The organism is Pantoea sp. SORGH_AS_0659 (genome assembly GCF_031453915.1).
Lineage (GTDB): Bacteria > Pseudomonadota > Gammaproteobacteria > Enterobacterales > Enterobacteriaceae > Pantoea > Pantoea leporis.
This window is the reverse complement of sequence record NZ_JAVJAK010000001.1, coordinates 1,661,809-1,719,479: the sequence shown is the minus strand read 5'-3', so window position 1 is coordinate 1,719,479 and position 57,671 is coordinate 1,661,809. Positions and strand designations below refer to the sequence as shown.

Annotated in this window: 51 protein-coding genes and 3 pseudogenes (1 of these 54 running past the window's edge); 31 read left to right on the top strand and 23 right to left on the bottom strand. The window is 48.8% G+C overall.

Going from position 1 to position 57,671, the window contains the following annotated elements; genetic code table 11:
• Positions 1 to 825, top strand: partial view of a CynX/NimT family MFS transporter gene (locus Q3H59_RS07960; protein WP_014229922.1) — the 3' portion only. The gene continues 366 nt to the left of window position 1, outside the view; the window shows 825 of its 1,191 coding nt (coding positions 367-1,191); its start codon lies beyond the left edge, outside the window; its stop codon occupies positions 823 to 825.
• Positions 826 to 1,033: 208 nt separating this feature from the next.
• On the opposite strand, the gene Q3H59_RS07955 is transcribed toward Q3H59_RS07960, so the two are convergent.
• Complete coding sequence (locus Q3H59_RS07955; protein WP_048762596.1) at positions 1,034 to 1,639, bottom strand: nitroreductase family protein; 606 nt, start codon at positions 1,637 to 1,639, stop codon at positions 1,034 to 1,036.
• A 216-nt stretch (positions 1,640 to 1,855) separates the two neighbouring features.
• On the bottom strand, positions 1,856 to 2,431 hold the full coding sequence (locus Q3H59_RS07950) for a YceI family protein (RefSeq protein WP_048762607.1): 576 nt from the start codon (positions 2,429 to 2,431) through the stop codon (positions 1,856 to 1,858).
• Positions 2,432 to 2,739: 308 nt separating this feature from the next.
• On the opposite strand from Q3H59_RS07950, the gene Q3H59_RS07945 reads away from it, so the two are divergent.
• Positions 2,740 to 3,126: a helix-turn-helix domain-containing protein gene (locus tag Q3H59_RS07945; RefSeq protein ID WP_014229926.1), complete on the top strand. Its 387-nt coding sequence runs from the start codon at positions 2,740 to 2,742 to the stop codon at positions 3,124 to 3,126.
• Between the two features lie 189 nt (positions 3,127 to 3,315).
• Here Q3H59_RS07945 and Q3H59_RS07940 read toward each other — a convergent pair whose 3' ends face one another.
• The 3 genes from Q3H59_RS07940 to Q3H59_RS07930 all read right to left on the bottom strand — a co-directional run bounded on the left by Q3H59_RS07940 (position 3,316) and on the right by Q3H59_RS07930 (position 5,480).
• On the bottom strand, positions 3,316 to 3,888 hold the full coding sequence (locus tag Q3H59_RS07940; RefSeq protein WP_014229927.1) for a flavin reductase family protein: 573 nt from the start codon (positions 3,886 to 3,888) through the stop codon (positions 3,316 to 3,318).
• A 93-nt stretch (positions 3,889 to 3,981) separates the two neighbouring features.
• Positions 3,982 to 4,497, bottom strand: coding sequence for an NAD(P)H-dependent oxidoreductase (locus Q3H59_RS07935; protein WP_014229928.1), 516 nt, complete (start codon positions 4,495 to 4,497; stop codon positions 3,982 to 3,984).
• Between the two features lie 17 nt (positions 4,498 to 4,514).
• Positions 4,515 to 5,480 (bottom strand): aldo/keto reductase, encoded by a 966-nt coding sequence (locus Q3H59_RS07930; RefSeq protein WP_082144865.1) that lies wholly within the window; start codon positions 5,478 to 5,480, stop codon positions 4,515 to 4,517.
• A gap of 116 nt (positions 5,481 to 5,596) precedes the next feature.
• Between Q3H59_RS07930 and Q3H59_RS07925 the strand changes: the two genes are divergently transcribed.
• Positions 5,597 to 6,490 (top strand): LysR family transcriptional regulator, encoded by an 894-nt coding sequence (locus tag Q3H59_RS07925; protein ID WP_041165285.1) that lies wholly within the window; start codon positions 5,597 to 5,599, stop codon positions 6,488 to 6,490.
• 196 nt (positions 6,491 to 6,686) lie between these two features.
• Here Q3H59_RS07925 and Q3H59_RS07920 read toward each other — a convergent pair whose 3' ends face one another.
• Entirely contained in the window at positions 6,687 to 7,574 is an 888-nt protein-coding gene (locus Q3H59_RS07920; RefSeq protein ID WP_048762594.1) for a LysR family transcriptional regulator, read from the bottom strand.
• A 142-nt stretch (positions 7,575 to 7,716) separates the two neighbouring features.
• Between Q3H59_RS07920 and Q3H59_RS07915 the strand changes: the two genes are divergently transcribed.
• From Q3H59_RS07915 to Q3H59_RS07905, 3 genes are all read left to right on the top strand, one after another.
• Complete coding sequence (locus tag Q3H59_RS07915) at positions 7,717 to 9,114, top strand: amidohydrolase family protein (protein WP_048762593.1); 1,398 nt, start codon at positions 7,717 to 7,719, stop codon at positions 9,112 to 9,114.
• A gap of 14 nt (positions 9,115 to 9,128) precedes the next feature.
• Positions 9,129 to 9,602: a DMT family transporter gene (locus tag Q3H59_RS07910; RefSeq protein WP_012539997.1), complete on the top strand. Its 474-nt coding sequence runs from the start codon at positions 9,129 to 9,131 to the stop codon at positions 9,600 to 9,602.
• 100 nt (positions 9,603 to 9,702) lie between these two features.
• Entirely contained in the window at positions 9,703 to 10,563 is an 861-nt protein-coding gene (locus Q3H59_RS07905; protein ID WP_048762592.1) for an SMP-30/gluconolactonase/LRE family protein, read from the top strand.
• A 105-nt stretch (positions 10,564 to 10,668) separates the two neighbouring features.
• On the opposite strand, the gene Q3H59_RS07900 is transcribed toward Q3H59_RS07905, so the two are convergent.
• On the bottom strand, positions 10,669 to 11,622 hold the full coding sequence (locus tag Q3H59_RS07900) for an aromatic alcohol reductase (protein WP_014229934.1): 954 nt from the start codon (positions 11,620 to 11,622) through the stop codon (positions 10,669 to 10,671).
• A 69-nt stretch (positions 11,623 to 11,691) separates the two neighbouring features.
• Between Q3H59_RS07900 and Q3H59_RS07895 the strand changes: the two genes are divergently transcribed.
• Together Q3H59_RS07895 and Q3H59_RS07890 are read left to right on the top strand one after the other, a co-directional pair.
• Complete coding sequence (locus Q3H59_RS07895; protein WP_196781243.1) at positions 11,692 to 12,126, top strand: helix-turn-helix domain-containing protein; 435 nt, start codon at positions 11,692 to 11,694, stop codon at positions 12,124 to 12,126.
• Positions 12,127 to 12,456: 330 nt separating this feature from the next.
• Positions 12,457 to 13,413, top strand: coding sequence for an alpha/beta hydrolase (locus Q3H59_RS07890; protein WP_048762591.1), 957 nt, complete (start codon positions 12,457 to 12,459; stop codon positions 13,411 to 13,413).
• Between the two features lie 295 nt (positions 13,414 to 13,708).
• Here Q3H59_RS07890 and Q3H59_RS07885 read toward each other — a convergent pair whose 3' ends face one another.
• Positions 13,709 to 14,947 (bottom strand): IS110 family transposase, encoded by a 1,239-nt coding sequence (locus Q3H59_RS07885; protein WP_014683004.1) that lies wholly within the window; start codon positions 14,945 to 14,947, stop codon positions 13,709 to 13,711.
• Between the two features lie 912 nt (positions 14,948 to 15,859).
• Between Q3H59_RS07885 and Q3H59_RS07880 the strand changes: the two genes are divergently transcribed.
• The 4 genes from Q3H59_RS07880 to Q3H59_RS07865 all read left to right on the top strand — a co-directional run bounded on the left by Q3H59_RS07880 (position 15,860) and on the right by Q3H59_RS07865 (position 18,838).
• Positions 15,860 to 16,579 (top strand): hypothetical protein, encoded by a 720-nt coding sequence (locus tag Q3H59_RS07880; protein WP_048762587.1) that lies wholly within the window; start codon positions 15,860 to 15,862, stop codon positions 16,577 to 16,579.
• Positions 16,580 to 16,600: 21 nt separating this feature from the next.
• Entirely contained in the window at positions 16,601 to 17,176 is a 576-nt protein-coding gene (locus tag Q3H59_RS07875) for a DJ-1/PfpI family protein (protein WP_048762586.1), read from the top strand.
• Between the two features lie 141 nt (positions 17,177 to 17,317).
• The gene (locus Q3H59_RS07870) at positions 17,318 to 17,914 is read left to right on the top strand and encodes a hypothetical protein (protein WP_241488184.1); all 597 of its coding nucleotides are present in this window, start codon (positions 17,318 to 17,320) and stop codon (positions 17,912 to 17,914) included.
• 42 nt (positions 17,915 to 17,956) lie between these two features.
• On the top strand, positions 17,957 to 18,838 hold the full coding sequence (locus Q3H59_RS07865) for a polysaccharide deacetylase (protein ID WP_048762585.1): 882 nt from the start codon (positions 17,957 to 17,959) through the stop codon (positions 18,836 to 18,838).
• A 38-nt stretch (positions 18,839 to 18,876) separates the two neighbouring features.
• Here Q3H59_RS07865 and Q3H59_RS07860 read toward each other — a convergent pair whose 3' ends face one another.
• The 7 genes and pseudogenes from Q3H59_RS07860 to Q3H59_RS07830 all read right to left on the bottom strand — a co-directional run bounded on the left by Q3H59_RS07860 (position 18,877) and on the right by Q3H59_RS07830 (position 25,164).
• Positions 18,877 to 19,683 (bottom strand): LysR family transcriptional regulator, encoded by an 807-nt coding sequence (locus Q3H59_RS07860; RefSeq protein WP_227952988.1) that lies wholly within the window; start codon positions 19,681 to 19,683, stop codon positions 18,877 to 18,879.
• 49 nt (positions 19,684 to 19,732) lie between these two features.
• Positions 19,733 to 20,868 (bottom strand): IS3 family transposase gene (locus Q3H59_RS07855; protein WP_201794086.1). Its coding sequence is split into 2 segments (ribosomal slippage): positions 19,733 to 20,622 and positions 20,622 to 20,868, totalling 1,137 coding nucleotides; the frame shifts between segments, so codons are not numbered across the junction.
• Between the two features lie 102 nt (positions 20,869 to 20,970).
• A pseudogene (locus Q3H59_RS07850) lies at positions 20,971 to 21,624 on the bottom strand (IS256 family transposase); the annotation flags it as partial.
• Between the two features lie 12 nt (positions 21,625 to 21,636).
• A complete protein-coding gene (argE, locus tag Q3H59_RS07845; RefSeq protein WP_012541192.1) occupies positions 21,637 to 22,797 on the bottom strand; it encodes an acetylornithine deacetylase in 1,161 nt (386 codons plus the stop codon).
• A complete protein-coding gene (locus Q3H59_RS07840) occupies positions 22,790 to 23,464 on the bottom strand; it encodes a DUF1028 domain-containing protein (RefSeq protein WP_012541191.1) in 675 nt (224 codons plus the stop codon). Before Q3H59_RS07840 ends, argE begins: the two co-directional genes overlap by 8 nt.
• Entirely contained in the window at positions 23,461 to 23,886 is a 426-nt protein-coding gene (locus Q3H59_RS07835) for a RidA family protein (RefSeq protein WP_012541190.1), read from the bottom strand. The genes Q3H59_RS07840 and Q3H59_RS07835 overlap by 4 nt, the downstream gene beginning before the upstream one ends.
• Positions 23,887 to 23,895: 9 nt before the next feature.
• The gene (locus tag Q3H59_RS07830; protein ID WP_012541189.1) at positions 23,896 to 25,164 is read right to left on the bottom strand and encodes an NAD(P)/FAD-dependent oxidoreductase; all 1,269 of its coding nucleotides are present in this window, start codon (positions 25,162 to 25,164) and stop codon (positions 23,896 to 23,898) included.
• Between the two features lie 608 nt (positions 25,165 to 25,772).
• On the opposite strand from Q3H59_RS07830, the gene Q3H59_RS07825 reads away from it, so the two are divergent.
• Genes Q3H59_RS07825 through Q3H59_RS07815 form a run of 3 tightly spaced genes read left to right on the top strand, consistent with a single transcriptional unit; the run spans position 25,773 to position 30,320 of the window.
• Positions 25,773 to 27,176 carry a cytosine permease gene (locus Q3H59_RS07825; RefSeq protein WP_012541188.1) on the top strand — a complete coding sequence of 468 codons (1,404 nt, stop codon included), beginning with the start codon at positions 25,773 to 25,775 and terminating at the stop codon, positions 27,174 to 27,176.
• A 14-nt stretch (positions 27,177 to 27,190) separates the two neighbouring features.
• Positions 27,191 to 28,837, top strand: a complete 1,647-nt coding sequence (locus Q3H59_RS07820; protein WP_082144862.1) for a GMC family oxidoreductase — start codon at positions 27,191 to 27,193, stop codon at positions 28,835 to 28,837.
• A complete protein-coding gene (locus Q3H59_RS07815; RefSeq protein WP_048762581.1) occupies positions 28,830 to 30,320 on the top strand; it encodes an aldehyde dehydrogenase in 1,491 nt (496 codons plus the stop codon). Before Q3H59_RS07820 ends, Q3H59_RS07815 begins: the two co-directional genes overlap by 8 nt.
• Positions 30,321 to 30,364: 44 nt before the next feature.
• Here the strand turns inward: Q3H59_RS07815 and Q3H59_RS07810 are convergent, their stop codons facing one another.
• Positions 30,365 to 31,285, bottom strand: a complete 921-nt coding sequence (locus tag Q3H59_RS07810; protein WP_040206036.1) for a LysR substrate-binding domain-containing protein — start codon at positions 31,283 to 31,285, stop codon at positions 30,365 to 30,367.
• Between the two features lie 645 nt (positions 31,286 to 31,930).
• On the opposite strand from Q3H59_RS07810, the gene Q3H59_RS07805 reads away from it, so the two are divergent.
• Entirely contained in the window at positions 31,931 to 33,199 is a 1,269-nt protein-coding gene (locus Q3H59_RS07805) for a phage integrase central domain-containing protein (protein ID WP_048762580.1), read from the top strand.
• Between the two features lie 149 nt (positions 33,200 to 33,348).
• Here Q3H59_RS07805 and Q3H59_RS07800 read toward each other — a convergent pair whose 3' ends face one another.
• A complete protein-coding gene (locus Q3H59_RS07800; protein ID WP_040206044.1) occupies positions 33,349 to 34,071 on the bottom strand; it encodes a sulfite exporter TauE/SafE family protein in 723 nt (240 codons plus the stop codon).
• Between the two features lie 11 nt (positions 34,072 to 34,082).
• On the bottom strand, positions 34,083 to 34,979 hold the full coding sequence (locus Q3H59_RS07795) for an oxidoreductase (protein WP_032936819.1): 897 nt from the start codon (positions 34,977 to 34,979) through the stop codon (positions 34,083 to 34,085).
• 76 nt (positions 34,980 to 35,055) lie between these two features.
• Between Q3H59_RS07795 and Q3H59_RS07790 the strand changes: the two genes are divergently transcribed.
• The 3 genes from Q3H59_RS07790 (at position 35,056) to Q3H59_RS07780 (ending at position 39,807) form a co-directional block, all read left to right on the top strand.
• Positions 35,056 to 35,940: a MurR/RpiR family transcriptional regulator gene (locus Q3H59_RS07790; protein WP_004899254.1), complete on the top strand. Its 885-nt coding sequence runs from the start codon at positions 35,056 to 35,058 to the stop codon at positions 35,938 to 35,940.
• The gene (locus Q3H59_RS07785; RefSeq protein WP_032754802.1) at positions 35,940 to 36,797 is read left to right on the top strand and encodes a DMT family transporter; all 858 of its coding nucleotides are present in this window, start codon (positions 35,940 to 35,942) and stop codon (positions 36,795 to 36,797) included. The genes Q3H59_RS07790 and Q3H59_RS07785 overlap by 1 nt, the downstream gene beginning before the upstream one ends.
• A 235-nt stretch (positions 36,798 to 37,032) precedes the next feature.
• On the top strand, positions 37,033 to 39,807 hold the full coding sequence (locus Q3H59_RS07780; RefSeq protein WP_048762579.1) for a winged helix-turn-helix domain-containing protein: 2,775 nt from the start codon (positions 37,033 to 37,035) through the stop codon (positions 39,805 to 39,807).
• Positions 39,808 to 40,149: 342 nt separating this feature from the next.
• On the opposite strand, the gene Q3H59_RS07775 is transcribed toward Q3H59_RS07780, so the two are convergent.
• On the bottom strand, positions 40,150 to 40,971 hold the full coding sequence (locus Q3H59_RS07775) for an MFS transporter (RefSeq protein WP_227952978.1): 822 nt from the start codon (positions 40,969 to 40,971) through the stop codon (positions 40,150 to 40,152).
• A 172-nt stretch (positions 40,972 to 41,143) separates the two neighbouring features.
• Between Q3H59_RS07775 and Q3H59_RS07770 the strand changes: the two genes are divergently transcribed.
• Together Q3H59_RS07770 and Q3H59_RS07765 are read left to right on the top strand one after the other, a co-directional pair.
• Entirely contained in the window at positions 41,144 to 41,950 is an 807-nt protein-coding gene (locus tag Q3H59_RS07770; RefSeq protein ID WP_016530710.1) for an SDR family NAD(P)-dependent oxidoreductase, read from the top strand.
• Positions 41,951 to 42,186: 236 nt separating this feature from the next.
• Positions 42,187 to 43,105 (top strand): annotated as a pseudogene (locus Q3H59_RS07765) (hypothetical protein).
• 571 nt (positions 43,106 to 43,676) lie between these two features.
• Here the strand turns inward: Q3H59_RS07765 and Q3H59_RS07760 are convergent.
• The 4 genes from Q3H59_RS07760 to Q3H59_RS07745 all read right to left on the bottom strand — a co-directional run bounded on the left by Q3H59_RS07760 (position 43,677) and on the right by Q3H59_RS07745 (position 47,247).
• On the bottom strand, positions 43,677 to 44,033 hold the full coding sequence (locus Q3H59_RS07760) for a helix-turn-helix domain-containing protein (RefSeq protein ID WP_048762578.1): 357 nt from the start codon (positions 44,031 to 44,033) through the stop codon (positions 43,677 to 43,679).
• Positions 44,034 to 44,145: 112 nt separating this feature from the next.
• Positions 44,146 to 45,009, bottom strand: coding sequence for an HlyD family secretion protein (locus tag Q3H59_RS07755; RefSeq protein WP_032754812.1), 864 nt, complete (start codon positions 45,007 to 45,009; stop codon positions 44,146 to 44,148).
• Positions 45,006 to 45,221, bottom strand: a complete 216-nt coding sequence (locus tag Q3H59_RS07750) for a DUF1656 domain-containing protein (protein ID WP_032754814.1) — start codon at positions 45,219 to 45,221, stop codon at positions 45,006 to 45,008. The genes Q3H59_RS07755 and Q3H59_RS07750 overlap by 4 nt, the downstream gene beginning before the upstream one ends.
• Entirely contained in the window at positions 45,211 to 47,247 is a 2,037-nt protein-coding gene (locus tag Q3H59_RS07745; RefSeq protein ID WP_032754817.1) for an FUSC family protein, read from the bottom strand. The genes Q3H59_RS07750 and Q3H59_RS07745 overlap by 11 nt, the downstream gene beginning before the upstream one ends.
• 76 nt (positions 47,248 to 47,323) lie before the next feature.
• Between Q3H59_RS07745 and Q3H59_RS07740 the strand changes: the two genes are divergently transcribed.
• The 10 genes and pseudogenes from Q3H59_RS07740 to Q3H59_RS07690 all read left to right on the top strand — a co-directional run bounded on the left by Q3H59_RS07740 (position 47,324) and on the right by Q3H59_RS07690 (position 57,641).
• Positions 47,324 to 48,130, top strand: a complete 807-nt coding sequence (locus tag Q3H59_RS07740) for a helix-turn-helix domain-containing protein (protein WP_032754820.1) — start codon at positions 47,324 to 47,326, stop codon at positions 48,128 to 48,130.
• 600 nt (positions 48,131 to 48,730) lie between these two features.
• Positions 48,731 to 48,925, top strand: coding sequence for an AlpA family transcriptional regulator (locus Q3H59_RS07735; protein ID WP_032754823.1), 195 nt, complete (start codon positions 48,731 to 48,733; stop codon positions 48,923 to 48,925).
• A gap of 52 nt (positions 48,926 to 48,977) precedes the next feature.
• Positions 48,978 to 49,565, top strand: coding sequence for a DUF2857 domain-containing protein (locus tag Q3H59_RS07730; RefSeq protein WP_032754824.1), 588 nt, complete (start codon positions 48,978 to 48,980; stop codon positions 49,563 to 49,565).
• Positions 49,555 to 49,764 carry a TraR/DksA family transcriptional regulator gene (locus Q3H59_RS07725; protein ID WP_022065314.1) on the top strand — a complete coding sequence of 70 codons (210 nt, stop codon included), beginning with the start codon at positions 49,555 to 49,557 and terminating at the stop codon, positions 49,762 to 49,764. Before Q3H59_RS07730 ends, Q3H59_RS07725 begins: the two co-directional genes overlap by 11 nt.
• Before the next feature lie 394 nt (positions 49,765 to 50,158).
• Positions 50,159 to 50,380, top strand: a complete 222-nt coding sequence (locus Q3H59_RS07720; protein ID WP_048762577.1) for a hypothetical protein — start codon at positions 50,159 to 50,161, stop codon at positions 50,378 to 50,380.
• Between the two features lie 72 nt (positions 50,381 to 50,452).
• A pseudogene (locus Q3H59_RS07715) lies at positions 50,453 to 51,076 on the top strand (lytic transglycosylase domain-containing protein); the annotation flags it as partial.
• A 781-nt stretch (positions 51,077 to 51,857) separates the two neighbouring features.
• Positions 51,858 to 53,732: a type IV secretory system conjugative DNA transfer family protein gene (locus tag Q3H59_RS07705; protein ID WP_048762603.1), complete on the top strand. Its 1,875-nt coding sequence runs from the start codon at positions 51,858 to 51,860 to the stop codon at positions 53,730 to 53,732.
• Between the two features lie 11 nt (positions 53,733 to 53,743).
• The gene (mobC, locus tag Q3H59_RS07700; RefSeq protein ID WP_048762573.1) at positions 53,744 to 54,490 is read left to right on the top strand and encodes a MobC family replication-relaxation protein; all 747 of its coding nucleotides are present in this window, start codon (positions 53,744 to 53,746) and stop codon (positions 54,488 to 54,490) included.
• A gap of 96 nt (positions 54,491 to 54,586) precedes the next feature.
• Positions 54,587 to 54,874: a hypothetical protein gene (locus Q3H59_RS07695; RefSeq protein ID WP_048762572.1), complete on the top strand. Its 288-nt coding sequence runs from the start codon at positions 54,587 to 54,589 to the stop codon at positions 54,872 to 54,874.
• A gap of 226 nt (positions 54,875 to 55,100) precedes the next feature.
• On the top strand, positions 55,101 to 57,641 hold the full coding sequence (locus Q3H59_RS07690; RefSeq protein WP_048762571.1) for a hypothetical protein: 2,541 nt from the start codon (positions 55,101 to 55,103) through the stop codon (positions 57,639 to 57,641).
• Positions 57,642 to 57,671: the final 30 nt, after the last annotated feature.

The window sequence follows — 57,671 nt, the reverse complement described above, 5'->3', positions numbered from 1 at the left end:
CTGATCAAACGTGACTTTTCCGGCAACGTGGCTTCCGTGACGGGAGCATATTCCATCACCATGGGCGCCGCTGGCGCCATTGGATCTGCCATTGTCATTCCTCTGACGCAGAGCTGGGGCTGGAACATCGCGTTAGCCATGTTGGTTATTGCACCGCTCCTTGCGTTGCTTTTATGGTTGCCGCAGTTGAAGAAAAAGCATCAACTGCCAGTAGCAGGTGAGAAAAAAGCAGCGACCGTTGCGGTCTGGCGCTCGTCTCTGGCGTGGCAGGTCACCTTGTTTATGGGCCTGAATGCGATGCCGTTTTATGTTGCGGTCGGCTGGCTGCCAGCCATTCTGACAGACAGTGGGCTCTCCTCAGCTCAGGCTGGTGAGGTACATGGCATCCTTCAGCTCACCACCGCCATTCCCGGCCTGATTCTGGCAGCCACGCTGCGTCGTCTTAACGATCAGAAATTAGCCGCTGCTGGCGTCAGCCTGTTAACCGCAGTGTCCTTTATTGGCATCCTTTATTTGCCAAATCTGGCGATGCTGTGGGCTGCACTCCTCGGCTTCGGCTCGGGTGCCAGCATGATGCTGGGTCTGACCTTCATCGGGTTGCGCACTACAAACGCTGGTGATGCTGCCGCGCTGTCAGGTATGGCGCAGAGTATCGGTTATCTGATGGCGGCGATGGGACCGCTGTTGCTGGGTAAAGTACAGGAGTTGTCCGGAGGTTGGACGGTGCCATTACTGATGACCACAGCAATCTCAGTTGCAGGAGCCTGCACCGGAATGGCTGCCGGACGAGATGCGCACCTGGAACCTGTACAGCAGCCGGGCTGAATGGGTTTACACAGCAAGGTACCAGCTGATCCTCTGCGGCGGATGCTTTCCATCGAGGTTCTGAAGCGTCTTAATGGTACCGGAGCCATCTGTACTATCCCGATGAGCGGACTTTTCGGTGAAAAGGCCGCTCAGGGCGAGCGTAACATTCAGCGGCCGCCCTGAAGCTCAGGGCGATCGCGGTCAGTAATAATATAATAAACAAGCCTTATGACTGTTTGGCAACGATGAATCGCTTTTCATCACTCATAAAGGCTTTTTCACTGGCGGGTGAAAGGATGGCACCGAAATTCATATGCGCGCGGAGTTTCCATGATGGAGGAACATTCCACTCAGTGCGAATATCTTCATCGATCAGAGGATTATAATGCTGCAGGTTGGCACCAATTCCTTTTTCAGCCAGCGCCAGCCAGACAGCATACTGTGCAATACCTGTGCTGTGCTCAGACCATACCGGGAAATTGTCCGCATAGGCCGCAAACTGCTCCTGTAGTGACTTGACAACATCCTGATCCTCGAAAAAAAGTATTGAGCCGGCAGCCGCTGCAAACCCGTCTATTTTATCTGAGGTGCCGGAGAAACTTTCTGCAGGCACGATTTTGCGTAACTGTTCACGCGTGAGTTCCCATAAGCGAGCGTGCTGCTCACCCAGTAAAATCAGAAGCCTTGAGCTTTGCGAGTTAAAAGCAGAAGGAGCCTGCTTCACTGCCTCAATGACAGTGCCGATCAGCTCGTTCTCCGGGACAGGAATATCTTTTCCAAGTACATAAATGGTGCGTCGTTTTCTGGCAAGCTCTAAAAAGTTACCTGTCATGAATTAGCCCTCAGATGAATTGTTTGACATCGTAATTTGCCCCGTCTTGCCCTCTGACTGGACTGATAGGGTCAGCATGCAATAATACACGCTGACTCATTAGTGCATGCTTTCCGAAGGATTACGGACAGGATGCGACATTGTTAAAAGTTTGGACTGGAAGTAAAGATGCTTCATCAGCCCACGCTTCTGAAGCATTAACGGCTCCGCATCTTATTAATCTGAATACGCCTCCGAAGACACGGTCAGTGTGATATTATCGCTTACATAAGGAACGTATTTATCAATTTTAAAGTCTGATCTCTTAATCACACCGGTGGCGTTAAAACCTACCGCATTTTTCTTCTCCATAGCCTGAAAACCTGCTTTGTTCAGGGTTGCATGAAGAATAACCGGCCGGGTTATGGATTTAATGGTTAAATTTCCCCGTACGTCATACTTATCACCATTCATTTCAATGCTGGTGCTTTTAAAATTTGCGACCGGATATTTCTCCGCATCAAAATAATCTGGCTGACCAAACTCTTTATTCAGTGCTGGAACGCCGGTATCAATACTGGCTACAGGAATGTTGATATCAACCAGTGATAAAATTTTTGTTGCCGGATCGAACTTAACTGTGCCATCTACATGATGAAGGGATGCCGTCGGGTTCGAAAAACCTAGGTGGTTCCAGCTAATAACCACAGACGTATGCGATTCATCAAGTTTATAACTCGCTGTTTTCGCCTGTGCAGCAGTAGTAAAGAGAAGTGAAAATAACAGTGAAGCAGAAAGTACATGATATTTCATTGATATAACCCGATTCATAAGGATTGATTGTTATTAGCGCAGGCGCTTATATAGCAAGCCGGCTTATTTGATAAAATTTTCGTTATTACACAAAAAAATTATTTGTTCGTGCTGGCGGCTAATGGCTATCAGTGTTCGTAACGTATGACATTATCGTGTCACAAACTCAGCATTACCAACTCATTATCTGGTTATTTCAATAATTACGATGGTTAAGCCGCAGCAGCATGGCACATGCAAATCTCTTGATTTCAGCGCTATAGTAGATTTAGACTAACTTATCTTCAAGTACCCACCTCAAGGTAAGTATGGAAAAATTCAACGACTGTTTTACACTGGACAACAAAGAACCCGGTAATGTTTTGCGGGAGGCATGTCCTGCCCGTGAAGTTCTCGAGGTTCTGGTGAGCAAATGGACATTGCTCATTATTCATGCCCTTTCTGACGGTGCATCAAGGCCGGGTGATTTGCGAAGAAAAATTCAGGGTATATCAGAAAAGGTGCTGTCACAGAATCTTAAGGAACTTGAAAGCAGGAATCTTGTTACGCGCACTGTCTTTCGTGAAGTACCGCCCAAAGTCGAATATGCACTCACGGAACTGGGAACGTCCCTCTGGCAGGCAGCGAATGAACTCAACCGGTGGGTAGAACAAAACTGTCACTTTCTGATTAAAGACACTGATCCTTCCATGTGACATGCCATTGTTCATTTATGAGTGCTGCGGGCTAACAGGAGCATATAAGAAGGCAGGCTGCAGGCGCCGAAAAGCGACTTCCCTTGCTGGCTCAGAGGCGGTATCGCCTGCTGGCCATGAGGGAACAGCAAGGCATTTTAACAACAAGTCCCTGCAGTTTGTTGTATCAGTACAAAAAGCACTCGCGTCTCAGTCTTTGCCCGGCCCATGGTCAAACCGGGTTCCTTTGCCGATGGCATAAAACTGCCCCCCGGCGACATAATGTATGGTTCGTAATTCGTCAGGTGCTTCATCAAATATCCAGTGTCCATTGCGAAAAACCCGATCGTCACTCCACGCGCCGGCAATTTCTCCCATAAACAGATTATGTTCCAGCTCATATGCCGCGTTGGGTATTACCTTACATACAAGCCAGCCAGCACAACCCTCTACCAGCGGAACATCGAACTCTTTCAGGTAGAACGTCGGTATTTTATGATTCTTGTCAGGCCTGTCACGGTAGCTGTGCTCACCTGCGTACAAAACGGTTTCCATCTGGCTGACTACGGGGATCTGTACGGCAAACAGACCACTTTCTTCCACCAATCCACGGGTATAAGCCTGCGGACCGATATACGCCATGACTTTATTGATCCCCACCAGACTCACCCAGGCAGCGGCCATCACATTGGCATTACCATTATGCTTAGCGGAAATCATTGTAGTTGGGCCGACCTGCAATAATCGATATGCTTTGTTCAGTTCGACTGGCTGTAAAGACACACGATTTCTCCTTCCCATAAATGAAAAATGTGCCGTTATCAGCAACGGCACATTTGAAGGCGTTTTAATACACTGATGATCGCCTGAAGATAATCAGGCTAATACCGTTTTGTATCGTCCGGCCTGAGCTGCGATTTCTTCGTCAGTTATCGTCGCGCTTCCGCCTGTAATGAACGGCTTGATGTAGTTCATACCCAGATACCCGGAGATGGTTTCAAAAGACAGCAGGTACTCTCCTACCGTATGTCCGGCAGCGCCATCAGGCTGATAGGCAGACTCAGCACCTCCAAGCGAAACTGCCAGCATGAGTTGCTTGTCGTGCAGCGCCTGTGTTTCTCCACCATGTGACCAGCCGTACGTCAGTACATCGTCAAGCCACTGTTTCAGAAGTGGCGGCGTGCTGTACCACTGCATAGGGAACTGCAGCACGACACGATCCGTCTTCTCCAGGGCAGCCTGTTCAGCGGCCACGTCGATTTTGCCATCCGGATACAGGTCATAGAGATAACGCACTTCAACGCCTGTCAGTGATGCTGCACCTTTTGCCAGGGCTGAGTTTACCCGGGACTGATTAATGTTGGGATGGGTAACAAATACTGTTGTTTTCATAGCGATCTCTTATTTTTTCAGAAGAATGTTTCGTCAATTTCAAGCCGGGATAAGGCTTCGTTGATATCATTTAATTCGGCGTCACTGAGCTGAACATTTGCGGCGTGAAAATTCTCTTCCAGCCGGTGTAGTTTTGTTGTTCCCGGGATCGGCACAATGTAAGGCTTCTGAGCCAGCTCCCAGGCAAGAACAATCTGTGCTGAAGTTGCGTTGTTTCTTTCTGCAATTTCAGCGATTAGCTTAAGAAGCGTCTGGTTATTTTCCATCACCTCTGGTTTGAAGCGCCCCATCATGCCCCGGTAATCGCCTTCCCCGTAGGTTGTATTAGCTGTGACCTGACCACTCAGGAATCCATTACCCAGCGGGCTGTAGGCCATAAAACCAATATCAAGTTCATCGCAGACCTTAAACAGATCCTGTTCAGGTTTACGCCACATCATTGAATACTGGTCTTCAACCGCAGTGACCGGGCAGATGGCATGAGCCCGGCGTATGTAAGATACGGGCGCATTGGATAAGCCCCAGTACTTTATTTTGCCCTCCGCGATCAGCTCTTTCATTAATCCTGCCACCACTTCCGGCTCAACTTTTGGGTCGACACGATGCTGATAAAACAGGTCGATATGGTCGGTCTTCAGGCGCCTGAGGGAACCTTCCAGTTGCTCTCTGACAGATGCCGGACGGCTGTCTAATACCGGCACCAGCTGTCCATCACTATTTTCCATTCCTGTCACGCCGAATTTGGTCGCGATGACAACGTTGTCCCTGTGTTTGCTGAGCGCTACCCCCAGCAGTTTTTCGTTTTCAAATCCGTAAATGGGGGCAGTGTCGAAAAGGTTGCAGCCCAGCTCTACAGCCTTGTCTATCAGCTTTGTCCTTTCCCGGATCTCAACTGAATAGCCATAGCCATGGTCCATGCCCATGCACCCCAGCCCCATTTCCGAGACATGAAGCCCCTGGCTACCTAACCTTCTAATTTTCACGATTATTTCACCCTTCTTTAAGGTATTAACTATTCTTAGATGCTAAGTATACGGTTGGATTTATTGCTGAAAAATTGTTAATTTAGAAAATCAGAATTGCTAAAATCACAATTATTATGAATAAACTCGATGCCCTGAGATTTTTTGTTACTGCTGCAGAAACAATGAATTTTCGCGAAGCGGCAGTCAGGCTGGCCATTTCTCCATCCGTGGTGACACGCACGATTGCTGATCTGGAACATCAGCTTGGCGAACCGCTTTTTAAGCGCAATACCCGATCCATTGTGCTGACCAGCTTTGGTGAGTTTTTCTTGCCCCGTGCCATGCGGCTGCTTGAAGACTCAGAGGCCCTTTTCCAGACGGCCAGAGATGACAATGAGATGAAGGGTGTTGTGAGGATCACGCTATTCCGGTTTCCCGGCCACGAGCAGGTGTTATATGAGCTTCTGACCGCTCTCGATCCCTATCCTGAGCTGTTTATTGACTGGCGGTTAGACATGATGAAGCTGGATACTGTCCAGAACCGTATTGATATGGGGATCCGTATAGAGCGGGAGCCAAACCCGAATTTTATCGTCAGGCCCATTACGCTGGTTCATCATGCCCTGATGACTTCTCCCCGGCTCATTGACAGGCTGGGCGCACCGAAAAATTTTGAAGACCTGCGTCAGCGTTACCCTTTCAGCGGTCTGCTTAACCCTGAAACCGGCAAGGTGTTTGAATTTATGCTCGACGGCGTCAATACCTTTATTCCCCGGCACCTGGAGTTTTTTACCACCGACTCCCAGTCTGAGATTCAGGCTGCGTTAACCGGTAAAGCCGTGATTCAGTCGAGTAATCTGGCCTGCAGGGAATACCTTGAAGACGGCAGGCTGGTGAATGTCCTGCCGGAACTGAAACTGGAAACCTGGCAGCTTTATCTTTACCGGCCCTATCAGACCCTGGTACCACAGCGCATCAGGACCGTTTTTCACATCCTTGAAAATATTTTACTCAGACACTTTAGTTAAAAGAGGGCCCGGATGTGGCTGGCGCTCTTAGCCGGCGTCCCCCCGTAAACCGGAGATGTGAATTTCTGGGTACAGCCTTTCTCCGGGAAGTCGCTGCTCCGGGATGCTCATATCCGCGAAATAAAGTCTGCCGTTCTTTCAGGTCCCCTGAATACTGCTGACTTTTAGTATGCAACGGGGAGCTGTGACAGACGTATCAACTGAATATTTCATCTATCCAGTCTGCAAATGCACGTACGGCGGGTGAAAGAAAACGCTGATGGGGATAAAGCAATGCGACAGGAACAGACGACGGCTGCCAGTCGGCCAGGACTTCAACCAGCGTTCCTTTCTGAAGGTGTTCTGCTACAACGTTCTCAGCAAGCTGCGCCAGCCCGAATCCTTCGAGGCACATTTTTATATAGAGTCCCGTCTCGTTGACGGCTGCCTGCCCCCTGACGGGTACGGACAGCGTTTCTGTTCCCTTTACAAAACGCAATTCGTCTGTACGCCGGCTTTGTCCGGAAAAATAATGAATAGCCCGGTGATGAGATAAATCTTCAGGTGACTGCGGAATACCGTACTCCCTGAGATAATCGGGAGAGGCGCAGGTGATCCAGCGAAATTCTCCGAGCGGACGGGCTACAAGCGTGGAGTTAAGTAACTCTCCGGTTCTGATCACGCAGTCCACGCCCTCCTGAACCAGGTCAACCTGCCGGTCGCTGACGCCGATCATCAGGTAAATATCAGGATAACGGCTGTAGAACTCTTTCAGGTTTGGCATCACGAGGAAGTGCGCTATACCGCCGGGCATATCAACGCGTAAACGACCACGGGGGCGCCTGTTCGAATCGGCCAGACTGGCTTCCGTATGTTCAATTAAGGCCAGAATTTCCCGGCACTGCGCCAGATACTGCATACCTTCCGGAGTCAGGCTGACACGTCTTGTGGTCCGGTTCAGCAGACGCACCTGCAGATATTTCTCCAGGTTTTTGATGGTGCTGGTAACAGTAGAAGAAGGCAGGGACAGTGTTTCCGCTGCCCGGACAAAGCTTCCGGCCTCAGCCACCCTTATAAAAACCTGCATAGCCTGAATACGATCCACCTGATTGCGCTCCTGAATAGCATGTGACGGTGATAACCATCATTATTCGCAAATTCTGAATGATGAAAACACGTTAGTCATCTTTTTCAGCTTAAACAGGAGGCGTATTGTTTTCCTTCTGAACCTGAAAGAGACAATTCAAATGACCGATTACTGCAGAAATATTGTTAACAATCAGACGGCAAATGCTCCGGTAACGCTGATCAGCGGTGCAACCATACTGAGTATGGATGAGAATGTTGGTAACCATGAACGTGGCGATATTCTTGTCACAGGGTCAACCATCACCGCCATCGGTAAGGACCTGAACGCCGAGGGTGCTCACGTCATTGATGCCACAAATATGATTGCCATGCCGGGGATGGTCGATTCTCATCGTCACGCCTGGGAAGGCCAGCTGCGCCGCATCAACCCAAACGCCACCTGTCTGGACGACTATAGCAATGCCACGCACTTCTCGTTTGCGAAATACTATCGGCCCGCAGATATCTATGTCGGTAATCTCCTGACGGCGCTGGGCGCGATTGATGCGGGTATCACTACCATGATTGATAACTCGCACAACAGCCGTACCGCAGCACATGCAGACGCCGCCGTTGAAGCCCTGCTTGATGCCGGAATTCGCGCTATTCATGCTTCCGGCGCGCCGGTAGCAGGCGAATGGGACAGAGCGCACTGGCCGGGTAACTGGCAGCGTCTGCAGGAAAAATATTTCAAAGACAATCCTGAGGGACTGGTTTCTCTGGGCGTCATGGCCCAGCTGGAGCCGGAATTGTGGGCCGAGGCCCGCCGGCTCGGGCTGCCAATCGTGACCGAATTCTTTGGCGCTGAAATGGCTTCAGAGCTTAAATCACTGCATCAGCAGGGCCTGCTGGGCCCGGACAATATCTTCAATCACTGCACAGCACTGCCTGATGAGGGCTGGGAAATCCTGCGTGAAGCCGGCGTACGAGTGAACGTCTGTCCGCGCTCAGATTCGCACTATGGCATTGAAAGCGGGATGTTTGCCATTGAGGCCGCGCAGCGCCATGGCATCAATCCTGGCCTGAGCGTGGATAACGAAACGTCTTACAGCACAGATATGTTTATGGAAATGCGCGTGGCGTTCTATCTGCAGCGAGTAATGGGTATGCATAAGCAGCACTGCTGTGATTCAGGGCATTCTCTGACAACGCTCCCGGCAGCGCAGCTGCTGAAGTCGGCAACCGTCGATGGTGCGACCTGTGCCGGACTACAGGATAAAGTGGGTAGCCTGACGCCAGGCAAACAGGCCGACCTGACCCTGATTAACGCTGCTGATCTCAATCTCTATCCGAACGGGAATGCCTTCGGGACGGTGGTGCATGCAACTGAACGCAGCAACATCGATACTGTCATGATTGGCGGGCGCATCGTCAAGCAGAACGGCAAAGTTCTGGGCGTGGACAGCGAGCGTCTTCGTGCTGCCATCGATGAATCACGCGAACACCTTTTCGCCGCCGCCGGGTATGAGCCGGACATCTTTGCGGAGAAATTCCTGCCGCTGGTACAGGCAAACTGACAGGGAATAACAGCATGAGCGCGATTTATTACGTAATAGCTTTTGCAGCGGGTCTTGGTATTACCTTGCAGACAACCCTGAACAGTCAGCTCGCAAAAGGACTCGGGGGCGATCCGGTCACCGCCGCGTTCTTTTCCTTTACGGCCGGGGCGTTGAGCCTCGGGATTTACTCGCTGCTACGTGGCGGGTTATTTAGCTCTCTCGCTGCTATTCCTTCGCAGCCAGCATGGAGTCTGGCGGGCGGCCTGATCGGTGCCTGTGCGTTGTTCAGCTACGTGGTGCTGGCACCGAAAATCGGTTTTTCAGCCCTGCTCGGGCTGGCAATCGTTGGGCAGTTACTCTCGTCGCAGATGATTGACCATTTCGGTCTGCTGGGTGCTGTACGGCGACCGGTTTCGCTACTCAAACTGGGGGGCATGCTGGTCATGCTGGCAGGACTCGCCATCATGCTTTTTGGTGACAAACTTTCAGCGCGTTTTTTGCCCTGACAGGGTGGGAATAGCTTGTTACTGCCGTCTGCCATAATGCAGATGGCCTTACGCTTTTGGTCAGGCGCGATGCGAAACTTTTATATGCGGGAGAAATAACATGTTTTCAGTGTCTGCTGATGCCAGAAATTTGCTGGGAGAGTGCCCAATCTGGTGCGAGAGGACACGCAGGATTTACTGGACTGACATTGAAGGCAGCGAGCTGCTTGCCCTTGAAGAAGACACCAGTGTTGTGATGCGCTGGTCCCTGCCTGAACGCCTCGGATCGTTTGCTCTTACTGAACATTCTGACGTTTTATTGATGGGACTGGCGTCCCGATTCGCCTTCTGCGATCTGAATACGGGTATCTTTACGCCGGTTGTGGCGTCACCGGGAGGACCGGGAACACGGACAGGGGATGGTCGGTGCGACCGCGAGGGTAATTTCGTCTTCGGGACCATGGATGACGGATACCCCGCGAAAATCATAGGAAGATTTCACAGGCTAAATGCAGCGACACTCAGCATTGAGACGCTACCCCTGCCTGAGGTGGCCATCCCGAACAGCATCTGTTTCAGTCCGGACGGCAGCACGATGTATTACTGTGACTCGATGCAGGGCCGTATAATGTGCTGTGATTACCCCTCCATGAATAACCAGCGCGTGTTCACTGCAACAGAAGGAAAGGGAGCGCCTGACGGCTCCTGCGTGGACGCAATGGGCTATGTCTGGAATGCCGAATGGGGAGGAAGCCGTGTTGTACGTTATCGTCCGGACGGAACGACGGAGAGTATCCTGCCCTCTCCAGGAGTTCAGAGCACTTGCCCGACACTCGCGGGAGAAGCATTCACAACGCTGTATTGTACCAGTGCCAGCGTGGGTCTTTCTGTGCCGTCAAGGCATGATGGAGCATTGCTAAGAGCGAAATCAGCCGTATTCCCCGGTTTACCGGAGAGCCGGTTTTCAGCGCACACAGCGTAACCGCTTTGCTATCAGTGCCAACAGGGGGAACAGAGTCTTTCTCTTCACCATATTCGGTTAGGCAGGAGAAAGACTCTGGTATTTATTACAGCAGCTTAAATACGATTATAATGAGCTGCCCGGGGTCAGATTTGCATTTATCCAGGCTGCCACGTCGGTAACCGGAATGTTATGGCGTTCATTGAATGTCTGCTTTTTATCCCATGCAACACCCCGCCCCTGTGCAAAAACGGCACGATACTTAGACATCATGTCTTGCGGGTTGAGCGCGAGTTTATCCATCAGATATTGTTCGCTCCATTCCGTGCAGCTGAAAGGACGGCCAAGCGCTGATTGCAGCTTATCTGCTACCTCTGCGTAGGTCAGTGTATCACCGGCGATATACACAATTTCGTTCCGGATGCGAGGAGTTTTAAATACGATCGCTGCCGTCAGCATCCCGATATCATCGGGAGTTGTCAGCGTCATGGTGTTGTCAATACTGCCGAGTGCGTGAACAGTATCGTTCTGCAGATCGACCACACCGAAGTCTGGTTCGAACAAATAGCTCATGAAGATGCCGGTCGAAATGATGACCCACTCAGTTTCATGCTGGCTGCGTAGTAAATCACGCACGTCAATCTGCGCGTCGAAGATGTCTTGTGGACTGCCGCGTCCGATGGCATCAAAATCGGCACCAAACTGCCATGGAAAATAGCGTGGAATCCGCGCCTGCAGGGCCGCCTGCGCCAGTTTCATCGGTGTATTTATGCCGGCCGCGTACCCCGCGCAGCCAACGACTGTGTCAAATTGCGCAAAGAGGCTGGCCAAATCGTCGACAGAACTCATGACGAGATCGCCCGTGACTATATTAATACCGAGGTTTCTGATTTCCGTGATAACGAATTGTTTTCCAGGTTCATCTGACGTTACGGTACTTTCGCGCAGCAGCACGCTGATTTTCGTTCCCTCCACATCTTTTGCCCGAAGGGCAAGATTTCGCAGAACGGGGAGGCCCAGCTCACCGGCACCGAGCACGAGGATATTTTCAGACGTAGTGTTAAGATCTGTTTTGTTCATAATCTGGCCTTACATGAATTGTTGCACCACTCTAGCAATTCATAACAGGCTAAAAAAGAAGGTACATGTATGATACCGGGAGTCAATGAAATGGATCGGGAAGATATTCTTCAGTATTCGCAGGCTGTTTGTAAGGGGCTGAGAGACGATGATGATGGCTTGCGGCGGGAGGTGCTGGCTCATGCCGGAAGTCGCTGGTCGCTGGGTATCGTCAACACGCTTGGCGTTTATGGCAGACTGCGTCATGCCGAAATTGGCAGGCGTATGCACGGAGTGACTCAGCGCATGCTGACGCGTACATTACGACAGCTTGAGCGTGACGGACTGGTTATCCGCCATGATTTCAGTGAAATCCCGCCACGAGTCGAATACGAACTGTCCGATACAGGTATGGAGTTACTTGTACGGATGATCCCGCTGTGGACCTGGATTGTCGATAATGCTGATCGCTTTCGTGAAGACCGGTTGAGATATGAAAAAAATAACAGTAACCCGGGGACGTAACTGGCCATGAATATAAAACATCACTTTTCATGGTTTGTAACGAATACAAGTATCTGAATAGATAAGCCTTCGGATATGTATGTATACAGTAGTCATCCGGAGACAGAACCGATTTCACCGGGCTCGGCCGGGATGGTGTAATTAAAGAGGATTAGATTTTACGTATCTCTATCATCAATATCAGTCGGTGCATATTTCAAATGGGTGTTATAGCGAATTTGATTTTCGCCACCATTAATTCGGCCTTAAAAATTATCTGACAGGATGACCTATCCTTTCAGAATAATAGGTTGACTGGCGAAACAATATTTTAAAAACTGGTGATTTTTTATGATTCCTAAAATAAATAGTGAAGTCTCTTCTGATTATCATGATCTGCCTGGTTATATTCATGGGGCGAAAATTATCCAAGTCGCTTTGACTAAACACCCTATAGACAATATCAGTGATGTGGTTTATGAGACAGTGAAAAACACTCGTTCTGTCAGGCAATTGCATATGTCTTTTCTGGTTCCTCGTACCAAAATTTTGAAACCAGCCATCATCTATTTTCCTGGGGGAGGATTTATGACAGCTGAGCACAATAAATTTGTGGAAATGCGCATGGCTTTAGCGGAGGCTGGCTTTGTTGTTGCAGCGGCAGAATACAGGACAATTCCGGATACTTTCCCTGCGCCAGTGATAGATGCTAAAGCAGCAGTAAGATACCTTCGTCAACATGCCCACGATTATGGAATTGACCCCTCACGAATTGGTGTATTTGGCGATTCTGCAGGAGGATGGCTGGCGCAGATGCTTGGTACCACTAATGGCGATAAATCATTCGATCACGGCGATTTTCTCAGCCAGTCCGCTGATGTGCAGGCTGTGGCTACGCTTTACGGAATATCAGATCTGCGTAACATAGGTGACGGTTTTCCGGATCACCGACAAAAAGTGCATCAGTCTCCTGCAGTCGCGGAGTCACTGCTAATTAATGGTGTGGCTTTCAAGAATTTTGCAGGTGCCTCCATCAGTTCTGTACCTGAAAAAGCGATAAATGCAAGCCCCATAGGACGTCTCAAAGGATGTAAACCTCCGTTCCTAATAATGCATGGAAGTAAGGATACATTAGTATCGCCTAAGCAGAGCGCAACGCTTTACAAAGCCCTTTTGGAATCGGGGAACAAAACGGACTACGTACTTATCGAAGGTGCAGAACACGGTGATGATCACTGGTATCAACCCGTTGTCATAAATAGGGTTGTTGACTGGTTCAGCGGGCATCTTTGTCCTGATAATACATGATGACTGACGCTCTGTTGAATCACTCAAACTGTTGTCAGCAACGTCCGCTTCACGCCCTGAGACATTTGACAAGCTTTTTACGGCATCAGTAAGAGCGATTTTCGCTCTTCCAATGCCAGCAAAATAGTTAGCGAACGTGGAGCACTTACTGGCTCGAAAGCAAAGCGGCAATCATCAAACCGCATGATTCTGGCACAATATTCGTAACCAGTAAGCGCATACCCTGAATCACTTAAAAGTGTAACTCTCTGGGTTCGAATGACTATATCACGCCCTGAGACATTCGACAAGTTTTTTACGGCATCAGTAAGGGCGATTTTCGCTCTTCCAGTGCCAGCAAATATTTCGCTTCGTCATAGCGGGTTCTGGTCTTCCAGCAGCGGTAAATGATCCTTAGCCATTTGAATGCCAGAGCCCGGATCGCGGATTGATGAGATTTTCCCTTTTCTCGCTGCCCCTGATAATACAATTTGGCCCAGTATGATGAGTTAACCGTCTTGGCAGCCCATTCAACAAAGGTCTGCCTGACGAACTTCGCACATTGCCATCGCCAGTGAACCCAGGATTTCTGGCCACTTCGTTCTGTCACCGGTGCAATACCTGCGTAGTTTTGAATTTCTTCAGCGCTGTTAAACCGGTCTCGGTTATCACCAAGTGCAGCAAGCATACGTGGGCCCATACACGGCCCCATGCCCGGAAGTGATTTGAACAGCCCCGCATCTGGCAATGTGTCAAACAGCGTTTCGATTCGTTCGTCATAGGTTTTGATGATTTCACTCACGACTTTAATTTGTGTCGCCAGTGCTGTTGCCATCAAAGCATTAGCCTCTATAACACTCGGGTCTGTCGTCAATGGGATCGCGTTATCAATACTCGCAACACGTTGCTCGGTAAGGGCTATTGCGCGGCCACCTTTGGCATTCAGAAAGTTGCGGATCGTGTCGCGCCTGGCGCGTTTCAGTTGTTGCAGACTGGGCCACCGCATAATCAGTTCACACAACAGTAAGCTACCCCTATGTGAGAACCACTCCAGGGGCTGAGGGTAATACTGTTTAAGCGTGTTGATTATCCGGTTCACAAAGCGGCGTTTATCTTCAACCAACTGACGACGCTGCTCAACCAGTTGCTGGAGTAACCGGATATCCGCATTGTCGGGTTCAATGGCTTTTATCTTTTGGGGATAACGCAGCATTAACTCTAATGCCAGCTCGGCATCCTGCGGGTCATCTTTAGCGCCGCTGGGCGAGAAGGCTTGCCGGTAACGAGCCAGGGACAAAGCGTGGACAGGGAAAACAGTGATAAACGGATATTTCTGAAGAGCATACACCACGGGGCCCTTCTTCAGCTCAAGGGCGATAGCTATTTTGCCTTTCACCTGTTTGTGCAACGCGTTGAGCCAGGCATCAAGCGCTTCTGCTGTATGTTCAATCACATGGAATGTGCGTTCGCCGTTTTTAAACTGAACGCAAACATCATGCTTTTTATCCGCCCAGTCCAGACCAACATGAGCAGCAAACTGATCTATCGCAGTCATAACCAACTCCTTTTAACCGGGGATTGGTATGCATTCCACGCTCTTCGAAAGAAATATAGTCAGCAGTTTGTCTGCATGCCCTGAGTATTCGTTAGCGAACGTGGAGCACTTACTGGCTCGAAAGCAAAGCGGCAATCATCAAACCACATGATTCTGGCACAATATTCGTAACCAGTAAGCGCATACCCTGAATCACTTAAAAGTGTAACTCTCAGGGTTCGAATGACTATATCTGGCACAGAGCTGTCCACGGCTAGGATCAAGGACAGCTTTGAGCGAACAGCGGAAGTTCGGAACGTATACTTACATCGAGGCGTCTTGAGCAATGGGGTGCAGGTCACTGGCATAAAAGGCGCGTCAGGTTTTCCGTATCCGCTCTGGTACCTTCATTGTCCAATGCACTTATCCGCGACTTCGTTTTCTCGATCTCATGAGAGACTCAGGCGACATCTTCAGCTTTTGCGCATAGGACAATCACCATTCCGCTGGTATCGACCTCCACAATGTCCCCAGGTTCGGCATGCATGCTACTGATGGAGACAGGCTGGTTTACTGACCTGTCCCCTGTCCCTACCGGATCACATAAAGCGACCTCTGGTAAACATCGAATACATATATCATGAGCTGTATCGTGCTGACGTCCGAGTTCGGCATCTTGCTAAGCATCTTAATCGCTTGTGAGCTATGACCTCCTGACGGCATAGAATCTATGCATCTTTAAGAGTACCCAAGTATAGAAGCATAGCTTTCAGTAATTATTGAGTATGAAGGACTGATCAAAAGAAACAATATAGGTAATCATCATAAAAGTTATTTCTCTCGTACTAAATAACCGTTATAGACTGAAATCACGGAACGATTGACCGAAGTGAAATCAACATTCAGCAATTCAATTAACGGGGGAGCGACCATATGGAAATCCACAACCGGACTCCAAATGTATATGACCTGCTTGAAATAAACAAAATCCTACTTTCAACTTCAAATAATGGTGAGTCATTTGAGAAAGACTTACATCTCAATGGATTCATAGAAAAACCATGGGGATATGAGTATAGAGTTTATTGTGATTCTATTTTTGATGTATGGCGCCTTCATATATCAAAGAATCTATCCACTTCAATGCATTGTCATATACTGAAAGTCACCGTCCTTATATGCCTAAATGGTGATGGCGAGACCAGATTTCTTGATGGTACACATCAGGCGTTAAAATCTGGCGACAGCATATATATTGCAAAAGGTGTGTTCCATCAGACTATTTCTGGAAAATCAGGCATCGAATTAATTGAAGTTGAAAACCCAAGAAACAAATTCGACTTACTCAGACTTAAAGATAATTATGGCCGGCAAAATATGGCATATGAAAAGAAATCACAGGAACATGATCTTTTACCTCCTTTGCAACAGATATCTGCAGGCACATTGATCAGAGAACATGACCTACACAAATTAGCATACTTCTCCGTCAAAAATCTTGATAGAAAAATGTTGAATGACGAGGATGATTTTATTTTTATTTCATTAGATGTAAAAAGCCATCTAATGGGAAAAATTCATATCCTACGAGCTAAAGATGCCATCTCAGAAATGTACTGTGGTCAGAATGTATTTTTAATTAACGTCCCGTAACGCAATAAGAAGGAAAATGACATGTCTAATCCGACACGAGTAGTGATAATCACTGGTCCAGGTTTTCAGGATCACGATGTAGTTTATACTTACTATCGTTCTAAAGAGGAAGGATACGATATATCTATTGCAACAAAGGATGGAAGTGCAGTGATAGGGAAATATGGCATCACTGTTCCTATGGATAAAAGATCCAAAGACAATATTAATTTTGATCAACTCAACGCCACTGATTTTGATGCTGTTATTCTCACTGGCGGTCATGAAGCGCCTGATAGAGTTCGCCAAGATCAGAGAGTTAAAGATTTTCTAAAACAGATGGTAACACAGGGGAAAGTTGTGGCTGGGCTCTGCCATGGTCCCTGGATTATGATTTCTGCCGGTATTCTAAGAGACAAACTCGCCTGCGCTTATGTTGGTCTGAAAGACGATAGGGTTAATTCCGGCGCTAACGTAATTGAAGCAGATGTAGTTGTCGACGGGAATATCATAACTTGCTCCTATTATGCCGAATGTGGAAAATTTATGCGTCAGACATTCGATGCAATAGATAGATGGAAGCGCGGAGAAACTCTTAAAGAACCGCTGGTGGTATAATTCGATGTTAATAGCAATGGATTTCGACGGGGTCGTGGTTGATGGAGTAGACGAATGCATGCTAATTACATGGAATGTATTACATGACAGACCTCTCAGTGATTTTAACAAAAATGTACTTCAAAAAAAATACCAAGTCTGATGGCTAAACGGTTCAGGAAATTAAGGAATTTTGTACGTCACGACGGTCACTTTATTTCCTCATTCACCGAATTTGGTAATGAGGCTATAGATAATGACAGATTCACTGCCATATATGAATCGATTCCAACTGAAGAAAAGGAAATATTTAGGGATAAGTTCATCCAGTATAGGAACCTGGCAAGAAGTATTTACCCTAGTTTTTGGGCTGAACTACACCGTCCGCTATTGGATGTTTCAAATTTATTTGAAACAGCTAATGATATCTATATTGTGTTGGGAAAGGATGAGGAGTCAATATCATTCATTCTAAGTAAATATGGTTTAAACATACCCGCGAATAAAATTTATGGGAGGATGACCGATAAAAACAAGACTCTCACCTTGCTAAAATCGATAGCCTTCGATAAAAACGAGGAGATTATATTTATTGATGACAATATCCAAAATGTTATTGATGCATTAGATCATGGCATTCAATCATTTTGGGCTAATTGGGGATACAACATCCCTGAGCATAAATTAATGGCCCTTCAAAAAGGAATTAATGAATTTAATACCGAGGATCTCTTGAAATTAGTCAAGAAACCCTCTTAACGCGATATTATTTCAATTTTTCTGTATGAGGAGTAATAACCCATGGCGAAAGAAATACTATGTGGTTTTGGAGTGGGTGTAGATGCCGTTGCAGGCTGGCTATCTTCTTATGGGGGAGAGGATTCTCCAAGCGATATATCTCGCGGTATGTTCGCTGGCGAAGTAGGTACTCCACGTCTTCTGAATCTCTTTGACCAGTTTAATATTCCAACAACCTGGTTTATGCCTGGTCATTCCATTGAAACCTTTCCTCGGCAAATGGAAGCAGTTGTTAATGCTGGACATGAGATAGGGGTTCATAATTACAGTCATGAAAACCCAATATCTATGTCGCCTGACCAAGAAAGAGAAGTCCTTCAAAAGGGCATTGATATGGTCACAAAATTAACAGGGAAGAGACCTACTGGGTATGTCGCTCCATGGTGGGAATTTTCTCCTGTAACCACAGATCTTCTATTAGAAAATGGCATCAAATATGACCATTCACTAATGCATCATGATCATCAGCCTTATTATGTCAGGAAAGGTGATTCCTGGACCAAGATAGATTATTCCAAGACACCGACCGAATGGATGAAACCGCTGGTACGCGGAGAAGAGACGGACCTTATTGAATTACCCGCCAGTTGGACAATCGACGATATTCCTCCTTTCATGTTCATGAAAACAAAACCCAACAGCCAAGGTTTCATGAATCCCAGGGACATCGAACAGTTGTGGAGGGATCAATTCGATTGGGTCTACCGTGAGCATGAATATGCGATCTTTACTTTCACGATTCACCCGGACGTATCTGGACGCCCGCACGTATTAATGATGCTCGAACGCCTCTTAACGCATATGCTTGGTCATCCAGGGGTGAAATTCCTAAAATTGAATGACATTGCAGATGACTTTGCCAAGCGATTGCCACGGATAAAATAATGACACGGCAGCCGATAAGGCTGCCTGTTTTATGTATCTCAAACCATAAATCCGCTATTTTTTGATAGTTCGAGAATTCTGTCTCTGATTCCTGATACGAGTGGGTTACGTAATGAGCTATCAATCCATACCAAATAGATAGAATTTATGGGGAGTCTCTCATGAACATTGACTTCAACGATCTGACCTCCTGCTATGCTTTGGGCGCATAAATACTCAGGCATCACAGTCCAACCAATATTTTCTCGGATCATTCTTTCTAAAATTCGCAAATCCGGTACAGTAATAGACGGACGAAGCAGTGCAAAAAATCGCGAAGAATCCTGGAAAACCTCCCTTATCAATGGTAACTGTTCATCATAAGCTATTAGAGGAAGCTTCGACAGCGTATCAATCACGTCCTCGTTTTCTTTGAAGTTGTCTGCTATAAGTGACGCTACCACAACTATTAACTTTTCCATTCCAATTTCAGCATATCCAAATTTTTGTTTATCCGGCATAGAAGTTGTGAAACCTAGTTGACAACTTCCGTCCAGAAGACAGGTGTATATGCGCTTCCTATTTCCTGTCAAAACTTTAAATTTAATACCTTCATTGAATAGTTTTTTCACCAAGTACGGTAATTTTGACCACATTAATTCTGCTGGCCCGATGAAAGATACTGTCCCCGAGGACTTTCTTGTACGTGATCTAAGCATCGACAACTTCAGTTCAATTGTTTCTAAATCTGAAGCCACCAATCTCGCCAATTCCTCCCCATCCACTGTAGCCACCACACCATGTGAACGACGAGTAAAGAGAACACACCCGGTAAAAGCCTCAAGTGAATGAATGTGGGCAGACATTGCAGGCTGGCTTATGGAGTGACCCCATTCCCGTAGACATTCGCTGTCCTCACGACGAGGCCTTTTCGAAGGCCTCTGGACTGACGCCTCCCAGGTGACTGTGGCGTCGGGTCCGGTTGTAGAACACTTCGATATAATCAAATATATCAGCCCGGGCCATGTCCCGGGTTTTATATATCCGCTTTCTGATGCGCTCTTTTTTTAGCGAACTGAAGAAGGATTCTGCCACGGCATTATCCCAGCAGTTGCCGCGCCGGCTCATGCTGGGTGACAGGTTATTAGCCTGGCAGAACCGTCGCCAGTCATCGCTGCCGTACTGGCTGCCCTGATCGCTGTGCACTATCACGCTTTCGGCAGGTTTACGCCGCCAGACGGCCATCAGCAGCGCATCCAGTGCAAGTTCACGCGACAGCGTCGGTTTCATTGACCAGCCCACCACATTACGGGCAAACAGGTCGATGACCACGGCCAGATAGAGCCAGCCCTGCCAGGTCCGTATATAGGTAATATCCGTTACCCAGACCTGATTGGGTTTCACAACCGTGAACTCCCGCAGCAGGCGGTTAGGTGCTATCAGTGACGGACGCCCTCTGGTCCCACGGGGTATCTTGTAGCCATGTACGGCCCGTATCCTGTTTTGCTTCATGATCTTGGCTACCCGGTTTCTGCTGCATGCTTCACCGACTTCACGTAAGTCGCAGTGAACCCTGCGATAGCCGTAAACACCGCCGCTCAGTGCATAAGAGTCGCGGATTAATTTCAACAATCGCTGGTTATCCTTTTCTCCTGCAGAGACAGGACAATGAAGCCAGACGTAAAATCCGGCACGGGCAACTTTCAAAACCCGACACATCGCGGCGATCGACCATATATCACGGTGATCGTTGATGAAGCGGTACTTTAGTCGGGCTCTCTGGCAAAGTACCGCGCTGCCTTTTTAAGAATATCCCGTTCTTCCTCAGTACGCTTAAGCTGCGCTTTCAGCCTGAGAATTTCCGTTCTGGCATCCAGTAAGTCCTGAGCCTGATGCCCGTTATTATCAGGTTTTACTGAACGGACCCATTTGTAAAGACTGTGCGCCGACACGCCGAGGCGTTCTGAAACGTCAGCAACGGAATAGCCCCGCTCAGTGATCTGGCGGACCGCTTCTTCTTTAAATTCAGGGGTAAAACGTGGTGTGCCCATAGACTCCTCCTATGCTCAAAATATAGGTCAGTTTTGTCTATGGGCTCGGGGTCACTCCATTATGAGGCAAAAAAGTGTCTACGAAACCCGGGTCTATTCATACTTCGATGCCACGTCTTTGATCGAGTTGCGTATCTGATGAATAACGCACAGTTGCACTTCAGTCTGTGGATAAATGCTGTTAATCGCCTCAGGGAAGCCGGTCAGTCCGTCCACGCAATCGATCAGGATATCTTCAACGCCACGGTTTTGCATGCCACTCAGTATGGATAACCAGAAGTTAGCGCCTTCACTTTCCGACAGATACAGGTCCAATACTTCTTTTTTGCCTTCCAGATTCAGTGCCAGAACGGTATATACAGCCTAGCTCTGGTAATGGCTTTCTTCGCGGATTTTGTAGTGACTGGCATCCAACCAGACAAAAGGATAGACCTTCACAAGGGGTCGCTGCTGCCACTGTTTAAATTCGGGGATATCTTTATCGGTGACCGCACTGATGGTGGCGCTGGACACGCTTAACGCTTATAAATCCTCAATTTCCCGGCCGATATCCTGATAGCTCATCCCCAGAGCGAACAGGCGGATGATCTTACGTTCTATCCCGTTGGAGAGTTTGGTCCGGTGCTTTTTTACCAGTTGCGGTTCAAACGTGCCGTTGCGATCACGCGGTGGTGCCAGTTCAAAACTACCGGTCGGTGTTTTGAGGTCTTTTTTACCAGAGCCGTTTTTACGGTTAGCTTCATTAGGTTTAACTAACTATTGACTGTTTCATTTTAAAGGAACTGTACGCATCCATTTACATAAATTTACCAGCATACTCATGCAGTGTTCTACTTGTTCAATAGCAATAAACTCATCCGGCTTATGCCCCTGCGCCATGCTGCCTGGCCCGCAAATCAGGGTGGCAATCCCCGCTTCATCAAACAATCCCCCTTCGGTGCCAAACGCCACGGTTGAGAAATCATTGCTGCCACTCCATTGCGCCAGCCACTGCGCGAATTGCGATTGCGGATCGGTGAGCAGGCTAGGATAGTAGCTCAGCGGCTGAAAACGGATCGCGCTCTCGGCTGCCACCGCCTGCATTTGCGGTAACAATTGCTGTTGCGAGAACAGCTCGACCTCGGTCATCACACCCTGAACATTAGCGCCCGGCAGATAGCGGATTTCAAAATCAAACTGACAATCCTGCGGCACGATGTTCAGCGCGCTGCCGCCCTGAATCATACCGGTCTGGAGCGTGCTATAGGGGGGATCAAAACGCGCATCCTCGATCTGCTTCAGTTGCTGCGCCGCTGCGCCCAGCTGGTTGATAAGCCTGGCCGCGTATTCGATGGCATTGACGCCAGAGGGTGCATAGGCCGAGTGACAGGCGCGGCCATGCACCTGACAACGCATCGCCACCTTGCCTTTGTGTCCATACACCGGGCGCATTTCTGTCGGCTCGCCGATGATACACATGGCGGGTTTTTCCGCAGACGCGCGCAGATAGTCCACCATGCTGCGCACCCCGAGGCAGCCCACTTCCTCATCATAGGAAAAAGCCAGATGCAGCGGCAGGCGCAACGGCTGGGTCAGAAAGTTATCCAGCGATGCCAGCACGCAGGCCAGAAAGCCCTTCATGTCGGCACTGCCACGGCCATAGTAGCGCCCTTCCTGTTGTGTCAGGGCAAACGGCGGCAGCGTCCATTGCTGACCATCGACCGGCACCACATCGGTATGACCGGACAACATCACCCCGCCGTCACCGCCCGGTCCCAGCCGGGCATACAGATTGGCTTTGCGCCCGCTGTCATCCATGATGCGTTGCGACGCGATACCCCGTTGCGCCAGAAAATCTTCAATCCAGGCAATCAACGCCAGATTGGATTCGCGGCTGGTGGTATCAAACGCCAGCAGTGCCGCGAGGATGTCGCGTACCGCGTTACTCATCGCCGGGTACGCCATAGCTCGGGGCATCGCGTGGATCCAGTGCCCGGGTGACGTAAGCCTGCATCTGCGGTTCATACGCCAGCCACAACTTGTGCAGCTCTGCCAATGGGTTTTCTTCTGCCCAATCGACGCGCAGGTCCACCAGCGGCCAGGTGTAATCATCGACTACTTTCACGGCAGCAGAATGCACCGGCCCCGCCTCACCACCAGCGTCGATCCCCGCCTGCAACGCCGTAATCAGACGACTGGTGAGTTCACCGGTGGTGGCTTCAAAAGCCGTCACCATTGCGGCGATCACCGCTTGCTCCGCCAGCATATTGCCTGCGGCCACGCATTCTTTGCCCTGCACCACATGATAAATACCCAGCGTCTTGTCACCGCTAAAGGCGGCGCTGCGACCGCTGGCGTCAATGACAGTCACCTGGCGATACTCGCTAAAGCGATCTTCTGCCAGCGCGCTTTTCAGTGCCTGTTCCGGCGCTAACCCCGCCTCCAGCCGCGCCAGAATCTGCTGCCCCAGTGCCGGTAATGTAATGTTCTGGCTGGATACCGCCCCCACTCCGGCCACCAGCCACGGGCAACGCGCGCCGACGGCAATGCTCGACGAGCTAATGGCGATACCGAGTTGGCCGGACTCCGCACAGCGTGCGGCAATCGAAAGCGTCATTTCGCCTCCCAGTCATCCGGGATCACCGCAATCACATCAATTTCCATCAGCCACTGCGGCTGTGCCAGCGCCGAAACCACCAGACCAGTTGAAATCGGAAACACCCCTTTCAGCCATTTGCCCACTTCCTGGTAAACCGGCTCGCGATAGCGTGGATCGGTAAGATAGGTGGTGGTTTTCACGATATGGCTCAGGTCGCTACCGGCTTCTTCCAGCAGCTGTTTGAGGTTTTTCATCGCCTGTTCGGTTTGAGCGCGGGGATCGCCCAGCCCGACCAGATTGCCTGCAAAATCGGTACCGACCTGGCCGCGCACGTAGACGGTATTACCAGCGCGTACCGCCTGGCAGAGATCGTTGTCCAGCGTCTGATTCGGATAGGTTTCTTTGGTGTTGAACATACGAATACGTTGATGAGTAGGCATAACAGTTCCTTAAAGCGAGTCAGAGGGAGCGCGGTAATGCTGGTACTGGCGCTGGATAGCGATCTGGTCAGCAATAAATTTGGCATCGTGCCAGACGCCCCAGATAAAGGTGGAACCACGACGTGACAACCACGGCAAGCCGAGAAAATAGACGCCAGGCTCGCTGGAAACACCACGATGATGCTGCGGTCTGCCCTGGTCATTAAAGGCATTAACCTTCAGCCAGCTGTAATCGGCCACGTAGCCCGTCGCCCAGATAATGCTGGTGATGCCAGCTTCGGCCAGATTAAGTGACAGCTGCGGATGGGTTACGCAGGCGGGGTCTGGCAGGAACTCACGTGCTTGCGGTTCAGGCGGTAAATCAAGACCGTTACGGTCGATATACGCGTCAGCAGCATCCAGCAATGCGAGATAATTAGCATCGCCGCGCGCAATATTCACCGCCAGGTCATCCTGAAAACGTACGGTGTTAGCGGTGAAACTTTCAGTCAGGCCAACGAGGTTAACGCCCTGCGCCGCCAGACGACGGAAATCGACGGTATGCCCACCGCGTGCGCCACTGACGGCGATGGTGACATGCTCTTTGCCCGGCTGGCTGGCTGCGGCATCCCACAGACCGAGTACCCCAAGCCACCAGCAGAAGTCCCGGCCACGGTAGGAACGTGGTGGACGATCGTGCGGTCCCACCGACAGCCATACGGGCTTACCGGCACGTTGCAGCTCATCAGCAATCTGCACGCCGGAAGAACCGGCACCAACCACCAGCACGCCCCCCTGCGGCAGCTGCTGCGGATTTTTATAGTCTGCCGAGTGCAGCTGTTGTACCTGGCTATGCTGAGGAGCAATCGCCGGGATGACCGGACGCTGGAAAGGACCGGTAGCGGCCACGATACGCTGCACATTGATCACGCCTGCGGAGGTGGTGACGGTGAAACCACTGCGCCCCTGATTGCGTTCAGCGCTTAACACTTCGACGCCAGTATGAATCGGTGACTGGTTCATGGCGGCGTAGCTGACAAAATAATCGGCAACCTGTTCTTTCGCCACGAAGCTGTCAGGTGAGCAGCCGGGAAACTCCATCCCCGGAAAGCGGTCATGCCAGGCCGGACCGTTGGCAACCAGCGAATCCCAGCGACGACTACGCCAGGATTCGGCAATCCGATTTTTCTCCACTACCAGATGCGGAATGCCCAGACGCGTCAGGTGTTCGCTCATGGCAACCCCCGCCTGACCCGCGCCAATAATCAGCGTATCTGTTTCAGTTTTTAATGATGTCATTTCAACGTCCTTCATCCCGCATCACGCAGGGGATTAACCACTTAAGAAGGACCCAAGACTATTGGAGCACGTGCAGGCGGTAAAATATTATAAAGTGAGCGTCTGGATAGAAAATATTTAACCTGCTGGCAACCTTGTCCGCCGAAATAAAATACAAAGCCCTGTTAAAGCCGCATCCGCTCTGCACAGGCAAGATAAAAAGGTGCTGAGATAAATCAAATTAACGCGATTCACAGACAACATTTTTACTTATTAATTTTGCAAAATTGACGATATTTAATATTGCCAACGATGCTTCAGTGACGAGCAGACGCGCACCAAAATAAGGCATTCAGCCAGAACGTGGCATTTTAGATGTTAATAATCAAATAGTTAATTAGATTCAAAAATATCTCACCTGTCATTCTTTAACGTTCCAATTTGGGGCAGCCAATCCATAAGCGAGATTGCATCTTTTTTTTATATTAGTTGGCTATATTTTTCTTCATTTCTCTCTATAGCCAACTGTTGCAACATCCCATCAACGTTATTTTCACCCCTCCCAATTTTTTGGGTGGTTATAACCGCAGCCATGCGGCAAGCCTGCAAATGACTTTGTTGAGATAACTATGATGACAAACAACCCAAAAGATAATGCTGTTGCAACCACAATAGAGTTGAGCACCATCCAGCCCATTCCCGCGCATGAACGTCATGGCAAGCCACGGGATCTTTTTACCATCTGGTTTGGTTCAAACATCATGTTGCTTACCGTGATTACCGGTGCGCTGGCGGTGAGTATTTTCCACTTATCTTTTATGTGGGCCACCCTCGCCGTATTGATTGGTAACCTTGCCGGTGGGCTGTTTATGGCATTGCATTCCGCGCAGGGGCCACAATTAGGTGTGCCGCAGATGGTGCAAACCCGCGGCCAGTTTGGTTCTTATGGTTCCGTGCTGGTGGTGGCGTTAGTCGTCATCATGTATATCGGCTTTCTGGCATCGAACCTGGTGCTGGGCGGTCAGTCACTGCACGCCATCTACGCACCGGTTTCTACCGATACCGGCATCCTGGTTTCTGCGGTACTCAGCCTGGTCGCCTGTGCCTTCGGTTATAACCTGATTCATGCCTACACCAAGGTGATGTCGTGGGTATCCGGTATTATTTTGCTCGCGGCCTTTGCGTGGATTGTTTTCGTGCATGGTCTGCCGACTGATTTTCTCGCACGTAATGGCTTTAATCTCAGCGGATTCCTCGGTGCCATTTCCATCGCCGCGTTATGGCAGCTGGCCTATGCGCCTTATGTATCCGATTATTCCCGCTACATGCCAAAAGATATCAGCGAAAAAAGTGTCTTCTGGTGTAGCTACCTGGGATGCGTACTGGGTTCATTGTTCCCGATGATTCTTGGCATTCTGGTTTCTATTTGCATCGTGGATGGTGATTTAATCACCGGCATTGTGAATATGACCGGCGGATTATCCTCCACCGTAATTATTGTGTTTGCCTTAGGCATTGCCGCGACCAATGCAATGAACCTCTATTGCGGCGTGCTCTGCACCCTGACGCTCGGCCAGACATTCCTGCCTAAATGGTCGCCACTTTCTGGCGCCCGCATTGTGGTTTCGATTGTCACCATCCTTATCGAAGTGCTGATTGCGATTTATGGTCAGGAAAACTTTCTGGTCAATTACACCAACTTTATTCTGATGCTGCTGTATGTGCTGGTGCCGTGGACGGCAATTAACCTGGTTGATTACTATCTGGTGGCCCACGGTAATTATGATGTCGCTTCATTCTTCCGTCGCGACGGTGGCATATACGGTTACTTCAATTCAAAAGCCATTTTCTGTTATCTGCTGGGCATCATCGTCGAGATTCCCTTTATGTCTACCGCCATCTATACCGGCCCGGCAGCAAATATGTTAGGTGGTGCCGACATCTCCTGGATTATTGGTTTAGCCATCGTCTCACCTGTTTATTATTTCCTCTGCCGTACTCAGGCAGTGGCGCAAACCTCTGTTGCTAAATAATCACCGGAATGACTATGAACAATAGCAAGACCTATGACTACATCATTATTGGTGGTGGTTCCGCAGGTTCAGTACTGGCCGCCCGGCTTGCAGAGCAGGCAGATCTCAAGATCTGCCTTATCGAGGCCGGTAGCCGTGATGAAACCCCGCGTATCCAGACGCCTGCGGGCACCATCACCCTGTATAAAAGCAAAAAGTTCAGCTGGAACTTTTATTCAACGCCACAAAAAAGCCTGGGGGGACGGCAAATCCACGTCCCGCGCGGCAAGGCGCTGGGTGGTTCCTCATCCATGAACAGCATGATTTATATTCGCGGATTACCTTCTGATTATGACCGCTGGGAACAGCAAGGTTGTGAGGGCTGGGGCTGGAATAATGTCCTGCCCTGGTTCAAACGATCGGAAAAGAATCTGCTGTCTCAGGACCCGGCATATCATGGTTTTAACGGCGAATTACTGGTCGATAAACCGCGCGATCCCAATCCGGTATCAGCGCTGTTTGTCGCGGCGGGCAAGCGGGTCGGATTAGCGGAGAACACCGACTTTAACGGTAAATCGCTGGCGGGGGTCGGCATTTACAACGTCACGCAAAAGGATGGCAAACGGTTATCATGCTATCGTGCATTTTTGCATCCCCATATTGGGCGCAGCAATTTGACCGTGATGACTGACTGCACCGTGCAAACGTTGATCATTGAAGACAAAGCGGTCAAAGGCGTGCGAATAACTGAGCATGGCCGCGATCAACCCACGTCAATTCTCTGCCGCCATGAAGTCATCCTTTCGGCCGGCTCGATCGGCTCACCGCATATTCTGCTGAAATCAGGTATCGGGCCTGCTGCCGAACTTGAGGCCGCAGGTATTCCGCTGGTGCACCCTCTTCCCGGGGTGGGCAAAAATCTTCAGGACCATCTGGATGGTCTGGTCACCGTGCGTTCCAGAAACCCTCTGACGCTTGGTTTTTCCCTCGCCGCCTGGAAACCGATCCTGACATCCCCCTTCCAGTATCTCTTTCGTCGCAAAGGTTGGCTAACCACCAATTATGTTGAAGCCGGTGGCTTTGCCGCGACAAAACTCAGTAGCGATGAACCCGATATTCAGTTCCATTTTGTGCCGGGTTATCGCAGCCATCGTGGCCGTTTATTTGAATGGGGCCACGGCTATGCGATTCACACCTGCGTTTTACGTCCGCGGTCGATCGGCGCGTTGCAGTTAAAGCGTGATGGGCAGATCGCTATTGATTTTAATTTCCTCGCCGATCCTTATGACGCCAGCGTGCTGGTGGAAGGGATAAAAGTGGCAAGGAATATTCTGGCTCAGCCGGAATTCAATGCATTGCATGGCGAAGAGATGCTGCCGGGCAAACATATCCAGACTGACGAACAGCTGCATCAATACGTCAAAGAATATTGCGCCACGGTTTTCCATCCGGTTGGCACCTGCAAGATGGGGCGGGATGAAATGAGTGTTGTCGCACCGGACACTCTCAAGGTATATGGCGTGGAAAATTTGCGCGTGGCAGATGCATCAATTATGCCGACGCTTATCAGCGGCAACACCAATGCGCCTTCAATTATGATTGGCGAACGTGCGGCAAGCATGATCCTGCAAGGAACGCCGGTAGCTGAGACCGAGACGAATAAGGAGAACGCTTATGCATAATCGTGATTACTGGCAAGGTCTGCTGAACCAACAACGCTTTAGCACGCATGCCCTTATCGGGGGTAAACCTTACTTCGCCAAAGCGGAGAAAACCTGGGCGGTGGTGAATCCCGCCACCAATGCAGTGTTAGCGGACGTCACCGCTTGCCAGGCTGAGGATATTGACGCTGCGGTGCGTTCAGCACGCCAGGCATTTACCTCTGGTATCTGGTCTGAATGTCCTTTAGCGCAACGCAAAGCCGTGCTGCGCAGGCTGGCGGAGCTGATGCTGGAGCACCGGGAAGAACTGGCGCTGCTGGAAAGCGCAAGCATGGGGAAACCGGTGCTCGATGCCTATAACGTTGATGTGCCTGGTGCTGCTCATGTGATGGCCTGGTACGCAGAAAGTATCGATAAGATTTATGACGAGGTTGCCCCCACCCGTCCGGGTACCCTGGCAACCATCACCCGTGAACCTGTCGGCGTGGTTGCCGCCATTGTGCCGTGGAATTTTCCCCTCGATATTGCCGCCTGGAAAATTGGCCCAGCGCTGGCAGCCGGAAATAGTGTGATCCTGAAACCCTCGGAGAATTCGCCTTTCACCGCACTGAAACTGGCAGAACTAGCGCTGGAGGCCGGGTTGCCCGCCGGGGTGTTAAACGTTGTTACCGGGCTGGGGATCGAAGCCGGTGCTGCGCTGGGCCAGCATAACGATGTTGATGTGCTGACCTTTACCGGTTCAACCGCGGTGGGCAAAGCCTTTATGGCCTATTCCGGCCAATCCAATTTGAAGCAGGTGTGGCTGGAATGTGGTGGCAAAAGCGCCAACATTATTTTTGCCAATTGCCAGGATCTCGATTTAGCCGCCGAAAAATCCGCCTTCGGTATCTGTTTCAACCAGGGTGAAGTTTGTTCAGCTAACTCCAGATTATTAGTTGAGCGTAAGATCTATCCCGACTTTATGGCGAAGTTGATCACGAAGTTGCACGGCTGGCAACCTGACCACCCGCTTAACCCCAATGCGAGGATGGGCGCGATGGTTTCGACTGCGCATAAAGATAAGGTGATGGATTTTATTCAGACCGCAGTGACTCAGGGCGGTATTGTGCGCGCGGGTGGCGAGCAACGCGAAATCGAGACAGTCGCTAACTACATCCTGCCGACGGTGATTGAGATTGAAAGCGAAAACGTTAACTTATGGCGTGATGAAGTATTCGGTCCGGTGCTCGCGGTAAAAGTCTTTGATGATGAGTCGGAAGCCATCGAACTGGCGAATAATCATATTTACGCCCTTGCTGCGTCTGTATGGTCGGACGACCTGAATCAGGCACATCGTGTGGCGCGCAAACTGAACGCCGGAACGGTGTCGGTCAACACCGTTGATGCGCTGGATGTGACCGTTCCTTTTGGTGGCAATCAGCAATCGGGTTTTGGCCGCGACCTGTCTTTACATGCCTTTGATAAATTCACCAAATTAAAAACCACCTGGCTTGAATTACGTTAAATACAACTGACGTTTGCTCTACCCGCAACGGGTAGAGTAACAATTTAATGGCTGCTGACGGCCGGAGTTAATTCAACACTGCGGCAATAATCCATAAATAACCGCGTGGGCCGCGTGGGTTCATTATTTTGCAGATAAGCCATAATCAGCGTCGATGCCGCCATTTCATCGATAATATCCAGTTGCACCAAGCGCTGCCCATCGTATGTCATATCCGAACAGGGCCGGGTCACCAGCACCGAAAAGCCCAGCCCCTGCCCGACCATGCACCGCACCATTTCAATTGACGGAGAGCTATAGGCCACTTCAGGGTAATAACCATTCTCTTTGAAAATGCTGATAAAGTAATTTTTGCTGGGTACCGCATCCAACAGGATCATCGGTTCGCTTGCCAGTTCCTGTAATGTCACCGCACTTTTTTTCGCCAGCGGATGCGCCGCCGGTAGCAGCGCATAGGGTTTATGCGGCGCATTCAGCGGTTCTTTCTGAATCGCGTTGTCCAGGTCAAGATCGTAGAGAAATGCCATGTCAAAACGGCCACGATGTAAACCGTGCATCAGCTCATGCTGTTCACCGTCGTACAGCTGAATATTGATTTCCGGATAGAGTTTTTTGAAACCTGCAATCAGCTTGGGCATATACAGCGGAGCCGCCGATTCAAAACAACCCACGGCGATGGTGCCGCAAACCAGCTCATTTTCTGCGCGTGAACTTTGCTCAAACTCATAGGACAACCGCAGCAACTCCTTTGCTTTTTCGTAGAACCGTCTCCCACTGGAGGTGAGCGATACGCCCTGTGCATGATGGCGAATGAACAGCTGCTGTTCAAAAGCGTCCTCAAGGTTTTTGATGGCGACCGAAATCGAAGGCTGGGCGATATGCAGCTGGCGTGACGCTTCGGCGATGCTTTCGGTCTCAACCACAGTGACGAAATATTTAAGTTGCTTGAGTGTGAAATGTGTCATGAAAAAACCTTTATAAAATATCTTCGCGTTAACATTCTAAATAGTCTCATTCTATCTAATTTTAATATGCAATATTTGCGCCATAGTTAAGAGCTACATTGTTATTCTAAAATTTAAGCTTCAGTTCGCCCTTCTGTAGATAGACATAACCATGGGTGTAACGCGACTACCGTTATGCGTTGAAGCCTGGGGGGGTAGAAAACGTCACAAGTAGCGTAGCTACTCATTGTGGTATTTATCGGTGGCAATGACTCAGCCAGAAGCCAATGTTTCTTAAATGCTTCAGTTTAAGATGTAGAACCTCTGCTCCCAACACCGCTGCCGACGTGGAGGCTAAAATGTCAATTTATGAATCTATATGGATTGCTGCCGAAACAGCATGACATTTCGTCTTCCGCCCGAGAACTAAGGATTACTGCTAGTTAGTCATATTGGTTTTTGTAATAGCCCCATGCTCGCAAATGCGACCCAGTCAGAGGAGCCAATTTCCTGTTTGCATGCATCTTTGCGAATCCTTATCTGATATTGATTCAAGAGGTTAGCGTGAAAACTCTTCCCGGTGCATTTTGATTTTACCCTCCGCATCGGGAAAAATTGGTGGTCAAATCTGGGGTCAGGTTAGTTCGATGACGGAGTGACCCCCAAATGTCCCTTAACGACTCAAAAATCCGCACTTTAAAACCATCCGCAAAACCCTTCAAAGTTTCTGATTCTAACGGTCTGTACCTTCTTATCAAACCAGGCGGCTCACGTCACTGGTATCTTAAATATCGTATAAACGGCAAAGAATCCCGCATTGCACTGGGTGCCTATCCTGCCGTCTCCCTGTCTGATGCCCGCCAGCAGCGCGAAGGTATCCGTAAGATGCTGGCGCTGAACATCAACCCGGCACAGCAGAGGGCTGCTGAACGCAGAGCCTGCACACCAGAGAAGGTGTTTAAAACAGTGGCGCTGGCATGGCATAAAAACAATAAAAAGTGGTCGCAGAACACCGCTGACCGTCTGCTTGCCAGCATGAACAACCATATCTTTCCTGTAATTGGTCATCTGTCCGTCACGGAGCTTAAACCCCATCATTTCATTGACCTGCTGAAAGGTATTGAGGAAAAGGGCCTGCTGGAAGTCGCGTCCCGCACGCGGCAGCACCTCAGTAACATCATGCGCCATGCGGTCCATCAGGGATTTATCGACACCAACCCGGCAGCAAATCTTGATGGCGTGACGGCTCCCCCCATGAGACACCACTATCCCGCCCTGCCGCTGGAGCGGCTGCCTGAATTGATTGAACACATTGAAGCATATCATCAGGGCCGTGAACTGACCCGGCTTGCTGTCCTGCTGACGCTGCATCTGTTCATTCGCTCCAGTGAGCTGCGCTTTGCACGCTGGTCAGAAATTGATTTCATAAACAGAATTTGGACGATACCCGCCACACGCGAAGCCATTGTGGGTGTGCGTTATTCAGGGCGCGGTGCAAAAATGCGCACTGCTCATATCGTGCCCCTCTCACAGCAGGCTATAGCTATTCTGAAACGGATTAAGGAAATATCCGGGGCTTACGAACTGGTCTTCCCCGGCGACCATAACCCGTACAGGCCGATGTGCGAAAACGCGGTTAATAAAGCACTGCGCCTTATGGGATTCGACACGAAACAGGACATCTGCGGACATGGCTTTCGGGCAATGGCATGCAGTGCCCTGATGGAGTCTGGCTTATGGTCGCAGGATGCAGTGGAACGCCAGATGAGTCACCAGGAGCGCAACACCGTGCGTCTGGCTTACATTCATAAGGCTGAGCATCTGGAAGCCCGCAAGGCGATGATGCAGTGGTGGTCAGATTATATCGATACATGCCGGGTCGCATACGTACCACCTTTTAACACAGGGCGGGATAAAAACAACGAAGCTGCATGACCAATAACAAAAAGCTGTATCAGCATACCCTGGTACGGCTTTATTCATTTCTGATGGCTTGCCAACCCCTCCACCCCGACCCGTCGCTGCCTGTAGAAAGCTGTTACACAACAACAACACGCTTGCGCCGTCAGCCCTGGCGTGCCATTTCATTTGAGAGCAAGGATCATCCCTACTGCCCCAGCGACGAGAACGGCATCAATGAGAAGCTCGAACGTATGCGTCTGGAGTTTCTGGACGAGACGTTTCGCAATCATCGAACCGACGAACAATGCGATGCCGATGGCAAGTCCATGTGTGAGGACAGGCTGGGCGAGTGCGCCCGATATACCGAACGTAGCTAGCTTGCCAGCGTAGAGCAGGATTGCGCTTGCCGCCTCTGATCCCAAAAATACGCCTCCACTCATTCCGTACCCGGTAAATACCGGCACGCTGAGCGGCCCGGTGGACAGCACGAATCCGGTCAGAAACCCGACAATCGCCCCGGCAAAACTCATGTGCCAGAGATTCAAGTGGAGGTTCGATCGTCTGATGAGACGGCGCAGCGGGATCATCGCAAGGAAGAAAGCTGCCAGGAATACCTCCACTGTGCCAGGAGAAATCGTAAGTAACGTGTGCGCCCCGAGAACAGCCGCAGGAACTCCCGCCAACGAATAGGCAAACACCGGTCGCCAACGAATCTCATGCCACCAGACAATCACCCGTCCGATGTTGCCGAAAAGGGAGGCGATCGCCATAACAGGCACAGCAATCCGTGGCCCGTACGTGGCGACGAGGACGGGCAGCATGATTAACGACGAGCCAGTGCCGACGACACCGCTGAGTACTCCGGCACCGAGAGCGACGAAGAAGAGAAGTAAGAGTGCAATCATCGGCTTTAAGATCAACCAGGGCCATCGCTCGCAGCCGCAAGAAGCGGTACCAGGATGTCGCTGATCGGCGTTGGAATGCTGTGAACCCGGCCGCGACGCGCAATGACGCCGTTGCGGATATCCCATTCAAGCGGTCGGCCAGCTTCTCGATCCGTGAGGATGGAGGTGCTCATGTCTGCAGGAGCCGCCCGGAACTTATCGAGGATCTCCTGCGGCACTTCGTCTCCGAGTTCAGCGCCCTCTGCACGTGCCACGGCCAGGCATTCCTGCAGATAAGCCAGCGTAAGCCTGGCGATATCAGCACGGCCAAACATGCCTGAGCGGCGGTGCGTGAGTGCCATGAGTCCAGCCACCGCATTCTGCATCAGCTTGCGCCAGGCCAGGGAGCTGAAATTCGCGGCCAGATCTACGGAGCACCACGTGCCTTGCAGCGCTGCGGCCACTACACGGGAAGCTGGTGCGTCTGGCACGCTGAGGCGCGCCTCACCACGCAAGCGTACCGAGCCATCGGACTGCGCTTGAGCAGGGAACCACACGACAGCGGGAACGATCTGTCCGGGCAGAGAGTACGTAGCGAGCCTGTCCAACTGTTCGACCCCATTCTGGAGCACGCATATAACCGTCTCCGGGCCAGTCAACGCCCTGAGCCATTCTGCTGCCGCGTCGATTTGTGTGGACTTGACTGCCAGAAAGATAAGATCAACCGTGCGAGTGATTTGTGCCGGATTCGTCTGTACCGGACCGGGTACGGTGATAAAGCGGTTGCCATCTTGCAAGGTCAGGCGATCGCGGGGAGTACGTCCACACAGCAATGGTGTGCGGCCGACTTCGTGTAACGCCGCCGCGACTGTTGTGCCGATGGCACCTGGACCTAAAACAGCAACAACTGTATTGATTTCAGTGTTCATGAATGTGGACTCCTTGCAACAGAATCTAATTACGTGGTGGTTGTGCCCTTCCCAAAGGACATGTAATATATTACATATGAATAAAGAAAATGGTAATAGAATTTCAGAAGGTGAGCAGCGGTTACAGCAATGGCTTGGCAGCATTCACGCCCGAAGCGGCGACCTCGCTGCAAGTGAGGCTAAAGTTGTCGATCTCCTGCTTGTCGATCCTTTATTTGTCGGTACAAGCACGGCAGCACAGGTTGCCACCCGTGCTGGTGTATCACCGCCGACAGTAATACGCGCTGCACGAGCGATCGGGTTCACCGGGTTCACTGAACTTAAGATAGAGATTGCCCGGGCTCGTGGCACTGCCCAATTCTTTGCCCCGCCTGAAGTTCTTACAGCGGATGCGACGCTGGCATCAGTGCTGGAAACATCAATTCGTGCTGGTGTAGACGCACTGACTGCGCTCAGCGGTGCTATCGAAATCTCCGCACTTGATGAGGCGGTCGATTTAATCCAGAGCGCACGCCAGGTATTTGCATTTGGTGCTGGTCCCTCTGCGACGGTTGCCGCTGATGCGGTCTTTCGTTTGCGGACGGCGGGTGTGATAACCGTCAGTATCCAGGATTATTTATCAGCGATGATTGCTGCTCGTCTACTCGGTCCAGGCGATGTCATCATCGTCGTCAGTTCAACAGGGCGCACATCATCCACACTCTCCATCGCTGATGCAGCATCCTCGGCAGGAGCATCGCTTATTGCAATAACTAACCAGTACGATACCCCACTGGCGACACTCGCCAACGTTTCGCTCGTTGTTGGCGGAATGCCACTCCCGGCACAGATGGCCGCTGCCGGGAGTCGACTGGCCCAGCTCGTCGTTATTGATACGCTGGTCGCTGCTCTCACTCTGCGGGATAAAGAACAAAGTCGCCGGGCTGAACGGGCGGGTATTGATTTGCCCGATATGTCCTGATGCAGTTCAGCACGGTAGCAATGATTCTTACTGCTGCGGTAGCTCATGCAGTATGGAATATAGCCTCAAAATACAAGAGGGAAGACACTCTTGTGTTCGTCTGGGCGTACAGCTGTGCCTCATCATTGCTGTGGGTCCCGTTCAGCCTCATTCTGATAGTTGAGGGACAACAGGAACTCGACTGGAGACTCGCTGTCGGCGCAGTTATCTCGTCTGCACTTCATATCGCTTATTCTCTAATCTTGCAGGCTGGCTACGAGCGCGCCGAACTGGGTGTTGTTTATCCGATTGCCCGAGGAAGTGGACCAGTTCTGACGATACTGTTTGCAACCCTTCTCATGGGAGAACGGATTTCACCAGGCGCTTTACTCGGCGCTTTTATCGTTATCGCTGGTATTTTCGTTGTCACCGGCAATCCGTTCAGGAGCGGAAGCCGACCACTACAGGGAATGCTTTGGGGGGCAGCGACAGGCACCGCCATCGCTGGCTATACACTCTGGGACGGTTATTCGGTAATCTCTCTGCACCTGGATCCAGTGCGCTACTACGCCAGCACACTCCTGCTACAGAGTCTGATTCTTACCCCTGGTGCGATGCGGCGACGAAATCGCATTCCAACTGCTGTACGTGTGGATATCATCCCAATCCTTATCATTGCTGTATGCTCTCCCCTTGCCTATATCCTTGTACTGACAGCCATGCAGAGCATGCCACTGGCACTCGTCGCTCCTCTCAGGGAAACATCCATTATTGTCGGCTCCCTTCTTTCGTACTGGCTTTTTCGTGAAAATCATCTGGCACGCCGGATTGCCGGTGCAGTGGTGGTGCTGACCGGCATCGCAATAATTAGCCTTTGATCGCTTCGTTGGATGCCAATCGTCGTCTTATTGTCAGCGTGGATCGTTCGTCGAAATTCAGTTTTCATCACCAGCTTGATCGCAAAGCTATGCCACATAGCACTATTGGCTTTATAATCATTAACGGTAAAAGTGGTATTGAATAGTTATACGCCGATGCAGCACATTCAACATGTAGCCTGATTCTGATGACCACTTTCGTTAGAAATGGCTTACTCCATACCGAGAGTTCGTGATGCTCAAAACAGAAGATCTCAACACCATGATATCAATTGATGAGATTCACTTTGCTGACTGGCAAATCTGGCCACAGCTAAGGATTCTGTTACATCGGGGTAAGCCAGTAAGAATTTCTGCCAGAGCTTTTGATGTTCTGGTTGTTCTGGTGAGTGCTGGAGGTAAAGCGGTAAGTAAAGAATCTTTACTTACTCAAGTGTGGGGAAATGAAATCGTCGAAGAAAATAATCTTCAGGCACAAATTTCTGCTATACGCCGCATACTGGGACATGACCGCCATCTACTGATTACTGAATTTGGTTGTGGTTATCGCTTTAATATCAACAAATTGCCAACTAAACCGCTCTCTAAATCAGAAATACCTGAGCCCGCTGTTACCCCTTTTCTCGCATCGATTCTGGGGCGTGATAAAGCTGTGCAGGAATTATGCACCTTATTGGATCAATACCGTCTGGTGACGGTTACAGGCTCAGGGGGCGTGGGTAAGACTCGTTTGGCATGGGAAGTCGTCAGCCTTACACACTCGCATTTTCCTGATGGAATATGTGTGGCTGAACTGGCGCATATCACCGAAGCATCCAGCTTGCTATCTGTTATTTCACAAGCGCTCCATCTTCCATTAGCTGCCATTCATAATGATGCCGATTTACGGCAACAGCTTGCACGGCGTCGATGTTTACTGCTGATTGATAACTGTGAACATGTAATTAGTGAACTGGAACCAGTGATTACGTTGCTCCTGCGCCTGGCTCCCCATATAAAACTGTTGTTGACCAGCCAGGTAGCGTTACAGGTTGCCGGCGAGCAACAATATCTACTACCGCCATTACAAGTTCCTGAGAGCGAAGAGGCTGATACCCACGAGTTACTGACTTTTGACAGTGTCCGCCTCTTTATCGAACGTGGGCAGGCCAACCGACATAATTTCCATCCATCAGCCAGCGAACTGTCGTTGATTGGCGAGTTATGCCGTCATCTTGACGGTCTGCCGTTGGCGATTGAACTTGCGGCCTCCCGTCTGCCAGTCATGAGTGTCAAAGAGATCTATAGCCGACTGGAAGACCGTTTCCAGCTATTGAGCAATACGCACAGCTCTCTGGTGCCCAGACATCAGAAAATACTGACCACGCTGGAGTGGACTTATCAGTTACTCAACACTCGTGAACAAAGATTATTTTGCTCTCTGGGGATCTATACCGATATGTTCAGTGTGAAATCAGTAAGTGACCTTCTGCTGATTAAAGACAAGCATCGCTGGCAGGTTGTTGACGATCTGCAAAGATTGCTGTCTTTATCCCTGATTCAGGTCAGTACTCAGGTACCAGAGACCCGTTTCCGCCTGCTGGAAACCATGCGCCAGTTCGCATGCGATAAACTCAGGCAACAGGGTGAATATACTGTTCTTGAAGCCCGTTTTACCGGTTATTATAAAGTTCTGGTAGAAGAGGCCCAAGGTGATTGGTTTATGCTGCCAACGGGACAGTGGCGTGAACGTTATAGCCATATGCTTAATGATTTGCGGAGCATATTACAGCAAACGTTGGCTGAAGGGGCCGCTCCCTCTAAGGGGCTTGAGATCTTACAAGCGATGACCCCTTTTTGGATTGAATATTCACTCTACGATGAATGTCAGCGCCATATCTATCCTTTGCTTTATGAAAATACTTCTCGGGTAGTATTAACGCTACGCCAGAGAATGAATCTCAGCGCTGTAGCAGGTAAGGCGTCAACCTGGGCAAAAGGCCCTACGCCTGAAACACATTCAGCCTGGAAAACCGCGCTTGCACTTGCAGAAAAGCTCGACGACAAAGAAATACGTTTACAGGCTCATTACGGATTATGGTTGTATTATCTGCGTACTGGCGAGTTGGATAAAGCGCTTGAGCATGCGCAATCTATGTGCGAGCTGGCACGGTCCATTAGTGACGAGGAGGCGATGGCAACCGGGCTGCGTATTCTCGGTGTATCCCTGCATTTTTTGGGGCGTCATTATGTCGGGCGTGATTATCTCCAGCAATCTCTTGACTGGTATGAACATGGCGAATTAAGTCACTCTTTCCGTTTTGGTCTTGATCAAGAGAGCGCCGGTCAGGCCTTTCTGTCTCGTTTACTCTGGTTACAGGGTGAGTATAAGGCCGCGAAACAGATGGCATGGCGCGGTGTTAAAAAAGCCGCTCGTTTGCAGCATGTCTGTTCTCTTTGCTGTGCACTGGCTGAAGGCGCTTGTATGACAGCAGCACTGGATCGTAATCCGCGTTGGGTTATAAAGGCCGCAAACTGGCTTATTCATCTGGCAAAAAGGCATGATTTATATTTCTGGAAGACATACGGCGAGCTGTTTCTTGTTTGGGCCAAACAGTTCAGTCATACCGATGTTAGTCAAACCACACTGTTTAGCTCGTTGCGGGCGATGGGATTAGATTGGCAATATTCCCCCTTGTTGTCAGAAATTGATACCGGGTTATCGCTGAGAGCCACCCGCCAGGATCATGAAAACTGGTGCACGCCTGAGCTGATGCGTCTTTCTGCCACTCAATTACCTCCTCAGAAGCAACGCCTGCTGTTGGAGAAGGCCCTGGACAAAGCGCGTCAGCAACAGGCTCATGGCTGGGCCCTCCGTATTGCTTATTCATTGGCGACATTGCAGGCTGAAGCCGGGGAAAAATGGGCTGCTAAACAATTGATACAGGACGCTTTACATGATGTTGATGACTCAGACAATGCGACGGATGTAAGAAGTGCTATTGCGCTATGTGCCCGAATAGGGGCCTGAATATTTACGTTTTACGGCTATCAACATCCCCATGATCACGAGTCCGCCCCCTGCTGAAGAAATCAGTGCCCAGCTATGAGTTGTCTCCCATAACCAGGTGGCAGTCAGTGAGCCACATGCTCCGCCAATAAACATAACGCACATAAATAATGTATTAAGACGGTTTCTGGCATCCGGACGCAAAGAATAAATCGTGTGCTGATTAGCTATCAGTACACATTGCTCACCCGCATCCAGTAGTAGAATGCCCACCACCATACCCACAATACTGTTCCATCTCCAAAAAACAGTCCAGGCTAGCAGCATGAGTATCACACCAAAAACAACCATTCGGAATGGTCCCTAACGATCGCTGAAACTTCCCGCCAGAGGCGCACACAGAATACCGATTAACCCCAAAGCAGCTAGGGCGCCGGTTATCCCTGCACCGTAATCGTAGCGATGAGCTAACCAGAAAGGGAGCACGGTCCACAGCACGCTGAAGGAGGCAAACAGCATTGCTTGTGTAAGAGTTGCACCACGCACCTGCGGCTCGTTTTTCCACAGCAGTCCTAATGAACGTAATACCGCCAGATAGTTAAACTTTGGCGTTGACAACGACTGAGTAGGCAAAATGCGTAAGATGAAAAATATAGCCAGCAATGTCATGATCGCGCCGGATAAAAAGACGCCACGCCAGCCGAAATACTGACCAATAAGGCCTCCGATAGCCCGGCCAGCAAGGATACCTGCCAGGACACCGCTCATCACCGTACCAACGGTTTTACCTCGTGCAGAAGTTCTTGAGAGCGAGGCGGCAAGCGGCACTATCTGTTGAGCTACTGTTGCAGCCATCCCGGTAAGGAAGGAGAAGAACACCAACACTGTCGCCGTTGGGGATAACATCATGCCGATCATTGCCAGGAAAAGCACCTGCGCTTGACGCAGGATAAGCCACTGACGTTCAATATAATCGCCAAGGGGGATCAGAAAGAATAAGCCCACCGCATAGCCTACCTGGGTGACCATGGGGATCAAAGAAACAGCTCCCCATTCATTGGGAAAGGATCCGGCAATTAAATTCAGGACAGATTGATTAAAATAAATATTAGCCACAACAATACAACAAATAATCCCCAGCATAAGAATCCTGGTAGAAGAAAGCTCGTGATTGTCCGAACGCATTGACCACTCCTGGCACTAAACTCAATATTGTCTGGAGTATAAGCAAAGGCGACACCCAACTCTTTGACCGCTTTTTTCAGACATCTGAATTCTGATGCACAAGCTCCTGAAAAAGAGATTTGTTACTAATACTGCTCATGTTATTGACTGTGCTTAACTTGAGGAGCAACAAATGGATTTAAAACTGACTGGAAAAGTGGCTCTGGTAACTGGAGCCCATACCGGAATTGGTTTCAGCATTTGTGAAGAATTGGCCGTGAATGGTGTGCATTTAGTCATGGTGGCCAGACGAGAACCTGAGCTGATTCTTGCTGCGAAAAAAATTTCAGAGAAATACGGTGTTTCGGTGCTGCCTATTGCCGGGGATGTGACTGATCCCAAACTACCTTCTTTAGTGGTTGAACAAGCGGAAAAAGTTTTTCAGCGTATTGATTTACTGGTGAACAATGCCGGAAGAGCCCATGCGGGCACGCTGTTAACCACTTCGGAAGAAGACTGGCAGATAATGACTGAGACCAAATTCTCCGCCATGCGACGTTTTTGTAAGGTAATCATCCCCGGGATGCAGAGACGAAACTGGGGGCGTATTGTCAATATCTCATCCATTGGCGGTATCTACCCTAATCCGCAACTTACCGTCTCACACGCACTGAGCGCCGCTATCAACAACCTGACCCGTAGTTTAGCACTTAGCGTGGCTCCGGATGGCATTCTGGTCAATGCGATCGGAGTGGGTGCTGTCGCGACGGATAACTGGGCGCAGAACATGCTACCGAATGTTCGCAATCGTCGTCCTGAACTGGCTGACAGAACAGACGAAGAGGTAATGGCATTACTGGGTAAAGAGAAAACGCCTGTGGGCCGCTTTGGACTTCCTGAAGATATTGCTGCAATTGCTACGTTCCTACTTTCTGGGAGGAATCAGTTTGTTACTGGACAGACAATTGAAGCATCAGGCGGAGCAGACAGATTTATGTAATGTCTTCCATTCAACTTAAATAATGTTTGAGAATTGAATTAGTTTAACCTGATATTTTTTCTTCTTTTCAATCACTGCGAAATATGAGGCCGGATATGGGGGACTGAAACGCTAAGAAGCCCCCGTATCAATATAATCCAAATATTATAACGTAATAGATCCCGCACCATGAAATTAATTTCACTGGAAAATTCATGGTATTTTTTTTTAAAAAACAGAAATAGAGGAAAACCACTATGTCAAAAAAACAAACACTATCAAATACAAACTATAGTTCGCCTGACTGGCTGACTATCCGTGAAGCAGTCGAAGTGATAAATAAAAAAGGACTGAAAATTAAAAAAAAGTGACATTTACAGGCATGCATTACATGGCAGCATTCATCTCTCTATTTACTTTCAGTCGCCAATTACATTACGAAAAATACAGAGATCGAGCTACAAAGTAAGGCTCAGACCATGTGATATGTCATCAATAAATCGTTTATGCCTTCTTGACAAAAAAGCGTTTATTGAAGGACATAATTTTATTGTTAGCACTACTGGCAAATATATCATTCCCACAGAGAGAGTGATTGACACTCTATTGATTGGATATGAATATGTTCTAGTGCAAAAATTACTTTCCCGATCTCTTAAAATACCATTACCTGTAACAGGAGCTATTGATTTTAATCATGGCATAACAGTTAGCTTACAAGGAGAACCATTTCAACTATTCGATAAAATGACATGGGAAGAAAGAATAACACAAAAAATTATGCAACTCCCTAAAAACATTTCACCATATGTACATAAAGAGATATTCTCAAAGAGGATAAATAATTACCTGGGGAAAGAGTATTTCCCGGCTCATATTTTACCTCGGGATGCCTGGTTTGTTATTCGACATGCTGAACTTGATAAAGTCATTGACATCATAACCAATAGCAGAGTGCCCTCATTATCTGCAACGCGAATATCAACACCACTATCTCGTTTTTTCTGGCTGGCCTGTAAAAACAATGAAGTCATCCGTCCATTAATTAGTAAACCGTACAAACTACTATCTATTTTCGAACAATGGGCATCTGACGAAGGCATTACCGACAGGCTCAGTGGTGATACGTTAAAAACTGCACTCGTACGCGGTTCCCCCACATCAATGTCGGATTGACGCAAGTGAATTTTACCAAACCCAAATGTCCGTATTAAGGACTCTAAAATCAGTAATACGGACATAATTAGTTTTTTTGACTCTTTTTTCCTTGTCACCTCAAGGGACATTGTATTTCTGTACTACTGGTATCAATACATATCATCAATTATCAAGCATTAGAAAAGTAAAAGCAAAACAGTACTTAAATGCTCGCAACCACGCATATACATTAAAGCCACTCCTTATTAAAGGAGGGTTTAGTCGAATTGCATAGGTTCGATCGAATCCAAAATGCACGAAATAGATTAACCTTAATTTATCCAATCATTAAATACATACATGGGCTCGTAATTATATTCCAATTAATGAATACGAATTTACTTACCAATACATTACACATGCAAAAACACGAAAGCATACATTGCACAGGAAGACTTAGATTCTTTTCAATGAAATAAATGAGTGATTTCATTTCGTTCAATAAATCTATAACTGAGGTACTAAGACCATGATTACCAGATGAACCCCGTCCATAATCCAGATAGTTACTAAAGATTTAAAAGCTCACCTTATGATACGAGTAATTACCTTACTCCAAAGAAGACTTGCTTTTAATATTTACGGCATTTTTTCTATACCGGTGTGGTGGGACATTATATCTTTTTCGAAATGCCCTGGTTAATGATTGCTGAGAGTCAAAGCCAAATCGCATCGCGATGTTTATCAAAGATTCATTTGTTGTGATAACAGCTTCTAAAATAAGATATAATTCTTTCTCTCTGATAAAACCTCCTAGACTCTGCCCTGTTTCAGAAAAAAACAATCTCTGCAAATGCCATTTTGAATATCCGGACTTGATAGCCACATCATCAATTTTTAGTGGCATCTCTATATTTTTGTTTATCCAAACAATTAAGTCATTTACAATATCTTTCCTGTTTTTCATAACCGAAACCTCAGAATTACTCTAACAGAAACACATTCTCATCAGGCATATAGATCAAGAGCTGACAATCCCTAAGTTCTGCATAAATCCTCAATAGAGACCATACTTTTTATTATGGTGTGATGGATATACTCGCAGACAGTCCAGCCACCAATTCAATTCCCTCCGGCAATCTGTCAATATGAATCCGAACCGGGATACGCTGCGCGAGCCGCACCCAGCTAAAGGTTGGCTCGACATTAGGCAGGCCAAGCCCCCCGGTCTCGTCATTGTTATCATCTATTCCGCGTCCGATGCTCTCAACATGACCCGTGATCACCGGCTTAAATCCCATCAGCGTAATGTGTGCAGTATTTCCCGTGCGGATATGTTGCAACTTAGTCTCTTCAAAATAGCCAACCACCCAAAAACTATGGGCATCAATGATGGAAACTTTAGTTTCTCCCGCTGTGGCATAGTCACCAGGGCGAAGCCGCAAATGTGTGACATAGCCCGTAACCGGAGACCGAACAATAGCATGCGATAAGTTAAGCTCTGCAAGGTCCAGCGCAGCCAGTGCACCGTGGTAATTAGCCGCAGCGACGCTGGCTGCGCTGGCTGTTTGTTGTAAATCCTCGCTGGAAATTACCCCTTTAATCTGAGAGCGTCGTCTCGCCGCATCCTGGCGCATCAGCATTTCATGACGTTTCGCCTCAACATCAGCCTGTGCGCTGACCACGGCCAACCTCAACCAGTGCGGGTCAATGGAATAGAGCACATCGCCCCGATTAACCCACTGATTATCGCGGACGGCCACATTCAGCACCGGTCCGGAGACATCCGGCGCAATCTGTACCACATCCGCACGAACTCGACCATCGCGGGTCCAGGGGGTTTGCGCATAATGTTTCCAGAGAATAAAAGCCAAAAGCGTAGCCACCGCCACAGCGCTGAGCGTCAGCACGTAGCGGCCCAGTAGAGAAAGTAACGATTTCATTTAAAAAACCCCAGTTCGGTCAGCCCCTGCAGCAGCAGGTAAAAAGTAATAATGAAGACGGAAAAATCGATCATCGGTCTAAAGGGCAAGCGGCGGTAACCCTTGCTGAATGACAAGATATGTACGATAAATAGCGTACATGTCAGTGCAATGAGGGCAATTACCAACAGACCGGGTACAAAAACGCCCTCAATATTGAAATCATTGATCATTAGCAGGCTCCATTTTCTGAACGCTTAATGCGCAGTAAAGATCAACCAGTTGATCGACATAATGTCGCGATAGTTCATCTGTTACGCTCAAGCTGCGCTCAGTCAGAATGGCGATCCGTTGAAGTAAGGTGTCAATATCTGTCGAGTGTGTAAGAAGGGTGAGTACTTCTTTTATTTCTTTGTTCGCATGCGCATCACATCGGCGTAATCGCATTACACACAGCCCTATGCGCAGGGCGTACAACAAATGATGTGCCCGTTCCGGTGACTGTCCGCTGCGCTGCAAACGCGGCAGTATCAACGCAGCCCGATCGATCATCAGGTTGATCCAGAGAGTTTCATCAGTATTCAGCACACCTTTCACGCTGCGGTTAATATCGCGCTGACATAATTGAAGCAGGCGATTTATTGCCGCATCTGCCTGTACAGTTTGCAGAAAGCCCATGCTGAATACCGCAAAGCCAGTTGCAGAAAATAGTGCGATTGCGGTATTCACCGCCACGGCAAAATCCCCGCTGTAGTGGGCACCCAGCTCGCACAAAATAGGCAGCGTCAGTGTGATCCCCATCGCCATAAACGTGGTAGGCGGTCTGGCCTGGAGCGATCCAGCCAGCAGATAGATCGGAGCTAAAACCGTTACCAGCACGATAAAATCACTGACTTGTGGTAGTAGAACGAAACTGTAGATCAGGCTTATCACAACGCCCCAGAAGGAGCCGATAATGTATTTCACAATATGCGGGGCAGGCGTATCGAAGCCGCCAAACAGTGTGCAACAAACGCCAAGGATAGAAACCGCCGTACCGCCATCAGGCCATGCCGAGAAAATCCACACCATGCAGCCGCTCAGAATGATGGTGAAAGCGCCCAGAGCGGTGCGGGCAGCAGTGAGAGAATCGCGGTGGAATACATACCCTCTCACGGTATTCTTTTCCGATTGCGCAGGCGTCTGCTTCGCGTGATGAATGGCGTCCGAAAGACGATAGCACTGCTGCACAAGGACAATGGCCTCTAACAGGTAGCGCATAAAACTTACACGCAGCGCTTCTTCAAGCGTCAGCTCATACACTGAATAGCGCTGCAGTAATTTTTCACTGCTTTTTTTGAGCGCTTCACCCTCGCTTTTGAATTTTCCTTCATCTTTGCAGGCCAACCAGACCTCAACATCACCCAGCAGAATTTGCACATCGACAGGTATCGTCGCTATCAGCGCTAAACGGTCGCGTAACTCACAGTTAACAATGACTAATCGCGCAAGCCTGTCATGAAGCCTTTTTCTCGCTTGCCGGACCGGTACAGAGAACGCAAAATCATAAGGGACATGATGGCTGATACCCTGCAGGAACTGTAATGCCAGTGCCATATGCAGCGGCCCGGAAGCAGCGTCGGGTTTGCCTGCTAAAGTCTCTGCGATACGCTGTCGCGCCGCGAGTAGCGTCTGCGACAATTTACTGTTGAACTGGCCTGAGATGCGCGCGGGCAATACATAGCGATGAATAAGTGCCGCGCAGAAGATACCGATCATGATTTCCTGTATCCGAGTGATAGCGATGTCAAAAATCGCGCCAGGATCGGATACCGCAGGGAAGCCAATCAGACTCGCAGTGTAACCAGCCAGGACAAAACCATAGGCCCGGGGCGTGCGTTCCAGCAAGGATAAATAGAGGCAGAAGGTAATCCAGCCTGTCAATATCACGCTGCAAAATACGGAGGAATTCGCGAACGTGGGTACAATTAATACCGTTATGCCCGCGCCGACTACCGTTCCCACCAGACGATACAGACTTCTGCTCAGCGATGCTCCGACGGAGGTTTGGGAAACAATATACACGGTGATAATTGCCCAGGAAGGCCGCTCCAGGCCAATTGACAGTGCAATGTAGTATGCGAGCATCGCTGCGGCAAAACTCTTCGCGGAATAGAGCAGAGCGTTCGCATCATTCAGTAGTGAAGGAGAAGCCATACCGCGAAGACGTTGGCATATCGTGTGTAAAAAATGAAAGTAACTCGCGTTAATTTTTTTCATGCCGGAAATTATTACCGGCTTGCATATCCACTTAAATACTCTATTCTGTCAAAAAATACCTAAATGTTGCCAATCTATGTTACCCCCACTCGCCAATACGCTGTTTGATCCGGATGCCACCCCCTGTCCCGCAGTCGCGCGTCATCTGGATTTTGTCGATTACGCGGCCGAAGTGCCTGTGCATACGCACCGCAAAGGGCAATTGATTATTGCCCTCTATGGGGCGGTCATTTGTCGCGCCGAAAATGATATCTGGATCGTGCCGCCTGATTGTGCCGTCTGGATCCCTGGGGGAGTGCCGCACAGCGCCAAAGCTACCTGGAATGCGCATCTCAACTATCTGTTTATCGAACCCGGAGCCGCCGCGTTGCCGGAGCGATGCTGTACTCTGGCAATTTCCAGTCTGATTAAAGAACTTGTTGCCCGTTTAACCCGCGAGGGCGTCGGATACCCACCAGAAAGCCATCTCGCCAGACTGACCAGAGTAACACTTGATGAATTAGCCACCATGCCTCAGCAGAAACTGAGCCTCCCTGTGTCGTCGCATCCTAAAATCCGCGCCATGGCCGATGCTCTGGTCAGTCAACCTGATGACCGAAGCACATTCAAAACATGGGCAAAAAGACTGGCGCTTAGCGAGCGTTCTCTCGCGCGTTTAATGCTGCGCGAAACCGGGTTGACGTTCGGACGCTGGCGTCAGCAACTGCAACTGATAATTGCTCTCCGGGAACTGGCTAGCGGCGTTTCGGTTCAGAATGTTGCAGCTAATCTGGGGTATGAATCGGTTAATGCGTTTATCACCATGTTCAAAAAAACAATGGGAAGTACACCCGCGCACTATTTTGCCGAACGGAAAACAAGCGCACACTTAACCGATATTTAGCGACATCAGGTTATCCAAAAAACCATAGGTGAGTCATAGAGCTGCCATATCCGTCTCCCTGTGCGGGGGATCACACTACAGAATCTTTACGGCATGGAACCTCCAGCCAAGACTATATTGCCTCAGCCGCCTTAACGATAACAAGAATCAAAGGACTTTATTATATCTGTTGGATCGGTCTATACATGATCGGGAAGCACAATCAATTCAGCATTGTGTTAAGGAAGTAGTTGAGCATATATGTTTCGACCACACAGAACACTTCTATGGCGATGCTTCATAGCGCATTACCGCCAGAGTGGTAACGCCCCCCCTGACTGAAATTCACAATGAATGTATTTAACCGCATCTTTTTATTGTCCTCATTATCACGCTAAGTCATGACACCATTGCACCAGCGAAACGCTGAAAACTACACAGCAGCACAACTATCCTTCTCCACATCCTTATACAACTGATAACTTATTATTTATTCACTACAAAACCGTACTAAGGATCTTCCCATCAGTAATAAGGTGCTATCGGCTTTTCCTAAGCTTACTGCTGTGTTCTTTTATTTTCTCTGGACATGCACCAGTCATTCCACAATAGGAGAATACAATGACATCACATCAGTTATTACGTTTAAAACAGGTCGAAGAAAAAACCGGTTTGAAACGCTCTCAAATTTACCTGTATATGAAAAATGGAACCTTTCCACGTTCAATAAAAATTGGCCCGGCCAGTGTGGCCTGGCTCGAATCGGAAATTGATGAATGGATCAGCCTTAAATTGGCCGGACGTTCAAACAGTTAAAAATGTCCGTTTATTTGCTCAACTTTTCCATATAGATTGAGGAGATAACAGAATGATTCCATTAATTAATTACACCATCTTAACTGATGCGTTGCACGCTCTGAAAGTTGGGGATATTCGTCACTGCGAGTCCCTCGGATTCACTTTCGACGAAATGAATGCTCTTAATCAGTTATCACTCGATGAACTGTTTGCTGTCAGCCGGGCGACGGCTCCCTTTGTTTCGGTCAGTGTCCGCCATGATGTCCTGCATCATTTACTGGCGCAGGCCCGACAGGAATACCGACAACAGCAGCAGATTAACCGGGCTATCCGGCTGGGCGGTTCTATCGCGTTGCTCAACCACTACTTTGGCTTGACGTCTAATGATGTCTGCCTTCGCCGACGGCTGCTTGGTGTCAGCGTGCCATATGGACGTACACCTGAGCCGGATGAAGAGACAGATGCCGAGATCTGGCGGCAATGGCAGAAGTGCCGGGTGGAAAGCCTTGAATCCCCCGACGCGCTGATGGCCATGATGCAGGTTACTGAACTCCTGCTACCAAGTTCCCTGGGACTATCACTCACCATGGTATGGAGACGTATCACGCTTTGTGAAAAGGAAGTTGCCGCTAACAGGAGGGCACCACATGCCGGATGAGATCGATCGCGATCAGGAATTTAATGAGCAGCGCCTGGAGGAGATGATTGAACAGAGTCGTTTTAAGCCGGGGTCGACACCATCATTATTTCACTGTCGTGTATGTGGTAAACCCATTCCAGAAAAGCGACGGCAAGCACTGCCGGGTGTAACCACCTGTACGGAATGTCAGGAAAAACTTGAACGTAGTAGCCGCTGACAGGATAAAAAGGACGTGTAGAGATGTTATATCTCTGCATGTCTTTATTATTCACGGTGAATGTTAATACCACTCTCTCGTGTTTTTTAAATCCTCATTATTCTCACTGCATCTTAAATACTCCACTATTTTTCTCTCTTCTTTTTGTTTTGAGTTTCTCATTTATATCCCTCACCAGATATTCGAATCTGAGAACGCCATTACAGCATTAGTCGCCCCTATGGACATTAATTCGTCCTGACAGGGTATTGCTCTTTAACAAAATGGATCGGGCTGTCACGTAACCACAATTCAGGGTGCCGCTGAATGTTCTCGCTGACCCGTTAAAACCGGAATGCAGAACCGGGATGTGACTGGTTTATTTCATTTACTGTTTTTGATCAAAGGAAATTCCATGAGAAAACCCGCTTATCACGTCTTTGTTACCCAGGAAAGCCAGCCCGATGTGCAGGGCGAAACAAACACGTACTGGACAAAAGTTGGCGTGGCCTTCGCGCATAACGGCAAGCCCGGTCTGAATATCGTGCTGATACCCGGTATTGCGGTTTCCGGCAGGCTGGTACTGCTCGAACCGAGAGAAGAAAGCGACATTTCACAGGATGCCGCTGCCACTTAATCCATTTTCTCTTCTTCTCACCCGGCGGCGTACTTTTCTGTAAGCCGCCGGTCTCTCTGTTGCGAGGCCAGCATGCTTTCCACCACTGCCTTTCTGGCACTGGCGGTGCAGTGCGCCGCCAGTATTCACCCGTCCACGTCACTTGATGTCGCACGGGTCGAATCCGGCTTCCACCCCTACGCCATTGCTGAAATCCTGCCAGACAGCCGGGGCGTGATTTCACATTTCCCCTCGAGCCTGCCGGAGGCGATCCTCCTTACCAGACAGCTGGCTGCACAGGGCCGACGCTATTCGGTCGGCCTGATGCAAATCACCAGCATCAATTTCCGCCATTACGGCGTCACGGCCAGCGACCTGCTTAACCCTTGCATCAATCTGTCGGTATTTGAGCGCATTCTCGCCGACTGTTACCGGCGCGGCGGAACACTGAAACGGGCGCTCAGTTGTTACTACTCCGGCAACTTTGAAACCGGCCAGCGGCCGGAATCCGCCTTTAACCAGACCAGCTACGTGCAGCGCATTGGCTATGTCGTCCCGTCCACGCGGAAAGACCGGCAGCGTGCCCCTGACCGGAACGCACAGCCGTCTGTCCGTTATCCCGCCGTTGTGCTGCGCGGCGAGCCTGCCGGTGCCACTGCGCCGATCCTGACTTCCCTGCATTATCCCGGTTCCGTCATTCGCGGCGCTATCCCTGTTAATCGTTTTTACTTGAATGTGTTTCGGCAGACCCGGCGGCTATCAGTCAGGTCATCAGTAAATATGGCCGCGTTCGTGGTTAATACTGGCGAGACGGGCGGAGAGCGTGACGGTTTTCAGGTTTTTATGGCTTCTGTTTTTCGCGGATTAAGGAGCGAAGAAACAGGGGCCGTAAAAATGAGGCAGCGGACAGAAATATTTTCGCGGGTTAAGGAGCGAAAATAATTCAGGCACCGCGCCTCACCTGCAAACAGCCGCGCCCACGCGGATTTTGCAGGCCGGGGGAGCCGGATAAATTTCGCCGCCCCAGCGAGCGAAAAGCTGTCGCCCACGACAGCGGTTTATTTGGGGGGCATCGCCCCGCACACCGTCGCAGATAAGTCTCCGGCCAAAAGCCGGTAGCGTGGCGCGACCACCCTCTTTAAAGGTCAGCTTCCCTTTTATTCCCGCTACGAGGAACGAGTAAAGGGAAGAAAAAGGCGAAAGCGACCGTCTTAAAGGGGGTGGTCGCGCGTAGCGGGCGACGGTGTGCCGCCGTTGACGTTTGGGGGTTTTGGCGCAGCGTCCAGCCGCGTCATTACCCCCATGTGACAGGCAATAAGGGCGTCCAGCCCGCATGTACTGGCGCACGCCGTTTAGTGCAGGAAAGCATGCTTTCCTGCACATGGCCGCAACGCGGCCACCTTCTTTACCCATACGCTCGCCCCGCCTTTTCGCCCGACACCGTGGGGCGAATTGATGGGGCGATGTCATGGGGCGAACTGCTGACAAAGGAGGCATCGTGATTTTGAATAAGCTGGCCGTTTCACTGTCGCCGATAGTGAATGGCGCGCTGAGCTTCATTGCTTTTATGCAACAGCATCAGCTGATGCTGGCGCTGTTATCGGGGCTGACGATGCCGTTTTTCGCGTCGATGAAAAGCGATGAAAGGCAAAAAGCCCCGTTGTGGCAAAAGCTGATTATTGCTTTATCCATGCTGTGCTTTTTGTTTGGTACGATGGCACCGGTGATTATCTGGATCCTTCAGTGGCTATATAGAGGGAGGATAGCCAGCGGCACGCCGGTTTATAGTTGGCTGATATTAGTTATCTTCACACTGTCAGGATCTATCCTGCATATTTTCCTGCGTAGGGTATTAACACCCAAGCTGGACAAGATAAAGAAAAACCTGGTCAAAAAAACCACGTTAGAACGGGAGCTTCGTACCGATGTCCGTACGGTAAAATCACTGCTACCGGAAACACTGCATTATGATCCCTTGGACTATATCGACCTGCACAAGGGTATTTTTATCGGCATAGACTGCGATAAACAACCGATGTACCTACCGTTAAAAGACTGGCAAAGACAACATGCCGATATTATCGGCACCACCGGAGCCGGTAAAGGCGTTGTCACCGGTATATTGCTTTATCAAAGTATTCTGGCCAGTGAAGGCGTATTTATTATGGATCCCAAGGATGATGAATGGGCACCGCATCTTTACCGCAAAGCCTGCGAGGATGCAGGCAAACCTTTTGCCTTAATTGACCTAAGGAAACAGGAATACCAGTTAAACCTGATTGAAGAGATCTCCGCCGATGAGCTGGAAGAGCTTTTTGTTGCGGGTTTCAGCTTGGCGGAAAAAGGTCAGGAGTCTGACTTCTATCGCATTGACGACCGGAAAGCCGCCCGAATAGCCGCACAATTTGTCGCCTGTAATACCAACGCAACCATTAGAGATGTTTATAACGGCGATTACGTACAGGGTATTGCAGATAAGATAAAAGCCTTTTTCGGGAAAATTGAAGAGTTAGCACTACTCAATGCCATCAATGCGCCGACAGGGTTTTCACTCAATACAATATTTAAGGAAGGCGGCTGCTGTTACGTCATAGGCTCAATGCGCAACAGCAAAATTATTACTGCTCAGAGAATGCTGCTGGTTCGCTTGTACCAGCTCGCGGAAAGGCGCGACCGTATAAAAGGAGCGCCACGCCCTATTGCCATATTTCTTGATGAACTTAAATATCATCTCTCCAAGCCTGCGCTGGAAGGACTAGGGGCTGCACGAGATAAAGGTGTGCATATTATTATGGCTCACCAATCTATCGCCGATTTAAAGGACTGCCCGGCAGATTTGAAAGGCGACGCCGTTGTCGGCGCGGTCGTTGAAAATGCCAAATTCAAACTGGTTTACCGCGTTATGGATCCAGACACCGCCGAATGGGTGGCAAGAATGTCTGGCACCATATTAGTCGATGATGAGGTGCGCAAAGCGAAAACCGACGCCGTGCTGACAGAGACTATCGACAGTGAGCGCACTATCAGACAGGCCGAGCGTTTCTTTATCGACAGCAATATGATCCTGAACTTACCCGATTTTGTCAGCTTCATCTTCACGACCAAAGCACTCCCGTCTGCTTCGCTGATTTCACCCATCAGGGTGATAAAACGCGAACTGGAGATCTGCGCCGTGTCGCCCGCGATCGCTGCCACCGCCGCAACACTAAATATCACTCTGGATTTTAGTGAGGAGGAAACATCATCCGAACCCGCATCAACACCTGATATAACCACAACGCGGCCCGATCTTTTTTTTGATGGGCCGAGCGAAGAAGACACGACAACACCGAATACCAATAAAGAGGAAAACCCGTCATTGCTGGATTTTTAAAGGGGGGAATGATGCTTATCACCGCATACAGCGAACGCCAGACGCGGCACCACGAAAAAATACAACGACTACTGAATTTCCTGAAAGAAGAAACATACAGTGACTTTAAAACATTGATGCTGCTGTTTGGCTTCAGGGATCATAAATCGCTGTATTCCCTGCTTTCAAAAGTCGAGGACATGGGCTTAATACAAAAGCACGTCCTGGTATCGCGCACCATGAAAATTTCATTGTGGGGCATAACCAGTGACGGACTGGCCGTTGTGTTAACTCCCGACGATGTGCTTTTCCCGGCGCGGTTTGAGCCTTCAAAAATTACCGGCTGGACGCTGGAGCATCACCTTGATAATCAGGCAGCCCGCATCACCCTTGAGAAAAAAGGCGCGTCAGGGTGGATCAATGGCGATCGCACAACCTTCCTCAGCCGGTATCAGGTCGGTCATCGCCCGGACGGGTTGATCACCCTGCCCGGCGGCACCGTGATCGCCATTGAGACCGAGCGCCGCCTGAAAACCAGAGCCCGTTATCAGTCGATCATCGCCAGCCATTTACTGGCCCGGACCCGTAAAGACTGGATTTACGTTTTTTATATCGTGCCCGACCCGCAGAAAAAGCGCGGTCTTGAACGGCTGTTTGACAGTATCCGGCACGTCATCGTTAACCATCAGCACATCCCGCTTGAAACCCGCCACCGAAATGTCTTCCGCATCTACACGCTCGACGAGTTGCAACGGCTGGATTTAGGCAACTGCATATAGTTGTTCTGTATCACCAACTGCCCCAATCAGCCCACCAGCAGCGCAACGACCGGAAGTAATAATACTCCCCAACATCAGAACAGACAGGAGTCCAGAATGAACAGAAAAACTGACCGACTTTCGGACGTACTAACCGAGATGAGCGCAAAAGCGCTAGTGACATGGATGACGCATTCCGCATTGCAGGACATACCGCGCGAAGCATTACTGGTTCGCGGCCACGATTTTGTGTACGCCCTGCACGCAAATTTTGTGCTGCTACGTGATGTTTTGTCAGAAACACTGGAAGATATTGAGCAGCAGAGCCATGAACTCGAAGAAAGACTGGATAGCCTGGAACAGCGGCTGCAGACGCTTCAGAAAGATACTGATAATTTGTATTAACTCAGACTTGACCTGACACAACTACGACACAGGGCCAAGCCTAATTTGACAGGCAGCTCTGTGCCAGGAGCGGACGACATTATTAACATCGGCGTGTGCTAATCAACGGAGATAAGGTCAATTTGCCCCACAACATGGATAAATCGCTGTATAGAACCGGAAAATTTTGTTGTATCTTATAACTAAAATTTAATGTTGAATCAATAAATCAGAGTGAAGATTTCAAATGGAAGAGATAAGTTTAAAGCCAGAGGGATTTACTGAAACGTTAACAATGGCTATAAAAGATGAAGATGCCGATTATCGTCTTGAAGAAATTGATGACTATCTCATAGGTTTAATTGAAGAGGTACCCTCATTAGACAAAATTTCTGAGATTGAAGCATGCGCCATAATAGCAGTGGAGGTAATTAACCCAGTTACTTTAGGATTCTCATATGGTTGGGCGTTGCATACCTTGATTGCCTGTGAATGTATTCTGGGGAAAGTAGAACGCGTAATTATTAATCTTAAAAAATTGATTAGTCATTGTGAAGCTGTCGGTTATATGCAGCCCTGTGTTAGTGCGATTAGTAATATTAAGAAGGGCGCACTTGGTGATATAGCTGCTGACAAGTACCCTGCATTAATGAGAGTTATTATTGAATATAATAAAAAATATTGTAGTGAAAAAGAAGTAGCTAAATGTTATATGGCAGTCGCATACTTTTTCTCAGACCAAGAGGCACATGATGCCGCGATCGATACTCTGAATGATGCTTTGGAATATCTGGAGGAATGCTCAAATAAACAGTGCATGATTGAGGTGCTGGCGGTCAAACATAGCACATATATATTAAGTGAGCACCATGAAGACGCATTGGGAGCATGGGATGATTTGTCTAGAGTTTGTATTGAACTTGATGTCGAACCATCTCTTCATTCTATACTTAATCATGCAACCTTTCTTATGAGACTTGAAAAGCATGATGAAGCTATAGATATATATATTGAAGCAATAATGAGTACGGAATGTACCTTAATTGTAAAAGCAATGACTTTTGGTAACCTCTCTGCTTGTTACAGAGAAAAAGGTGATATTGAAAACACAACAAAAAACATGGATAATGCTCGTGAAATTATTGAAAAATTAGGTGATGATGAATTTGATAGTGATTTCTTATTAGAGATAGAATTAATTAATGCTAAAAACAATGTATTTTTAGGTGATTCAGATGGACTGAGAAAATGTTTGCATTCATTCGTAGTGAAAATGGAATTGACATTATCCCATACTTTCAAACTTCACTACAGACGTGGGGTTAGAAGCAGATATATTGCCCGTTTTGAAAACTTGGTGACTTGCCTTCCGCGAAATGGTTTTGTGAAGGATATCATTCAACTACTTTCATTTTCACGCATTAATCAGGCTGCTGATTGGTTGAGTATCCTCAAATGGAAAGAGGAGATCTCAACAAAGATCACAATTAGTGAGAAAGAACAATTATCAATCTTAATTGATAATTTATCAGTCTATGGAGCACCACATCTTTATGGTTTTAGTGAAAAATATGATAATCCGCTGTATGAGATAAATTATGATCCTTGGGATAAATTCATAACTTTAATAGAAATTCTTAATGAAAATTATGATATACCATCGCTTTACTTATATTCATCTGAGGGCTTCGTAACAAATATATTGAATGAGAGACTTAACCAACGCAATGTTCTTATGTTTGATTTCTCAGCGTCAGACTCTAAAATAATAACTCTTTACGATGATAAATACATTATTGAGGATCTACCAGAGATAGAAGTAAGAAACTTTTTCTTTGAGCTTAACAGGTTTAGATTTGGTGGTGAAAATAAAAAAGAGTTTAATCAGAGCCTGATCAATTATCAGTCGGCCATGAATAAGTGTTTGGTTAACACGATTTTCATTCTGGAAGGTAACAATAAAGGCATTATTTTCTTCCCTTCAAAAATGGATTCTCTCCCCATTAATCTTTTGCTAGTATCTAATGAAAAAATAAGAGATAAAATGATGAAAGGGAAATTTTCAATTAGCTCCTGCCTATGTTTGCATCCTAGTAGTGATATCAATAAAATAGAGTCCTGTCTAGGTGTAGTGGAGTCTATCACTAACCTTAAATATGACAGAGCTGAAATCCTAAATTTCATGAAAGTTACTGGCATTACCGGTGAGATTTTGCTTTCACCAACTCAGAATGAGTTTTTTGATAAGTCATCAGATATCGACGCCATTATCATTTCTCAGCATGGCATGTCTGTTGGAGTCTTCACCGATCCAGTTTTTGCTAATTTATCTGGTCCACATGCAACCATGAAAACACTTAGTTATGAGCTTTTACAGTCTAATTCATATAAAATGAAACATAAGTTAGTGTTGTTAAATGCTTGTTATAGCGGAGCATTGACTAACCGTAATTATTACAAGCTATTCAGAACACACGAACTTCTTGGATATCCTCAAGCCTTTCTTTTAAATAGGCAAAGCATGGTAATAGCGGCTTCATGGACGATAGTAGACAGATATAATGCTCTTTTAATGTATAATTTCTCTCATTTAATTAGTGAGCATGGTGCCAGTATGGCATATAGCATGTCTTTAGCCAGAACATATGAAATGGCTACTGATGAAATGGTTAGTGCTTTGAATGAAATAACTGACCACAAGCAACTTTTACCAAACAACCAAGTTCTTGATGCTTTAAAAATCCAACCATTTTGCTTTTCAACATATCATAATTACACATTACTTTAGATTAATAATGTCACTTTATCTGAAGATGTA

Bases quoted from the DNA above. Each gene is read 5' to 3' on its own strand.
- Q3H59_RS07815 (WP_048762581.1), top strand. From the start codon at position 28,830: ATGCATAATCGTGATTACTGGCAAGGTCTGCTGAACCAACAACGCTTT.
- Q3H59_RS07905 (WP_048762592.1), top strand. From the start codon at position 9,703: ATGTTTTCAGTGTCTGCTGATGCCAGAAATTTGCTGGGAGAGTGCCCA.
- argE (WP_012541192.1), bottom strand. From the start codon at position 22,797: ATGAGTAACGCGGTACGCGACATCCTCGCGGCACTGCTGGCGTTTGAT.
- Q3H59_RS07925 (WP_041165285.1), top strand. From the start codon at position 5,597: ATGAATAAACTCGATGCCCTGAGATTTTTTGTTACTGCTGCAGAAACA.
- Q3H59_RS07780 (WP_048762579.1), top strand. From the start codon at position 37,033: ATGCTCAAAACAGAAGATCTCAACACCATGATATCAATTGATGAGATT.
- Q3H59_RS07870 (WP_241488184.1), top strand. From the start codon at position 17,318: ATGGCTAAACGGTTCAGGAAATTAAGGAATTTTGTACGTCACGACGGT.
- Q3H59_RS07865 (WP_048762585.1), top strand. From the start codon at position 17,957: ATGGCGAAAGAAATACTATGTGGTTTTGGAGTGGGTGTAGATGCCGTT.
- Q3H59_RS07880 (WP_048762587.1), top strand. From the start codon at position 15,860: ATGGAAATCCACAACCGGACTCCAAATGTATATGACCTGCTTGAAATA.
- Q3H59_RS07890 (WP_048762591.1), top strand. From the start codon at position 12,457: ATGATTCCTAAAATAAATAGTGAAGTCTCTTCTGATTATCATGATCTG.
- Q3H59_RS07800 (WP_040206044.1), bottom strand. From the start codon at position 34,071: ATGATTGCACTCTTACTTCTCTTCTTCGTCGCTCTCGGTGCCGGAGTA.
- Q3H59_RS07720 (WP_048762577.1), top strand. From the start codon at position 50,159: ATGAGAAAACCCGCTTATCACGTCTTTGTTACCCAGGAAAGCCAGCCC.
- Q3H59_RS07755 (WP_032754812.1), bottom strand. From the start codon at position 45,009: ATGAAATCGTTACTTTCTCTACTGGGCCGCTACGTGCTGACGCTCAGC.
- Q3H59_RS07735 (WP_032754823.1), top strand. From the start codon at position 48,731: ATGACATCACATCAGTTATTACGTTTAAAACAGGTCGAAGAAAAAACC.
- Q3H59_RS07805 (WP_048762580.1), top strand. From the start codon at position 31,931: ATGTCCCTTAACGACTCAAAAATCCGCACTTTAAAACCATCCGCAAAA.
- Q3H59_RS07955 (WP_048762596.1), bottom strand. From the start codon at position 1,639: ATGACAGGTAACTTTTTAGAGCTTGCCAGAAAACGACGCACCATTTAT.
- Q3H59_RS07915 (WP_048762593.1), top strand. From the start codon at position 7,717: ATGACCGATTACTGCAGAAATATTGTTAACAATCAGACGGCAAATGCT.
- Q3H59_RS07785 (WP_032754802.1), top strand. From the start codon at position 35,940: ATGCAGTTCAGCACGGTAGCAATGATTCTTACTGCTGCGGTAGCTCAT.
- Q3H59_RS07825 (WP_012541188.1), top strand. From the start codon at position 25,773: ATGATGACAAACAACCCAAAAGATAATGCTGTTGCAACCACAATAGAG.
- Q3H59_RS07725 (WP_022065314.1), top strand. From the start codon at position 49,555: ATGCCGGATGAGATCGATCGCGATCAGGAATTTAATGAGCAGCGCCTG.
- Q3H59_RS07895 (WP_196781243.1), top strand. From the start codon at position 11,692: ATGATACCGGGAGTCAATGAAATGGATCGGGAAGATATTCTTCAGTAT.
- Q3H59_RS07790 (WP_004899254.1), top strand. From the start codon at position 35,056: ATGAATAAAGAAAATGGTAATAGAATTTCAGAAGGTGAGCAGCGGTTA.
- Q3H59_RS07760 (WP_048762578.1), bottom strand. From the start codon at position 44,033: ATGAAAAACAGGAAAGATATTGTAAATGACTTAATTGTTTGGATAAAC.
- Q3H59_RS07695 (WP_048762572.1), top strand. From the start codon at position 54,587: ATGAACAGAAAAACTGACCGACTTTCGGACGTACTAACCGAGATGAGC.
- Q3H59_RS07770 (WP_016530710.1), top strand. From the start codon at position 41,144: ATGGATTTAAAACTGACTGGAAAAGTGGCTCTGGTAACTGGAGCCCAT.
- Q3H59_RS07830 (WP_012541189.1), bottom strand. From the start codon at position 25,164: ATGACATCATTAAAAACTGAAACAGATACGCTGATTATTGGCGCGGGT.
- mobC (WP_048762573.1), top strand. From the start codon at position 53,744: ATGCTTATCACCGCATACAGCGAACGCCAGACGCGGCACCACGAAAAA.
- Q3H59_RS07945 (WP_014229926.1), top strand. From the start codon at position 2,740: ATGGAAAAATTCAACGACTGTTTTACACTGGACAACAAAGAACCCGGT.
- Q3H59_RS07795 (WP_032936819.1), bottom strand. From the start codon at position 34,979: ATGAACACTGAAATCAATACAGTTGTTGCTGTTTTAGGTCCAGGTGCC.
- Q3H59_RS07950 (WP_048762607.1), bottom strand. From the start codon at position 2,431: ATGAAATATCATGTACTTTCTGCTTCACTGTTATTTTCACTTCTCTTT.
- Q3H59_RS07840 (WP_012541191.1), bottom strand. From the start codon at position 23,464: ATGACGCTTTCGATTGCCGCACGCTGTGCGGAGTCCGGCCAACTCGGT.
- Q3H59_RS07875 (WP_048762586.1), top strand. From the start codon at position 16,601: ATGTCTAATCCGACACGAGTAGTGATAATCACTGGTCCAGGTTTTCAG.
- Q3H59_RS07835 (WP_012541190.1), bottom strand. From the start codon at position 23,886: ATGCCTACTCATCAACGTATTCGTATGTTCAACACCAAAGAAACCTAT.
- Q3H59_RS07750 (WP_032754814.1), bottom strand. From the start codon at position 45,221: ATGATCAATGATTTCAATATTGAGGGCGTTTTTGTACCCGGTCTGTTG.
- Q3H59_RS07810 (WP_040206036.1), bottom strand. From the start codon at position 31,285: ATGACACATTTCACACTCAAGCAACTTAAATATTTCGTCACTGTGGTT.
- Q3H59_RS07730 (WP_032754824.1), top strand. From the start codon at position 48,978: ATGATTCCATTAATTAATTACACCATCTTAACTGATGCGTTGCACGCT.
- Q3H59_RS07860 (WP_227952988.1), bottom strand. From the start codon at position 19,683: ATGTCTGCCCACATTCATTCACTTGAGGCTTTTACCGGGTGTGTTCTC.
- Q3H59_RS07885 (WP_014683004.1), bottom strand. From the start codon at position 14,947: ATGACTGCGATAGATCAGTTTGCTGCTCATGTTGGTCTGGACTGGGCG.
- Q3H59_RS07740 (WP_032754820.1), top strand. From the start codon at position 47,324: ATGTTACCCCCACTCGCCAATACGCTGTTTGATCCGGATGCCACCCCC.
- Q3H59_RS07690 (WP_048762571.1), top strand. From the start codon at position 55,101: ATGGAAGAGATAAGTTTAAAGCCAGAGGGATTTACTGAAACGTTAACA.
- Q3H59_RS07910 (WP_012539997.1), top strand. From the start codon at position 9,129: ATGAGCGCGATTTATTACGTAATAGCTTTTGCAGCGGGTCTTGGTATT.
- Q3H59_RS07820 (WP_082144862.1), top strand. From the start codon at position 27,191: ATGAACAATAGCAAGACCTATGACTACATCATTATTGGTGGTGGTTCC.
- Q3H59_RS07745 (WP_032754817.1), bottom strand. From the start codon at position 47,247: ATGAAAAAAATTAACGCGAGTTACTTTCATTTTTTACACACGATATGC.
- Q3H59_RS07900 (WP_014229934.1), bottom strand. From the start codon at position 11,622: ATGAACAAAACAGATCTTAACACTACGTCTGAAAATATCCTCGTGCTC.
- Q3H59_RS07775 (WP_227952978.1), bottom strand. From the start codon at position 40,971: ATGCGTTCGGACAATCACGAGCTTTCTTCTACCAGGATTCTTATGCTG.
- Q3H59_RS07935 (WP_014229928.1), bottom strand. From the start codon at position 4,497: ATGAAAACAACAGTATTTGTTACCCATCCCAACATTAATCAGTCCCGG.